Annotated in this window: 50 protein-coding genes and 1 pseudogene (2 of these 51 cut by a window edge); 23 read left to right on the top strand and 28 right to left on the bottom strand. The window is 72.6% G+C overall.

All coding sequences use genetic code 11. From position 1 onward, the window contains the following. On the top strand, positions 1 to 473 hold the 3' portion of the coding sequence (locus ABD198_RS08035) for an ABC transporter permease (RefSeq protein ID WP_343998886.1). It extends 337 nt beyond the left edge of the window; 473 of the gene's 810 nt are visible here — the last part of the coding sequence; the start codon falls outside the window, past its left edge; its stop codon occupies positions 471 to 473. 54 nt (positions 474 to 527) lie between these two features. Here ABD198_RS08035 and ABD198_RS08030 read toward each other — a convergent pair whose 3' ends face one another. Beyond that, positions 528 to 1,142, bottom strand: a complete 615-nt coding sequence (locus ABD198_RS08030) for a DUF998 domain-containing protein (RefSeq protein WP_343998883.1) — start codon at positions 1,140 to 1,142, stop codon at positions 528 to 530. A 142-nt stretch (positions 1,143 to 1,284) separates the two neighbouring features. Here ABD198_RS08030 and ABD198_RS08025 point away from each other — a divergent pair, with 142 nt between their 5' ends. From ABD198_RS08025 to ABD198_RS07985, 8 genes are all read left to right on the top strand, one after another. Further along, positions 1,285 to 2,037, top strand: coding sequence for an IclR family transcriptional regulator (locus ABD198_RS08025; RefSeq protein ID WP_343998881.1), 753 nt, complete (start codon positions 1,285 to 1,287; stop codon positions 2,035 to 2,037). Between the two features lie 117 nt (positions 2,038 to 2,154). Then, entirely contained in the window at positions 2,155 to 3,432 is a 1,278-nt protein-coding gene (locus ABD198_RS08020; protein ID WP_343998879.1) for a PP2C family protein-serine/threonine phosphatase, read from the top strand. 743 nt (positions 3,433 to 4,175) lie between these two features. Further along, complete coding sequence (locus tag ABD198_RS08010; RefSeq protein ID WP_343998909.1) at positions 4,176 to 4,634, top strand: RrF2 family transcriptional regulator; 459 nt, start codon at positions 4,176 to 4,178, stop codon at positions 4,632 to 4,634. 421 nt (positions 4,635 to 5,055) lie between these two features. Next, complete coding sequence (locus tag ABD198_RS08005) at positions 5,056 to 6,165, top strand: aliphatic sulfonate ABC transporter substrate-binding protein (protein WP_343998877.1); 1,110 nt, start codon at positions 5,056 to 5,058, stop codon at positions 6,163 to 6,165. 301 nt (positions 6,166 to 6,466) lie between these two features. Beyond that, entirely contained in the window at positions 6,467 to 7,945 is a 1,479-nt protein-coding gene (locus ABD198_RS08000) for a glutamate-cysteine ligase family protein (protein WP_343998874.1), read from the top strand. 16 nt (positions 7,946 to 7,961) lie between these two features. Beyond that, the gene (locus tag ABD198_RS07995; protein WP_343998872.1) at positions 7,962 to 8,369 is read left to right on the top strand and encodes a nuclear transport factor 2 family protein; all 408 of its coding nucleotides are present in this window, start codon (positions 7,962 to 7,964) and stop codon (positions 8,367 to 8,369) included. 138 nt (positions 8,370 to 8,507) lie between these two features. Continuing rightward, on the top strand, positions 8,508 to 9,635 hold the full coding sequence (locus ABD198_RS07990) for an amidinotransferase (RefSeq protein ID WP_343998906.1): 1,128 nt from the start codon (positions 8,508 to 8,510) through the stop codon (positions 9,633 to 9,635). Between the two features lie 154 nt (positions 9,636 to 9,789). Further along, a complete protein-coding gene (locus tag ABD198_RS07985; protein WP_343998870.1) occupies positions 9,790 to 11,910 on the top strand; it encodes a SpoIIE family protein phosphatase in 2,121 nt (706 codons plus the stop codon). Between the two features lie 27 nt (positions 11,911 to 11,937). Here ABD198_RS07985 and ABD198_RS07980 read toward each other — a convergent pair whose 3' ends face one another. Continuing rightward, a complete protein-coding gene (locus ABD198_RS07980; RefSeq protein ID WP_343998868.1) occupies positions 11,938 to 12,669 on the bottom strand; it encodes an FAD binding domain-containing protein in 732 nt (243 codons plus the stop codon). A 243-nt stretch (positions 12,670 to 12,912) separates the two neighbouring features. Here ABD198_RS07980 and ABD198_RS07975 point away from each other — a divergent pair, with 243 nt between their 5' ends. Then, complete coding sequence (locus ABD198_RS07975; RefSeq protein ID WP_343998866.1) at positions 12,913 to 13,650, top strand: D-Ala-D-Ala carboxypeptidase family metallohydrolase; 738 nt, start codon at positions 12,913 to 12,915, stop codon at positions 13,648 to 13,650. A gap of 135 nt (positions 13,651 to 13,785) precedes the next feature. On the opposite strand, the gene ABD198_RS07970 is transcribed toward ABD198_RS07975, so the two are convergent. Further along, the gene (locus ABD198_RS07970) at positions 13,786 to 14,376 is read right to left on the bottom strand and encodes a hypothetical protein (protein WP_343998864.1); all 591 of its coding nucleotides are present in this window, start codon (positions 14,374 to 14,376) and stop codon (positions 13,786 to 13,788) included. A gap of 195 nt (positions 14,377 to 14,571) precedes the next feature. On the opposite strand from ABD198_RS07970, the gene ABD198_RS07965 reads away from it, so the two are divergent. Beyond that, positions 14,572 to 15,048: a hypothetical protein gene (locus tag ABD198_RS07965; protein ID WP_343998862.1), complete on the top strand. Its 477-nt coding sequence runs from the start codon at positions 14,572 to 14,574 to the stop codon at positions 15,046 to 15,048. Positions 15,049 to 15,129: 81 nt separating this feature from the next. On the opposite strand, the gene katG is transcribed toward ABD198_RS07965, so the two are convergent. The 5 genes from katG to ABD198_RS07940 form a co-directional block, all read right to left on the bottom strand. After that, on the bottom strand, positions 15,130 to 17,361 hold the full coding sequence (gene katG, locus ABD198_RS07960) for a catalase/peroxidase HPI (RefSeq protein ID WP_343998860.1): 2,232 nt from the start codon (positions 17,359 to 17,361) through the stop codon (positions 15,130 to 15,132). Between the two features lie 35 nt (positions 17,362 to 17,396). Continuing rightward, the gene (locus ABD198_RS07955; RefSeq protein ID WP_343998858.1) at positions 17,397 to 17,831 is read right to left on the bottom strand and encodes a Fur family transcriptional regulator; all 435 of its coding nucleotides are present in this window, start codon (positions 17,829 to 17,831) and stop codon (positions 17,397 to 17,399) included. Positions 17,832 to 17,992: 161 nt separating this feature from the next. Beyond that, on the bottom strand, positions 17,993 to 18,298 hold the full coding sequence (locus ABD198_RS07950) for a hypothetical protein (protein WP_343998857.1): 306 nt from the start codon (positions 18,296 to 18,298) through the stop codon (positions 17,993 to 17,995). 253 nt (positions 18,299 to 18,551) lie between these two features. Beyond that, on the bottom strand, positions 18,552 to 20,393 hold the full coding sequence (locus tag ABD198_RS07945) for a glycoside hydrolase family 15 protein (RefSeq protein ID WP_343998904.1): 1,842 nt from the start codon (positions 20,391 to 20,393) through the stop codon (positions 18,552 to 18,554). A 143-nt stretch (positions 20,394 to 20,536) separates the two neighbouring features. Next, the gene (locus ABD198_RS07940) at positions 20,537 to 21,250 is read right to left on the bottom strand and encodes a helix-turn-helix transcriptional regulator (RefSeq protein WP_343998855.1); all 714 of its coding nucleotides are present in this window, start codon (positions 21,248 to 21,250) and stop codon (positions 20,537 to 20,539) included. Positions 21,251 to 21,357: 107 nt separating this feature from the next. Here ABD198_RS07940 and ABD198_RS07935 point away from each other — a divergent pair, with 107 nt between their 5' ends. Continuing rightward, positions 21,358 to 21,795, top strand: coding sequence for a hypothetical protein (locus ABD198_RS07935; protein WP_343998852.1), 438 nt, complete (start codon positions 21,358 to 21,360; stop codon positions 21,793 to 21,795). Positions 21,796 to 21,852: 57 nt separating this feature from the next. Here ABD198_RS07935 and ABD198_RS07930 read toward each other — a convergent pair whose 3' ends face one another. Next, complete coding sequence (locus tag ABD198_RS07930) at positions 21,853 to 22,734, bottom strand: YegS/Rv2252/BmrU family lipid kinase (RefSeq protein ID WP_343998850.1); 882 nt, start codon at positions 22,732 to 22,734, stop codon at positions 21,853 to 21,855. 63 nt (positions 22,735 to 22,797) lie between these two features. Then, positions 22,798 to 24,390, bottom strand: a complete 1,593-nt coding sequence (locus tag ABD198_RS07925) for an FAD-binding oxidoreductase (RefSeq protein WP_343998848.1) — start codon at positions 24,388 to 24,390, stop codon at positions 22,798 to 22,800. 72 nt (positions 24,391 to 24,462) lie between these two features. Here ABD198_RS07925 and ABD198_RS07920 point away from each other — a divergent pair, with 72 nt between their 5' ends. Continuing rightward, positions 24,463 to 25,062: a TetR/AcrR family transcriptional regulator gene (locus tag ABD198_RS07920; protein WP_343998847.1), complete on the top strand. Its 600-nt coding sequence runs from the start codon at positions 24,463 to 24,465 to the stop codon at positions 25,060 to 25,062. Beyond that, entirely contained in the window at positions 25,059 to 26,633 is a 1,575-nt protein-coding gene (locus tag ABD198_RS07915; protein ID WP_343998845.1) for a glycerol-3-phosphate dehydrogenase/oxidase, read from the top strand. The genes ABD198_RS07920 and ABD198_RS07915 overlap by 4 nt, the downstream gene beginning before the upstream one ends. Before the next feature lie 56 nt (positions 26,634 to 26,689). Here the strand turns inward: ABD198_RS07915 and ABD198_RS07910 are convergent, their stop codons facing one another. Beyond that, positions 26,690 to 28,705, bottom strand: coding sequence for a discoidin domain-containing protein (locus ABD198_RS07910; protein ID WP_343998843.1), 2,016 nt, complete (start codon positions 28,703 to 28,705; stop codon positions 26,690 to 26,692). Between the two features lie 261 nt (positions 28,706 to 28,966). Beyond that, positions 28,967 to 29,317: a hypothetical protein gene (locus ABD198_RS07905; protein WP_343998841.1), complete on the bottom strand. Its 351-nt coding sequence runs from the start codon at positions 29,315 to 29,317 to the stop codon at positions 28,967 to 28,969. Between the two features lie 299 nt (positions 29,318 to 29,616). Here ABD198_RS07905 and ABD198_RS07900 point away from each other — a divergent pair, with 299 nt between their 5' ends. Then, a complete protein-coding gene (locus ABD198_RS07900) occupies positions 29,617 to 30,579 on the top strand; it encodes an MASE1 domain-containing protein (protein WP_343998840.1) in 963 nt (320 codons plus the stop codon). Positions 30,580 to 30,625: 46 nt separating this feature from the next. Here the strand turns inward: ABD198_RS07900 and ABD198_RS07895 are convergent, their stop codons facing one another. After that, entirely contained in the window at positions 30,626 to 31,537 is a 912-nt protein-coding gene (locus ABD198_RS07895; RefSeq protein WP_343998839.1) for a L,D-transpeptidase family protein, read from the bottom strand. A gap of 327 nt (positions 31,538 to 31,864) precedes the next feature. Here ABD198_RS07895 and ABD198_RS07890 point away from each other — a divergent pair, with 327 nt between their 5' ends. Further along, positions 31,865 to 32,605, top strand: a complete 741-nt coding sequence (locus tag ABD198_RS07890) for a hypothetical protein (RefSeq protein WP_343998838.1) — start codon at positions 31,865 to 31,867, stop codon at positions 32,603 to 32,605. Between the two features lie 6 nt (positions 32,606 to 32,611). Here ABD198_RS07890 and ABD198_RS07885 read toward each other — a convergent pair whose 3' ends face one another. From ABD198_RS07885 to ABD198_RS07875, 3 genes are all read right to left on the bottom strand, one after another. Then, the gene (locus ABD198_RS07885) at positions 32,612 to 33,100 is read right to left on the bottom strand and encodes a cupin domain-containing protein (protein ID WP_343998837.1); all 489 of its coding nucleotides are present in this window, start codon (positions 33,098 to 33,100) and stop codon (positions 32,612 to 32,614) included. Between the two features lie 153 nt (positions 33,101 to 33,253). Next, positions 33,254 to 33,757: a MarR family winged helix-turn-helix transcriptional regulator gene (locus ABD198_RS07880; RefSeq protein ID WP_343998835.1), complete on the bottom strand. Its 504-nt coding sequence runs from the start codon at positions 33,755 to 33,757 to the stop codon at positions 33,254 to 33,256. Positions 33,758 to 33,843: 86 nt separating this feature from the next. After that, the gene (locus tag ABD198_RS07875) at positions 33,844 to 34,944 is read right to left on the bottom strand and encodes a PP2C family protein-serine/threonine phosphatase (protein ID WP_343998833.1); all 1,101 of its coding nucleotides are present in this window, start codon (positions 34,942 to 34,944) and stop codon (positions 33,844 to 33,846) included. Between the two features lie 473 nt (positions 34,945 to 35,417). Between ABD198_RS07875 and ABD198_RS07870 the strand changes: the two genes are divergently transcribed. Beyond that, positions 35,418 to 35,933, top strand: a complete 516-nt coding sequence (locus ABD198_RS07870) for a hypothetical protein (protein WP_343998830.1) — start codon at positions 35,418 to 35,420, stop codon at positions 35,931 to 35,933. A gap of 43 nt (positions 35,934 to 35,976) precedes the next feature. Here the strand turns inward: ABD198_RS07870 and pgm are convergent, their stop codons facing one another. Together pgm and ABD198_RS07860 are read right to left on the bottom strand one after the other, a co-directional pair. Then, positions 35,977 to 37,617 carry a phosphoglucomutase (alpha-D-glucose-1,6-bisphosphate-dependent) gene (gene pgm, locus ABD198_RS07865; RefSeq protein WP_343998828.1) on the bottom strand — a complete coding sequence of 547 codons (1,641 nt, stop codon included), beginning with the start codon at positions 37,615 to 37,617 and terminating at the stop codon, positions 35,977 to 35,979. A gap of 135 nt (positions 37,618 to 37,752) precedes the next feature. Next, entirely contained in the window at positions 37,753 to 38,178 is a 426-nt protein-coding gene (locus ABD198_RS07860; RefSeq protein ID WP_343998827.1) for a hypothetical protein, read from the bottom strand. 257 nt (positions 38,179 to 38,435) lie between these two features. Here ABD198_RS07860 and ABD198_RS07855 point away from each other — a divergent pair, with 257 nt between their 5' ends. Continuing rightward, entirely contained in the window at positions 38,436 to 38,585 is a 150-nt protein-coding gene (locus ABD198_RS07855; RefSeq protein WP_343998825.1) for a hypothetical protein, read from the top strand. 309 nt (positions 38,586 to 38,894) lie between these two features. Here ABD198_RS07855 and ABD198_RS07850 read toward each other — a convergent pair whose 3' ends face one another. The 6 genes from ABD198_RS07850 to ABD198_RS07825 form a co-directional block, all read right to left on the bottom strand. Further along, entirely contained in the window at positions 38,895 to 39,791 is an 897-nt protein-coding gene (locus tag ABD198_RS07850) for an SDR family oxidoreductase (RefSeq protein ID WP_343998823.1), read from the bottom strand. 4 nt (positions 39,792 to 39,795) lie between these two features. Then, positions 39,796 to 40,275 carry a hypothetical protein gene (locus tag ABD198_RS07845; protein ID WP_343998821.1) on the bottom strand — a complete coding sequence of 160 codons (480 nt, stop codon included), beginning with the start codon at positions 40,273 to 40,275 and terminating at the stop codon, positions 39,796 to 39,798. An 81-nt stretch (positions 40,276 to 40,356) separates the two neighbouring features. Then, positions 40,357 to 41,970, bottom strand: a complete 1,614-nt coding sequence (locus ABD198_RS07840) for a phytoene desaturase family protein (protein WP_343998819.1) — start codon at positions 41,968 to 41,970, stop codon at positions 40,357 to 40,359. Beyond that, the gene (locus tag ABD198_RS07835; RefSeq protein ID WP_343998817.1) at positions 41,963 to 42,466 is read right to left on the bottom strand and encodes an SRPBCC family protein; all 504 of its coding nucleotides are present in this window, start codon (positions 42,464 to 42,466) and stop codon (positions 41,963 to 41,965) included. Before ABD198_RS07835 ends, ABD198_RS07840 begins: the two co-directional genes overlap by 8 nt. Positions 42,467 to 42,566: 100 nt before the next feature. Beyond that, a complete protein-coding gene (locus ABD198_RS07830) occupies positions 42,567 to 43,436 on the bottom strand; it encodes an oxygenase MpaB family protein (RefSeq protein WP_343998815.1) in 870 nt (289 codons plus the stop codon). A 222-nt stretch (positions 43,437 to 43,658) separates the two neighbouring features. After that, positions 43,659 to 43,925, bottom strand: a complete 267-nt coding sequence (locus ABD198_RS07825) for a hypothetical protein (protein ID WP_343998813.1) — start codon at positions 43,923 to 43,925, stop codon at positions 43,659 to 43,661. A gap of 344 nt (positions 43,926 to 44,269) precedes the next feature. On the opposite strand from ABD198_RS07825, the gene ABD198_RS07820 reads away from it, so the two are divergent. Next, entirely contained in the window at positions 44,270 to 44,962 is a 693-nt protein-coding gene (locus ABD198_RS07820; RefSeq protein ID WP_343998811.1) for a GAF and ANTAR domain-containing protein, read from the top strand. An 84-nt stretch (positions 44,963 to 45,046) separates the two neighbouring features. Here ABD198_RS07820 and ABD198_RS07815 read toward each other — a convergent pair whose 3' ends face one another. After that, entirely contained in the window at positions 45,047 to 45,625 is a 579-nt protein-coding gene (locus ABD198_RS07815; RefSeq protein ID WP_343998809.1) for an AMIN-like domain-containing (lipo)protein, read from the bottom strand. A 172-nt stretch (positions 45,626 to 45,797) separates the two neighbouring features. Here ABD198_RS07815 and ABD198_RS07810 point away from each other — a divergent pair, with 172 nt between their 5' ends. After that, positions 45,798 to 48,377: a SpoIIE family protein phosphatase gene (locus ABD198_RS07810; RefSeq protein WP_343998807.1), complete on the top strand. Its 2,580-nt coding sequence runs from the start codon at positions 45,798 to 45,800 to the stop codon at positions 48,375 to 48,377. Positions 48,378 to 48,499: 122 nt separating this feature from the next. Beyond that, positions 48,500 to 50,770, top strand: a complete 2,271-nt coding sequence (locus ABD198_RS07805) for an MMPL family transporter (RefSeq protein ID WP_343998805.1) — start codon at positions 48,500 to 48,502, stop codon at positions 50,768 to 50,770. 99 nt (positions 50,771 to 50,869) lie between these two features. Here the strand turns inward: ABD198_RS07805 and ABD198_RS07800 are convergent, their stop codons facing one another. Both ABD198_RS07800 and ABD198_RS07795 read right to left on the bottom strand, forming a co-directional pair. Beyond that, positions 50,870 to 52,762 carry a DUF1996 domain-containing protein gene (locus tag ABD198_RS07800; RefSeq protein WP_343998903.1) on the bottom strand — a complete coding sequence of 631 codons (1,893 nt, stop codon included), beginning with the start codon at positions 52,760 to 52,762 and terminating at the stop codon, positions 50,870 to 50,872. 220 nt (positions 52,763 to 52,982) lie between these two features. After that, positions 52,983 to 53,615 (bottom strand): GNAT family N-acetyltransferase, encoded by a 633-nt coding sequence (locus tag ABD198_RS07795; RefSeq protein ID WP_343998803.1) that lies wholly within the window; start codon positions 53,613 to 53,615, stop codon positions 52,983 to 52,985. Positions 53,616 to 53,714: 99 nt separating this feature from the next. Between ABD198_RS07795 and ABD198_RS07790 the strand changes: the two genes are divergently transcribed. Then, a complete protein-coding gene (locus ABD198_RS07790; RefSeq protein WP_343998802.1) occupies positions 53,715 to 54,764 on the top strand; it encodes a YihY/virulence factor BrkB family protein in 1,050 nt (349 codons plus the stop codon). Positions 54,765 to 54,823: 59 nt separating this feature from the next. Here the strand turns inward: ABD198_RS07790 and ABD198_RS07785 are convergent, their stop codons facing one another. Further along, positions 54,824 to 55,276, bottom strand: coding sequence for a flavodoxin family protein (locus tag ABD198_RS07785; RefSeq protein WP_343998800.1), 453 nt, complete (start codon positions 55,274 to 55,276; stop codon positions 54,824 to 54,826). Between the two features lie 110 nt (positions 55,277 to 55,386). Here ABD198_RS07785 and ABD198_RS07780 point away from each other — a divergent pair. Continuing rightward, a pseudogene (locus tag ABD198_RS07780) lies at positions 55,387 to 56,030 on the top strand (class I SAM-dependent methyltransferase); its annotated part runs 22 nt beyond the window's last position; the annotation flags it as partial.

Here is a 56,030-nt window from a genome sequence, read left to right as displayed (position 1 = left end):
TCGCCCGGTCGGCGCCGCTGATCGGGCGGATCACCGCGGACCTCACCAAGCATGTGTGGGCGATGCTGCTGATGATCGGCATCGGGACGCTGATGGGGTTCCGGATCACCGGCGGGCTCGGCGGGTTCCTGCTGGGCGCGCTGCTGCTGGTGGTGTTCGCGGCGGCGGTCTCCTGGACGGCGGTGCTGATCGGGATGCTCGCCGGGGACCCGGAGAAGGTGCAGGCGTTCTCGTTCACCGTGATCTTCCCGATCACATTCGCCAGCAGTGCCTTCGTGGTCGTCGACACCATGCCGGGCTGGCTCCAGGCCTGGAGCGACGTCAATCCGGTGACGCATCTGTCCGACGCCTATCGCGGGCTGCTGGTCGGCGGGCCGGTGGCGGAGCCGGTGATGTGGTCGCTGGTGTGGGCCGTGGGCATCGCGGCGGTGTTCGCCCCGCTGGCGATGCGGGCGTACCGGGCGAAGGTCTGAGCCCGCGCCCGTCACACCCGGGACCGTCGCACCGGGGTCGTCACACCGGGACCGTCACACCCGGGACCGTGACCCCACCGGGCTGCGCAGCCGCTGGTGGCGCAGGCAGGAGATGACCACCAGCAACGGGCAGACGGACTGGAGGAACGTCACGAAGCGCTCCGCGACACCGAGGGCGCCGTGCCGCTGCAGCTCGAACAGGAACCACAGCGCGCCCACGCCCATCACCGCGGTCGCCGCCAGGCACGGGCCGCGGCGCAGCGCCCACGCCGCGGTGCCGTTCGGGTCGTAGGCCAGGACCGGCCACACGGCGAGCAGGACGAATCCGACGGCCGCGAGCGAACCGTGCTGCAAGGAGCCTCCGCTGCTCGGCGCCGGGAACAGCGCCACCACCACGGCGGCCGCGCCACCGCCGCCCAGGGTCAGCCGCCCGGGGAGCGCGGCCGGCCTCAGCCCCCAGGCGGTGGCCATGTGGCACAGCCCGAGGACGACCAGGGCGCCGGTCATCACCCAGGCTCCAGGGGCGCCGTCGGCGGCCAGCACGCTGATGGTCTTGGTGGCGGGGTCGTAGTTGCTGCCCGCCATCAGGCCCGCGACCACCCAGCCGGCGGTCAGCACCACGGGCGCCAGTCCCGACGACAGCAGGGCCCACCACGACACATGTCGCATCAATTCACCGTAGATCATCCGAAATCGCCCGTCCCGGTGCACACGCAGAGGGTGCGAGCGACCGCCGGTGAGCCGGTATCCGGGAGGTGGCGGAGCGCGGCCCCGCATTGCTCCGGACGGCGTACGGGGGCAGGCTTGACCCATGAGCGGCGGTCCCACGCTGATCACCTCCGTGCAGCGCGCCTTCCGGTTGCTGGAGGCGGCGGCAGGGCACGAGAACGGCGCGCCGGCCAAGCAGCTGGCGCGGGAGGCGGGGCTGCCCCTGGCCACGGCGTACCACCTGCTGCGGACGATGGTCCACGACGGCTATCTGCGGAAGCTGGACGACGGCGGGTTCGTCCTCGGCGACCAGTTCCTCACGCTGCACGAGGGCGGCCGCACGCAGGCGCTGATCACCCGGGTCCGCCCGGCGCTCGCGGCCCTGCGGGACGAGCTGGCCACCGCCGCGTATCTCACCTTCTACGAGGACGGCGAGATCCGGATCGCCGAGATCGTCGACGGTCCGCGCGCACCCCGGGTGGATCTGTGGGTGGGGTTCGAGGACGCCGGGCACGCCACCGCCCTCGGCAAGTCCGTGCTGCGCGAGCTGGACGACGCCTCCCGCCGGGACTACCTCTCCCGGCACCGCCTGGAGGACCTCACCCCCCGGACGATCACCAGCGAGCGGGAGCTGCTGCGCCATCTCGACGCCGAGCCCCAGGAACCCGCGGTCATGGACATGGAGGAGTACGCGCTCGGCACCCTGTGCGTCGCGGTGCCCGTGTACGGCGGCGACCGGCTGGGCGCGATCGGCGTCTCCATGCGCGCGGAGCGGCTGCCCCGGCTGGACGAGGTCCGCCGGCTGCTGATCCCCACGGCGGGCCGGATCACCCGCAATCTGTCTCTCACTATCTGAAAACAGCACCCTTGTGAGATAGAAGATGTCCGGGTTTGCTTGAATATAAGAGGACATCGACCAACCAGATCTACAGACAGCGCATGCCGCGCTGCCGGTGAGGACTGCAGACGCCACATGAGGCACGCCCGACAGCATGGTGACGACGACCATCTGCCGAAGCTACGCAGCGGGAAGAGGAGCAGGACAACGGATCACGAGTCGTCGCCCCGGGCGCGCACTCTGGCCCACTGGGCCGGCACCACGCCCGCGCTGCCTCTCCTGATCGTCTGCGTCATCGTCCTCGTCGACATCCTCGGGGGCAGAGGCCTGATCTGGCTGCCCCTCCTTGCCACCGGACCCGCCCTGGCGGCCGCCACCAGCGGTTGGCGCCAGGTGATGGGGGTCGGTCTGCTCGCCACGGTCGCCGGTGCGACGACCGGCATCCGCGGCGGGGTGCCCGGCCGGGAGCTGACCGTCATCCTGGCCGCGCTGGCCACCGTCACGTTGGCCAGCGCCCTGGCCAGTGCCCTGCGCGGGCGGCGGGAGCGGGTGCTCGCCGCCGTCCGGTCCGTCGCCGAGACCGCGCAGCACGCGCTGCTCGCCCCCGTGCCCGGCAAGGTGGGCCCGTTCCAGGTGGCCGTCCGCTACAGCGCCGCCGCGGCGGAGGCCCGCATCGGCGGCGACCTCTACGCGCTGATCCCGACCCCGCACGGCGTGCGGATGATCGTCGGGGATGTGCGCGGCAAGGGACTGCCCGCGGTGGGGACGGCCGCGCTGGTGCTCGGTGTCTTCCGCGAGGCGGCGCACGACGAACCCGACCTGCTCGACGTCGTCGGGCGGATCGAACGCAGCCTGGCCCGGAACCTCGGGCCCGACGACTTCGTCACCGCCGTGGTCGCCGGGTACCCGGGCGGCGGGCACCTGGAGGTGGTCAACTGCGGCCACGCTCCCCCGCTGCTGGTCCGCGACCGCGAGGTGACCGCGGTGGTGCCCACCCGGCCGACGCCGCCGCTGGGACTGCGCGCCCTGTCGGGAGAGGCGCCCTCCCTGCACACGCTGCCCTTCGACGACGGGGACCAGCTGCTGCTGTACACCGACGGGGTCACCGAAGCCCGGGACGCCGACCGGGAGTTCTATCCGCTCGCACAGGGCCTGGCCCGGAACGTGGGCGACGAGCCGGACCGCACCGTCGCCGCCCTGCACCAGGAGCTGCTGGACCATGTGGGCGGCCGGCTGCACGACGACGCGGCGCTGCTGCTGCTCCGCAAGCCGGCCCCGGCGGCGCAGGCCGCGGGCGCGGCACAGGCCGACGCGCCGCCGACGGACGGCCAGGGCGCTAGCGCTAGCCCCGGTCTCACTCGGGAAGTCGACGCGTTCGGTGAGGGTTTCGGCAGCACGGACACCGCGGCCTGAGCGTAACGTTCACGCCGGGCCGCTCGGCTTCGCGCCGGACCGCTCGGCCGAGCATGGACACACGGCCACGAAGGCGCCGGACACGTAACGCGACGAGCTCGGGCACGCCGGGCAGGTAACACGACGAACCCCGGCTTCCGCAGCGGCGGAAGCCGGGGTTCGTCGCCCTCGGAGCGCTGGGCAGGCCTTGCACCTGCATCTCCCCGCGGGAAGCGAGGCGTCTTTCCTTGGACCACCAACGCGCGGCCCCCTCAAGGCTGTTGCTCCCGTGGGGCCGAGATCGACTCTAGCGTGATCGGCGCCCCCGCGCGAATCGGCGCCGTCGCACACCGGGCATATCGCCCGATCAGCCCTCCAGTCGGACTACGTCTCCCTACTTTTCCTATCGATTTACTAGGGAAGCGTTCCCGGCCGACACCGCTGCGCACGATGAGGACCGGCCGACTTCAGAGGAGACCACCTCCATGGGCATACCCCCTGGGCCCACCGTCGCCCTGCCGGACATGGACCGGGCCGGGCCGAACCGGGAGCACTGGCTGCGGGTGGCCCGTGAGACGGCGGACGATCTGGCCACGGACGCCGCCGCCCGGGAACAGGCGGGCAAGGTACGACGCCGCCCACTACACGCCCGCCGCGGTCTGACGGCCACCCCCACGCCGGCCCGGGGTCCGAGGGTCCCCCGGGCCGGCGGTCCGGCAGGCAGGCCCCGGCGGACGGCCGCCGGGGCCTGCGATAATGCCCGTATGCGGATCTCAGCCAGAGCGGACTACGCGGTACGTGCCGCACTGGAACTCGCCGCGTCCAAGGAGGACGTGCCCCTGAAGACCGAGGCGATCGCCGAGGCCCAGGAGATCCCGCACAAGTTCCTCGAAGGCATCCTCAACGACATGCGCCGCGGCGGTCTCGTCCTCAGCCAGCGCGGCGGCAACGGCGGGTACCGGCTGGCCCGGCCCGCCGAGTCGATCAGCATCGCCGACGTCATCCGCGTGGTGGACGGACCACTGGTCTCGGTGCGCGGAGTGCGCCCGCCCGACCTGTCGTACACCGGACCCGCCCAGTCGCTGCTTCCCCTGTGGATCGCCCTCCGGTGCAATGTGCGGGAGATCCTCGAGGGTGTGTCGCTGGCGGACGTCGCCTCCGGGGCGCTGCCCTCCGAGGTCTCGGCGCTCGCGGACACTCCCGGCGCCTGGATCAATCCCTGAACAGGTAAGTCCACCATGCGGACAGCCTCTTGGGGCGGGCCCTCGCTTCTGCCACTATCCCTACCAGCCAGGTAGGAGAACTAGGGATCCCGGGGAGGCGGAGCCGTTGAGCATGCACGGGCATCAGGCGCCGGCTCTGCCCCTGCTGACGTCGCGACGCCACATCGACTACGGCCGCACGTCGACCGCGCTGTGTCGCCTCTTCTGAGAGCACACGCGTCTTCTGAGAGCACAGGCGCCTCCTGAGCGCACAGGCGCCTTCTGAGAGCACACGCGTCTGCTGAACGCACACGCGCCTTCCGAGCGCACACCCGGCCGGCTCGACCGAGAGCACGCCCGGCCGACTCGTGCGTCAACACCGCCGAGTCCGCGCACCCGCGCCCGTTTCACCCCTGTACGACCTTCCTGAGAGGACACCCTCGTGTCTGCCGCAAGACCCCGCACCTTCCTTCGTGCCCTCGCCGTGACCGCGGCGCTCCCCCTTCTGCTGACCGCCTGCGGCTACGGCTCCGAGTCCACGGACGACGGCGGCAAGGCGGACGTCGCGGCCAATGCCGAGAAGCTCTCCGCCGAGGAGGTGAAGATCGGCTACTTCCCCAACCTCACCCACGGCACCGCGCTGGTGGGCGTGCAGGAGGGTCTGTTCCAGAAGGAGCTGGGCGGCACCCGGATCAAGGCGTCGACCTTCAACGCCGGCCCCTCGGAGATCGAGGCGCTGAACGCCGGGTCCATCGACATCGGCTGGATCGGCCCCTCCCCCTCGATCAACGGCTACACCAAGTCCCAGGGCAAGAACCTGCGCATCATCGGCGGTTCCGCCTCCGGCGGGGTGAAGCTGGTGGTCAACCCGGACAGGATCAAGTCCGAGGACGACCTCAAGGGCAAGAAGATCGCCACCCCGCAGCTGGGCAACACCCAGGACGTCGCCTTCCTCAACTGGATCGCTGAGAAGGGCTGGAAGGTCGACCCGCAGAGCGGCAAGGGCGACGTCTCCGTGGTCCGCTCGGACAACAAGGTGACGCCGGACGCCTACAAGGCGGGCTCCATCGACGGTGCCTGGGTGCCGGAGCCGACCGCGTCCAAGCTGGTCGCCGACGGGGCGAAGGTGCTGATCGACGAGGCCGGCCTGTGGCCGGACAAGAAGTTCGTGATCACGAACATCATCGTGTCGCAGAAGTTCCTCAAGGAGCACCCGGACGTCGTCGAGGCCGTGCTGCGGGCGTCGGTGAAGACCAATGAGTGGATCGCGGCCAACCCGGACAAGGCGAAGGCGTCCGCGAACAAGGCGCTGGAGAAGCTGAGCGGCAAGGCGCTGCCGGCCGAGGTCCTCGACCCGGCGTGGAAGTCCATCACCTTCCTCGACGACCCGCTGGCCGCCACGCTGGAGACCGAGGCGTCCTTCGCCGTGAAGGCCGGGCTGCTCGACAAGCCGGACCTGAAGGGCATCTACGACCTGACCCTGCTCAACAAGGTCCTCAAGGCGGAGGGCAAGCCCGAGGTCGACGACGCGGGCCTGGGCGTGGCCCGCTAGCCGTACGCACCGCGAGCGGCACACGCCTGCAATACCCGACCGCGAGCGGCACACGCCTGCAGTACCCGACCGCGAGCGGCACACGCCTGCAGTACCCGATCGCCAGCGGCACACGCCTGCAGTACCCGATCGCCAGCGGCACACGCCGCCCCTGAAGGCCCCCGGCCGGTGCTCCCCCACCGGCCGGGGGCCTTCGCGCGCATCTTCAGACGCGGGGCTTCCGTCTGGTGGTCGGAGCCGGTCGGTGGTGCAACGCTTGGGGTGACAGATGTCCGCAGGACGAGGGCCGGGAGGCTGACCCATGGGACGGGATGTCCCGGCGCTGGTGTTCACGCGCGAGGACCGCCGCCGGTACCGGATCAAGATGCAGGAGTGTCTCGACGCGTTCGCCCAGATGCTGCGCGATGCGCGGTTCGAGGCCGAGCGGCCCCAGGTGGGGCTGGAGATCGAGCTGAACCTGGTCGACGACCGGGCGGAGCCGGCGATGCGCAACAGCGATGTGCTGGAGGCGATCGCCGACCCGGCCTGGGACACCGAGCTGGGCCGGTTCAACCTGGAGATCAACATCGCGCCCCGCAGGCTCACCGCGGGCGGCCCCGACGACTGGGAGAAGGAGATCCGCGCCGCGCTGAACCATGCCGAGGAGCGTGCCCGGACGATCGGCGCGCACCTGATCATGTCCGGCATCCTGCCCACGCTGCGGCAGGAGGACGCCGGCGAGGCGGCGCTGTCGGAGAATCCGCGCTACCGGCTGCTCAACGACCAGATCTTCGCCGCGCGCGGCGAGGATCTGCACATCGAGATCGACGGCCCCGACCGGCTGCGGACCTACGCGGACACCATCACCCCGGAGGCCGCCTGCACCAGCACGCAGTTCCACCTCCAGGTGCCTCCCGTGCAGTTCGCGGACTACTGGAACGCGGCCCAGGCGATCGCCGGGATCCAGGTGGCCCTGGCGGCCAACTCGCCGTTCCTGTTCGGCAAGGAGCTGTGGCACGAGACGCGCATCCCGCTGTTCGAGCAGGCCACCGACACCCGGCCGCAGGAGATCAAGGTGCAGGGGGTGCGGCCCCGGGTCTGGTTCGGGGAGCACTGGATCAACAGCGTCTTCGATCTCTTCGAGGAGAATCTGCGCTACTTCCCGGCCCTGCTGCCGCTGTGCGAGGACGAGGACCCGATGGAGACGCTCGACCGGGGCGACATCCCGGAGCTGGGCGAGCTGACCCTGCACAACGGCACCATCTACCGCTGGAACCGTCCGGTGTACGCGATCGCCAACGACAAGCCGCATGTCCGGGTGGAGAACCGGGTGCTGCCCGCGGGGCCGACGGTGGCCGACACGCTCGCCAACGGCGCGTTCTACTACGGGCTGACCCGGGCGCTGGTCGAGGAGGAGCGGCCGGTGTGGTCGCGGATGTCCTTCTCGGCGGCCGAGGACAACATGCACACGGCGGCCCGGCAGGGCATCGAGGCGCTGCTGTACTGGCCGGGCGTGGGCAAGGTGCCGGTGACCGAGCTGGTGCTGCGGCGGCTGCTGCCGCTGGCCCACCTGGGTCTGGAACGCTCGGGCATGGACGCGGCCTGGCGGGAGCCGCTGCTCGGCATCATCGAGCAGCGCTGTGTCACCGGGCGCAACGGCGCGGTGTGGCAGAAGGAGATGTTCCATCACATCGACGAGACGGAGCACTGCGGCCGGCACGAGGCACTGCGCCGGATGACCCGGCAGTACATCGACTACATGCATCTCAACGCCCCGGTGCACACCTGGCCGGTCGACTGAGCGGCCGACGGAGACGATGGCGGAGCCGGAACAGGACGCCGAGGAGGACCGGCTGGTCGCCCAGGAGCGGGACTGGGCGGCGGCCATCGTCGCAAACGACCCGGACCGCATCGCGCGCTTCATGGCCGACGAGTGGGTGATCGTCTCGGAGTCGGGGGTCACCTCGAAGGAGCGCTTCCTGTCCCTGGTGGAGTCCGGGGACCTCACCCACTCGGCGATGGACGCGGTGAGCCGTCCGCGGGTCCGGGTGTACGGCGACACGGCGGTCGTCACGGCGCGGGTGACGAACACGGCCCATTACCGGGGCGTCCGCCATGACGCCGACGAATGGACGACGGACGTGTTCGTCAAACGGGACGGACGCTGGCAGTGCGTGCTGACCCACATCACCTCGGTGGCCCCGGACGCACCGGACGCGCAGTGACCCCGGCCGGCGCCGGGGTCGGCATCGATGGATGCCGGCTGACTCCGCCCGCCGTGGGTACCCAGACAAGGGCGTTCACCATGAGTAATACTTTCGCTATATTGAGTGACCGACGACTGTGTCGAAAGTGGTTTCAGCATGTCGGTGGTGGAGAGATCCGAGATTTCCGCTGAGGCAGCGGAACCCGTCGTGTCGCCGGTCTGGTCCCACAACGAGTGGGATCCGCTGGAGGAAATCATCGTCGGCCGTCTGGACGGTGCGACGATCCCCTCGAATCATCCGGTGGTGAGGTGCAACATTCCTCCGTGGGCGGCGCGGCTGCAGGGCCTCGCCGCCGGTTTCACTTATCCCCGGAAGCTGGTCGAGCGGGCGCAGGTGGAGCTCGATCAGTTCGTGTCCCTGCTGGAAGGGCTGGGTGTCACGGTCCGGCGCCCGGATCCGGTGGATCACCGCAGGCGTTTCGCCACCCCGGACTGGTCGTCGCGGGGTTTCTGCAACAGCTGCCCGCGCGACAGCATGCTGGTGATCGGTGACGAGATCATCGAGACCCCGATGGCATGGCCGTGCCGGTATTTCGAGACGCATTCCTACCGGCCGATCCTGAAGGACTACTTCCGGCGCGGTGCGCGCTGGACGTCCGCTCCCAAGCCGCAGCTCACCGATGAACTCTTCGACCCCGATTTCCGCGTTCCGAAACCGGGTGAGCCGATGCGGTACATCCTCACCGAGTTCGAGCCGGTCTTCGACGCCGCGGATTTCGTGCGCGCCGGACGGGATCTCTTCGTCACCCGGAGCAATGTCACCAATCGCATGGGGATCGAGTGGCTGCGCCGGCATCTCGGGCCGCAGTACCGGATCCACGAGATCGAGAGCCGCTGCCGCACCCCCATGCACATCGACACCACGTTCGTGCTGCTGGCGCCGGGCAAGGTGCTGGTCAATCCGGATTACATCGACGTCGACCGGCTGCCCGACGTGCTGCGCTCCTGGGACGTGCTGGTCGCACCGGAGCCGGAGCCGGTCTCCGATCCGCTGCTGAGGGTCACCTCGATGTGCGGCAAGTGGCTCAGCATGAACGTGCTGATGGTCGACGAGAAGCGGGTGATCGCCGAACGGCATCACACGGGCATGCTGCGCGCCCTGGAGAAGTGGGGCTTCGAGCCGATCCCCTGCGACCTGCTGCATTACGCGCCGTTCGGCGGCTCGTTCCACTGCGCCACGCTCGATGTGCGGCGCCGCGGCACCCTCGAGTCGTACTGCGACTGAACGCCCCACCGAGGTCGTGAACCCGCATCCGGCGAGGGCGCCGGGACGAGGTGTCCGGACGGGGTGCTCGCCGGGGCGCTGAGGCGTAGCGTCCTGCGTAGGAGTGAGGTCCCGCATGGCCGTCTGTGACGGCGGGGCCGGCGGGAGGTGCCGCATGGCGAGCGCGGGTGAACCGGTCCCGGGTGTCGGCGCGCTCGACGCCGTGTTCGCGGAGACGGTGCGCCGGACGGGCGCGTCCCTCGGCGCGCTCTACCTGCTCACGCCGGACGGGCGGATGCTGCGGCTCGAGGTGCTGGCCGGGGTGCCGGCCGAGTTCGCCACGCCGTGGACCACGGTCTCGCTGGCCGCTCCGGCGCCGGTCGCGGAGGCGGTCCGCGCGGAGCACCTGGTGTGGGTCGGCAGCAAGGGGGAGCTGGCGCAGCGCTATCCGCGCACCGCGGCGGCGCTGCCCTACCCGCTGGCGCTGGCGGCCGCGCCGGTGACGGGCACCCGGACCTGGGGCTCGCTGCTGCTCATGTGGCCCGCCTCCCGGCCGTCCCTCATGGGCGAACGGGAATGCCACCACATCCTGTCCAGCTGCCGTCGTCTGGCCCGCGTCCTGGAGGAGGAGACCGCCGGACAAGCACGGGCACCCACCTCCCCCGGGCGGCCGCGCGTCCTGCCGTACGCGGCGGGGCCGACGGTGCCGGCGAGTGCCGCAGCCGACTTCGCCGAACGCCTGCCGGGCGGCAGCTGCGCGCTGGACCTGGAGGGCCGGTTCACCTTCGTCAGTTCGGCTGCCGGGCGGCTGCTGGGCCGCGACGCGGGGCAGCTGCTGGGCACGCAGCCGTGGCTGACCCTGCCCTGGCTGGACGATCCGCGGTACGAGGACCGCTACCGGGCCGCGGTGATCACCCGGCAGCCGGTGTCGTTCACGGCGTGCCGCCCGCCGGACCGGTGGCTGGACTTCTTCCTCTACCCGGACGCCGGCGGGATCAGTGTCCGCATCGTCCCCAGCGACTCCTACGCCTCCAGCGCGCCTCCGCTGCGGGCCCCGCCCGCCGACCCCCATGCCCGGGTGGGCCAGCTGTACCAGCTCACCCACATGGCGGCGGCGCTGACCGAGGTGGTCGGCGTCCAGGACGTGGTGGATCTGGTCGCCGACCAGGTGATGCCCGCTTTCGGCGCCCAGGGGCTGGTGCTGTCGATGGCCGAGGCGGGCCGGCTCGACATCAGCGGGCATCGCGGTTACCCCCGGCATGTCGTCGAGCGTCTGGACGGCCTGCCCGTGGACACCGACGTCACCCCGGCGGGCCGGGCCCTGACCACCGGTGTCCCCGCGTTCTTCACCCACCCGGAGGAGATGCGGCGCATCTACCCCAAGGCGCCGCTGATCAGCGGCAAGCAGGCCTGGGCGTTTCTGCCGCTGATCATCTCGGGCCGCCCCGTCGGCTGCTGCGTCCTGTCCTACGACCAACCGCGCGAGTTCCCGGCCGAGGAGCGTGCGGTGATGACGTCGCTGGCCGGTCTGATCGCCCAGGCGCTGGACCGGGCCCGGCTGTACGACACCAAGCACGCCCTGGCGCACGGGCTGCAGCAGGCGCTGCTCCCCCGGGCGCTGCCCGCGGTGGACGGGTTGCGGGTGGCCGCCCGCTATCTGCCCGCCACCCGGGGCATGGACATCGGCGGCGACTTCTACGATCTGCTGCGGCTCAGTGACAAGACCGCGGCCGCCGTCATCGGTGACGTCCAGGGGCACAACGCCGCCGCGGCCGCGCTGATGGGCCAGGTGCGCACCGGTGTGCACGCCCACGCCACCCACGGCGAGGCACCGGACCAGGTGCTGGCCGCCACCAACCGGCTGCTGACCGACCTGGAGCCGGACCTGTTCACCAGTTGTCTGTGCGCCGGGCTCGACTTCGCCGAGGGCCGGCTGCTGATGGCCAGCGCCGGTCACCCGCCGCCCGTGCTGCGCCTGCCGGACGGCACCACCCGCGTCGCGGATGTGCGGCCCGGTCCGCTGCTGGGCATCGACCCGGACGCCGAGTTCCCCGTCACCAGCGTGCCGCTCACCGAGGGCCTGACGGTCGTCCTCTACACCGACGGCCTGATCGAGACGCCGGGCGAGGACCTGGAGGACTCCATGGCGGCGCTCGCCAGCCGTCTCGGGCAGGCCGACGCATCGGACCTGGACCGGCTCGCCGACGAGCTGCTCGGCGTGTTCGCCAGGGACGGCATGCGCCTGGACGACGTCGCGCTGCTGGCGCTGCGATGCGGCCGCGCTCCGGCGGGCTGACGCGGGTACGTACGGGGTGGCGCGGCGTCAGCGGCCGTCCAGCCGCCGCAGCAGGCCGGTCACCTCCCGGCGCACGATGTCGCGGGCGGCCGGCGGGAGCGAGCCGAGGCCGGTGGCCGCCAGGGCGTCGAGCACCTCGTCGGTGCCGTCCGCGCCGGTCCGGCACTCGGCGCTCCCGCTCATCACCTCGTAGCCGTCGCGGACGGCCGTCCGCAGGCGGTGCCGCCCGTCGGGCTCGGCGGACAGGGCGGTGGCGACGACCAGCGGCGGCGGGCCGCCGGCTTCCGCAGGGGCCTTGTAGTAGCCGCTGATCACGGGGGTGCGCCAGCTCAGGTTCAGCAGCAGGTGCCGCTTGGCCACCACCTCGGCGAGGTCGGTCTCGTACGTGCCGTCGCGGTCGAGCACGGTGGCCCGTGCGTCGAGGACGAGCGCGGCGGGCAGCAGGCAGCGCAGGGTGCTGCCCACGATGTTGCCCCCGACCGTGGCCGCGCGGCGCACGGCTCCGGTGCCTATGGTGCCGGCCGCCCGGCGCAGCACCTCGGGGACGCGGTCGTCGATCCGGTGCAGCAGCACGGCCGCGCCCAGCGCCTCGGGCTCGAGCACATTGGCCTCGGGCAGATGGCGCAGGGACATGGCCAGTTCGGGGAAACCGTCGCGCTGCCACTGGGCCCAGACGAGGGTGGCGCCGCCGACGGGCACCGCCTGCCCGGCCAGGTGCTCGCGTGCTTCGGACAGAGAGGTGGGGAGACGCAACAGCACGACGGTCGACCTGCTTTCCTCAACTCGGGCGACTGAGAACGGGACCCCGCTGCGTGATCAAGGACACTGCATTCTCCGCGGCCCTCCGGGGGCGCGTACAGGGCACACACCTGCGCCATGTGCGCCCTTTCGGGTCACCGGCGACCGCGGCCTTGCGCCGGACGGGGTGAGTGCTCCATGGTTGACGCGCGTCACATGACTCGCCGTCCCACCGAAACTCACTCTCCCCACAACGGAGTTCGCATGTTCAGACGTGCCGCACGACTACTCGTCTCGCTTGTCATGCTCCTGGCAGCCGCATTCGCGGGGACCGTGGCCACCGCGGGCACCGCGCACGCGGACGGCTGCTACACCTGGACGCGCACCCTCTCCCAGGGGGCGTCCGGTGCCGACGTCACCCAGCTGCAGATCCGGCTCTCCGGCTACCCCGGCTACGGCGCCGTGCTCGCCGTGGACGGCAGCTTCGGACCGGCCACCGCCGCCGCGCTCAAACGCTTCCAGTCGGCGTACGGCCTCACCGCCGACGGCATCGCCGGCCCCGCCACCTACAGCAAGCTGTACGCCCTCCAGGACGACGACTGCACGCCGATCCATTTCTCCTACAGCGAGCTGAACCGCTGCAACTCCACCTGGTCGGGCGGAGCGGTCAGCGCCGCCACCGCCAAGGCCAACGCGCTGCGCACCATGTGGAAGCTGGAGGCGCTGCGGCACGCCCTGGGCGACAAGCCGATCACCGTCACCAGCGGCTTCCGCTCGCACGCCTGCAACGACGCGGTGGGCGGCGCCAGCGGCAGCCGGCATCTCTACGGCGACGCGGCCGACCTGGGCGCCGGGCCGCACTCCCTGTGCACCCTCGCCAAGCAGGCCCGCTACCACGGCTTCCGCGGCATACTCGGCCCCGGCTACCCGGGCCACAACGACCACACCCATGTCGACCACCGCAGCAGCCAGTTCTGGTCGGCCTCCAGCTGCGGCATCTGATCCACCAACGGCACGACGAGGGCTCCCGGCGGCGCATGCGGCCGGGAGCCCGGTGATGCGTGCGGCCGGGAGCCCGGCGGTGCATGACCCCGGATGCCGTGGATCCGACTGCGGGCGGCGGCAGCCGTGAGGGGGTCAGCGGGACACGATCTGCAGGAGGACCGTGCCGTTCCGGCCCGTGGCCGCCTGGATGACGACGGCGTCGGGCTGGGCGGCGGGCGGTTCCGAATCGCCCAGCCGGCCGCAGGAGTTGCCGGAGCCGTGGGAGCGCAGGACCGTGATGCAGCCCTGGCCGGGGCCGCCGGCGCCGGCCTCGGACCGGCTGCCGCCCGACTTCACGCTGTACTGGATCTCGTCCGGGCCGACCCCGGTCACGGTCAGGGTCGCCCGCCCGCCACCCGGGGCCGGGAAGCGGATCGTCACCGGTTCCGACACGGTGATCTCGCAGTCGCCGTCCGAGCAGGCCCCCGTGTCGTCCCCGTCGGCCGCCGTCACCGCAGGTCCGGCGGCGGTGCCGTCCCGGCCGCCGGACGGCGAGGCCGAGGCGGCCGGGGTGGATGCTCCGCGGGCGTCGGAGGGCTCGGCGTTCTTCTCGTCCGGGCCGCCGCAACCGGCCACGGCCAGGGTCAGGGCGGCCAGTACCGCGAGGGCCGCGCCGGGGACGGGGCGCCGATGCGTACCCGTCTTCCACGTCCTGTCCCTCGTCGCTGTCGCGTTCGTGGCCACTGTCTCCCCCGATCCCGCACGCCGGCGGCCGATGGTGGTGGGTGTTTCGGTGTTTCGTGTTTCGGCCGCGAGTCTTCCCCTGGGCCGTACGGGTACAACCATCGAGCCGCGCGAAGGGTCATTCTGAGTGAAAATGGAGCAACACGACCTTCAGCAGCAAAGCGATCATTTCGACTCGTCCGACGGGGGACCCTCATGAGCTCGACCCGTTCGCGCACTCGCCGTGGCGCCGCCGCGGCACTCACCCTCTGTCTGGCCGCGGGGCTCGGTGCCGCCGGTGCCGGTGCCGCCGGTGCCGACAGTGCCGCACCGCAGTCGCAGAAGTCCGCGCAGAAGACGGAGCGGCAGCAGATCGCCCGGTCCGTGCTGGGCGACGGCTACAAGATCACCCTCACCGCGCTCCGGTCCGCCGAGGACCCGTACGCCGCCTCCGTGCGGCTGCAGGTCTTCCAGAAGTCCGACGGCTCCTGGGAGGAGTCGGACCGGGTGACCGTGGGCGAGGTGGACGGCTGGTTCTGGTATCCGCTCACCGGCAAGGGAGCCGTCTGCCGGTTCTCGACGGCGAGCACCGAGCCCGCGCCGCTGACGGTGAGCCTGCTGATCACGCCGTCCATCGGCTGCTCCGACCCGGTGCACTACCTGGTCAAGGACGGCCGCGTGTACGCCCGTTGACCGGCCGGAAGGGCCGGTGACGCGCGAAGCGTCCGGGACGGCTCCCGTGAGCCGTCCCGGACGCTTCCGGTGGAGCGGGGATCAGGCGCGGCGGTCGGCCAGGTCGAACCGGTCGAGGTTCATCACCTTGTCCCACGCCTTGACGAAGTCCGTCACGAACTTCTCCTTGGCGTCGTCGCAGGCGTAGACCTCGGCGAGCGCCCGCAGCTCGGAGTTCGAGCCGAAGACGAGGTCGGCGCGGCTGCCCGCCCACTTGACCTCGCCGGTGGCCGCGTCACGGCCCTCGAAGGTGGTCTGGTCCTCGGAGGTCGCCTTCCACGTCGTGCCCAGGTCGAGCAGGTTGACGAAGAAGTCGTTGGTCAGCGCGCCCGGGGTCTTGGTGAAGACGCCCAGCTGCGACTGCTGGTGGTTGGCGCCCAGCACCCGCAGGCCGCCGACCAGGACCGTCATCTCGGGGGCGCTCAGGGTGAGCAGGTTGGCCCGGTCGAGCAGCAGGTACTCGGCGGTCAGCCGGTTGCCCTTGCCCAGGTAGTTGCGGAAGCCGTCGGCGCGCGGCTCCAGAGCGGCGAAGGACTCCGCGTCGGTGTGCTCCTCGGTGGCGTCGACCCGGCCCGGGGTGAACGGCACCTGGATGTCGAACCCGGCGTCCTTGGCGGCCCGCTCGATCGCGGCGCAGCCACCGAGGACGATCAGGTCGGCGAGGGACACCTTCCGCGCCGCCCCGGCGTTCCAGTCCTGCTGGACGTTCTCCAGGGTGCGCAGCACGACCGCGAGCTGGTCGGGGTCGTTGACCTCCCAGTTGCGCTGCGGCTCCAGGCGGATGCGGGCACCGTTGGCGCCGCCCCGCTTGTCGCTGCCGCGGAAGGTGGAGGCCGACGCCCAGGCGGTGGTGACCAGCTGGGAGATGGTCAGACCCGAGTCGAGCAGCTTGCTCTTGAGGGCCGCGATGTCATCGGAGTTGATGACCTCGCCCTCCCACTCCGGCAGCGGGTCCTGCCACAGCAGGGTCTCCTCGGGCACCTCCGGGCCGAGGTAGCGCACCTTCGGGCCCATGTCGCGGTGGGTCAGCTTGTACCAGGCGCGGGCGAAGGCGTCCGCGAACTCGTCCGGGTTCTCGTAGAAGCGGCGCGAGATCGGCTCGTAGATCGGGTCGAAGCGCAGCGACAGGTCCGTGGTGAGCATCGTCGGCAGGTGCTTCTTGGACGGGTCGTGCGCATCCGGGACGATCGGCTCGGCGTTCTTGGCGACCCACTGCTTGGCGCCGGCCGGGGACTCCGTGAGCTCGTACTCGTACTCGAAGAGGTTCTTGAAGAACGAGTTGTCCCACTTGGTGGGCGTCTCCGTCCAGGTCACCTCCAGGCCGGAGGTGATGGCGTCCTTGCCCTTGCCGGTGCCGTAGGTGCTCTTCCAGCCCAGGCCCTGCTCCTCCATCGGCGCGGCCTCGGGGTCGGGGCCGACGTGGTCGGCGGGGCCGGCACCGTGGGTCTTGCCGAAGGTGTGGCCGCCGGCGATGAGGGCGACGGTCTCCTCGTCGTTCATCGCCATCCGGCGGAAGGTCTCACGGATGTCGCGGGCCGCGGCGATCGGGTCCGGGTTGCCGTTCGGGCCCTCCGGGTTGACGTAGATCAGACCCATCTGGACGGCGCCGAGCGGGTCCTCCAGCTCGCGGTCGCCGGTGTAGCGCTTGTCGTCGAGCCAGGAGGTCTCGGGACCCCAGTACACGTCCTCCTCGGGCTCCCAGACGTCCTCGCGTCCGCCCGCGAAGCCGAAGGTCTTGAAGCCCATCATCTCGAGGGCGACGTTGCCGGAGAGGATCATCAGGTCGGCCCACGACAGGTTGCGGCCGTACTTCTTCTTCACCGGCCACAGCAGGCGGCGGGCCTTGTCGAGGTTGGCGTTGTCCGGCCAGCTGTTGAGCGGGGCGAACCGCTGCTGGCCGGAACCTGCGCCGCCGCGGCCGTCGTGGATCCGGTACGTACCGGCGCTGTGCCAGGCCATACGGATGATCAGCGGGCCGTAGTGGCCGAAGTCGGCGGGCCACCAGTCCTGGGAGGTGGTCAGCACCTCGGCGATGTCACGCTTGACCGCCGGCAGGTCCAGGGACTGGAACGCGGCGGCGTAGTCGAAGTCCTCGCCCATCGGGTTCGCGGCGGGCGGGTTCTTGGCCAGGATCTTCAGGTTGAGCCGGTCCGGCCACCACTGGCGGTTCCCGCCGCCCTGCGTGGGGTGGGGGGCGCGCCCGTGCGCGACCGGGCAGCCACCTGTCTCCTCCGCCTTCGCGTCGGTGACGATCGCGTCATGGTTCTCGGTCATCAGGATTCCTTCCGGGCGAAAACGATTCGCGCAGTTCAGCTCATGCGGGAAGTGCTGCAGCCGGGGCACAGGCCCCAGAAGACGACCTCAGCCTCGTCGATGGAGAAGCCGTGGTCCTGGGAGACGGTCAGACACGGCGCGCTGCCGACGGCGCAGTCGACGTCGGCGACACGGCCGCAGGACCGGCACACGAGGTGGTGATGGTTGTCCCCGACGCGGCCCTCGTACCGCGCGGGGCTGCCGGCCGGCTCGATCCGGCGTATCAGACCGGCATCGGTGAGCGCGTTCAGCCCCTCGTACACCGCCTGCAGGGACACATGTCCTATGCGTCCGCGCACCTGGGTGGCGATGGCCTCGACTCCGAGGTGGTCGCCCTCGCGGACGGCGTCGAGCAGCGCGACACGGGCGGCCGTCGCACGCAGACCCGCGCCGCGCAACTCCTCGGCGGTGGTGAGCCGGGATGCGGTCATGAGGCAGAACCTATCGCCCTAGACCCGATTAATTCCAGAGTACGAACCGTTCCAGATATGGTCTCGTTCTTTGGGCGACCCACCATCAGAATAGGGACACTACACCCATATACGTCTGAAACCTTCGCCGTGGCGTCGGGCGGAGGCGGTGGGTGCGCGGCTCAGGCGGCCGTCCGGGACGACCGGGGCGCCCGGGGTGAGCGGGGGCGGACGGTGCGTGCGGAGGCGGCGGGCTTCCGGACGGGGCGGACGCGGTAGGTGGTCCGCGCCGGGTCGACGACCGGCTCGCCGAGCGTGATCCGGCCGGCGGCGAGCAGCGCCTCGCACTCGGCGGTCGGCAGGGCGACGTAGCAACTGCCGCGGCCGGTACGGGGATCGAAGGACTGCCAGTAGCGGTACCGGCGGCGCCCGTCCGCGTGCACGGTGAGGAACACCGGCGCACCGGTGTCGTGGAGGATGCGCAGCACGTCCGCGGCCGCTGCAGTCAGAGGGCCGGCCGGTCCTCTGCGGGAGCCGGCGGGGCCAGGGGTGGGGCCCGGGAGTGACTGCATCGCGGTGGCCTTTCTCTGCGGCTCTCTGCGGCGGGTACCAGGACCGTCTACCCGGCGCAGCCGGTGTCGATCTTGTCTGCCGCGCATTGTGCCGGAGGGCACTGACACCGCCGGTGACGCCGTGTGCGCGCTCGGCGGCTCCCGTGCCGCCGTCTCGGGGACCGAGGCGTCAGGACGCCCGGTCGAGGATCGCATTAAGGGTGATGGCCGCGTCGATCAGGGCGAGGTGGGTGAACGCCTGGGGGAAGTTGCCCAGTTGGCGTCCCGTGGGCGCGATCTCCTCCGAGTACAGGCCCAGGTGGTTGGCGTAGCCCATCATCTTCTCGAACACCAGGCGCGCCTTGTCGGTCCGTCCCGCCCGTGCCAGGGCGTCGACGTACATGAACGTGCACAGCGAGAAGGTCCCCTCCGAGCCGCGCAGTCCGTCGGGCGACGCCTCGGGGTTGTAGCGGTAGACCAGGCTGTCGCTGACCAGCTCCTCCTCCATCGCGTTCAGGGTCGACGACCACCAGGGGTCGTCGGGGGTGAGGAACCCGACCGTCGCCATGCGCAGCAGCGAGGCGTCCAGTACGTCACTGGCGTAGTGCTGCACGAAGGCGCGGCGCCCCTCGTGCCAGCCCCGGGACATGACCTGCTCGTAGCAGGCGTCGCGTGCCCTGCGCCACCGCTCGGCCTCGGCCGGGCGGCCGTTGGACTCGGCGAGGCGCAGGGCGCGGTCGAAGGCCACCCAGGACATCACCCGGCCGTAGGTGAAGTCCTTGCGGCCGCCGCGGGTCTCCCACAGGCCCTCCTCGGCCTGGTCCCAGTGGCCGGCCAGCCAGTCGAGGTTGGTCCGCAGCGCGCCCCATCCGCGGTGGTCCACCCGGAGCCCGTGCCGGTGGGCGAAGTGGATGGAGTCCAGCGCCTCGCCGTAGATGTCCAGCTGGAGCTGGGTGGCGGCGCCGTTGCCGATGCGGACCGGGGCGGAGCCCGCATACCCCTCCAGGTGCGGCAGCACCACCTCGTCCAGCTCGGAGGAGCCGTCCACCGCGTACATGACGTTCAGCGGGCCGGTGTCGCCGTGCTTCCCGGCGCGTTCGGCCACCCGGTCGGCGAGCCAGCGGATGAACGCCCTCGCCTCGTCGGTGAAGCCCAGTCCGAGCAGGGCGTACACGGAGAAGGAGGCGTCCCGGATCCAGGTGAACCGGTAGTCCCAGTTGCGCTCGCCGCCGAGCTGTTCGGGAAGCGAGGCGGTGGGGGCGGCCACCACGGCACCGGTCGGGGCGAAGGTCATCAGCTTCAGGGTGATCGCGGAGCGCTCCACGGCCTCCCGCCAGCGCCCGGTGTACGTGGAGTGCCGCAGCCAGGAACGCCAGTAGGCGACCGTGTCGTCGAACAGCTGCCGGTACTCCGCCAGCCGCAGCTCCCTCGGCGGGCCCTCGGCGCCCCACTCCAGGACCGCGCCGCGTTCCTGGCCCGCCTCCAGGGTCAGGGTGAAGTGCAGGGCGTCCTGCCGGTCGGCCACCGCGTCCAGCAGCCGTACGTCGTCGGGTTCACGGATCGGGTGCACCGTGAGGCTCGCACCGTCCTCGCAGGCGAAGACGACCCCGTGCTCGCTGAGATTGATCGCGTGCCGCTTGCGGCCGTAGTCGAAGCCCGGCTGCACCACCACCTCGAAGATCATCCGGCCGCGCACACAGCGCACCATGCGCACCAGCCGGTGGCGTTCGGTCACGGAGGTGCCGGTGACCGCCATGAAGTCGATCACTTCCCCGGCTCCGGCCTGGGTCATGAACCGGGTGATCAGGACGGCGGTGTCGGGCAGGTACAGCTGCTTGGTCGCGTAGGTCTGGTGCAGCGGCCGGACGGTGCAGTGCCCGCCCCTGTCCTTGTCGAGGAGGGAGCCGAACACGCTGGGCGAGTCGAACCTCGGGGCGCAGAACCAGTCGATGCTGCCGCCGGTGGTCACCAGCGCCGCCGTCTGGAGATCGCCGATCAGGCCGTGGTTCTCGATCAGCGGGTAGTCGTCCATCGGGCGCCGCCCTTCCGGTGCGTGATCCACCGCGAGCCCCCTGGCAACAGACTAAGCAGGGGGAACGGGATCGGCGCGGGAGCCGGAAAGGGTGGTGCCATGGGCGCCACCGGTCGCGGCTCGCCCCGAGAGACGAACGGCGTTCAGGCGGCGGGGTCCAGGCGGACGCAGCACCGGCCGGGTTCGGGCGCCAGGCGCGCCCGGTAGCCGGTGGCGCCGATGCCGTCGAGGACGCCGCGCAGCAGGTGCAGGTTCATGCCGCAGACCGTCTCGGTGTGGGTGCGGGCCAGCGCGTGGAAGGGACAGTTGCCGAGGACCACGGCCTCGCCCTCGCGCCGGGGTTCGAAGCCGTACCGGTCGAGCAGCGGCACGACCTCCTGCTCTGCGCTCTCCCGCGCCAGCCGCTGCCCGCACTCCTCCGCCCTGCGGTGCAGGACGTCGCGGACCGGTTCGCCGGTGGCGGCGGACTCCTCCACGGCCTGGGCGAGCAGGCGTCCGGCGAGTTCGTAGCGGCGGTCGGGGAGGCTGACCGTGAACTGCCGGGCGGAGCGCCGGTAGAGCTTCGCCGGCCGGCCGGCGCCGGGCCCGGTGCGCCCGCTGCGGCGCTGGTAGACGACGTCGAGCAGCGACTCGTCGGCCAGCCGGTCCAGATGGAAGGCGGCGGTCTGCCGGGCCAGGCCGAGTGCGGCGGCGGCCTCGTCGCGGCCCACGGGGCGGGGGCTGCGGACCACGTAGTCGTACAGCCTGCGGCGGGTGGGCTCGTCCAGGGCGGCGATGGCGGAGACCTCCGCCTCGCGCGCCGCCTGGGTGCCGTCCGCCGCGGCTTCCGCGTCGTTCCGTGCCGTCTGGTCGTCCACACAGCCAAGTGTAAAACCCATCGCCATTGACTAAAGAACGTGGGAGGGTTTCTATTGTCAATGAGAGCTGTCTATAGAAGACCGCAATGCGGCAGAAGGAGTCGATCATGGCTTCCACGACCAGCAGCACCCCGGCCGCGGCCCGGCGGGCCTCCCTCGCCGACCCCGGCTATCAGGCATTCGTGATCCTGCGCACCGGCTTCACGGTGGCGCCGATCCTGTTCGGGCTCGACAAGTTCGCCAATCTGCTCACGGACTGGCCGGGCTATCTGGCGCCGTGGCTCGACGACGTCGTGCCGGGCAGCGCCCAGGCCGCCATGTACGCGGTGGGTGTGATCGAGATCGTCGCCGGAGTCGTCGTGGGGCTCGCGCCGCGCTTCGGCGGCTGGCTGGTGGCCGGATGGCTGGCGGGCATCATCGTCAACCTGCTGACCTACTCCGGCTACTACGACGTGGCGCTGCGGGACTTCGGCCTGCTCCTCGGCGCGGTCGCGCTGGCCCGGCTGGCTCAGCGCTACCACGGTTCCAGCGCCCAGGACGCGTAAGGCACCCGGGGAGCGCGCGTACGGTGCGGACACCGCCCCGAGCCCAGGTCAGTGGTGTCAGCACAGCACCCGCAGCGCCCCCGGCAGGACCCGGGCCGTGACCGGGAGGACGGCATCGACCTCGCCGTCGGCGCCGTAGGGGACGTCGCGGTCGGCGGCGATGCGTATCTCGCGGCCGCGCAGGATCCGCACCTGCGGCCGGTGGACGTGGGCGCCGGTCTTCAGCTCGTTCATCAGGGTGAAGAAGAGCCGCCTCGGGGCGTCCTCGATCATCACGACGTCGAGGAGGCCGTCGTCGACCCGGGCGTCGGGGGCGATGACGCGGCCGGAGCCGTAGTAGCCGGAGTTGGCGGCGACCACGGTGTAGCCGGTGAAGCGGTGCTCCTCGCCGTCGACGGTGACGGTGTAGCGGGCGGCCCGCCAGGTGGTGACGGCGCGCAGGCCGCCCGCGTAGTAGGAGGCGGAGCCCTTCAGGACGGTCGAGCGGTTGGCGTGGCGGTTGGCGAGCGCGTCCACGCCGGCGTAGACGCTGCCGAGCACGGCGGTGCGGTCGTGGACGGCGGAGCTGACCTCGATGGTGTCCACGAGCCGCGGCTCACTCTCCAGCAGGATGCGGGCGAGCGGCTCGGGGTCGTGCGGCAGCCCCAGGGCGCGGGCGAAGTCGTTGCCGCGGCCCGCCGGGACGAGCCCGAGGACGGCGCCGGTTCCGCTGAGGGCGCCGCCGATGCCGCCGGCCATGCCGTCGCCGCCCACGGCGAGGACGACATCGCCCCGCTGCCCCGCCTCGCGGGCCAGTTCCCGGGCGTGGTCGAGGCTGCGGCTGTACTCGGTCCGCAGCCCGGCTCCGGCCTCCCGCAGCAGCCGGGCGACGGCGAGCAGCGCGGCCGCTGAGCCGGCTCCGCCCGCGGTGGGATTGACGACGGCGGTGAACTGTCGCATCTGGGCGCCTCCGGGCGGCCGACGAGGTGGGGTGACGGGGCTGGCGGTGGATCGGTCGGTGGTTCAGTCGGCGGGCAGCAGCACGCCGGGGTTGAGCAGTCCGGCCGGGTCGAGGCGCTTCTTCACGGCGCGCAGGGCGCCGATGCCGAGGGGGCCGGCCTCGCGGACGTACCAGTCGCGGTGGTCGGTGCCGACCCCGTGGTGGTGGCTGATGGTGCCGCCGGCGGCGAGGATCGCCTCGCTGGCGGCATGCTTGGCCCGGGTCCAGTGGGCCACCGGGTCCTCGCCCTGGGCGGAGACGACGGTGAAGTAGAGCGAGGCGCCGTTCTCGTAGACGTGGGAGATGTGGCACATCACCAGCGGCGGGGTGCCGGCCTCGGTGAGCGTGCCGGTGAGCGCGTCGCGGACGGCGGTGTACAGCTCGGGGATGCGGGACCAGAAGGTGGCCGTCTCCAGCGTCTCGGCGAACGCCCCGGCGTCGAGCAGCGAGTCGCGCAGATACGGGGCCGAGTAGCGGCCGTGCGCCCAGCGCTCGCCCGGCTCCTCGCCGAGCGGGGTGCCGCCGCACTCGCGCAGCACGGCCGCGGCGCGTTCCCTGCGGTGGGCGGTGTCCTCGGCGGTGCCCTCGTAGCCGGCGACGGCCGTGCATCCGGCGGACTGCAGGCCGCCGGAGCCGATCGCGTCGGGCTGGGCGAGGCCGACCAGGGTCTCGGTCTCGTCGGACAGGCGCAGCACGGTGGGGCGGGGTCCGTCCTGGGCGAGCCGACGTAGTGCGGTGGCGCCCTGGTCGAAGGAGGCGAAGCGCCAGCCCTCGTAGACGCGGGTCTCGGGGACGGGCCGGATGCGCACCGTCACCGAGGTGATGATGCCGAAGGCTCCCTCCGAGCCGAGGATCAGCTGGCGCAGGTCGGGGCCGGCGGCGGAGCGCGGGGCGCGGCCGGTGTCCAGGGTGCCCTCAGGGGTGGCGAGGGTGAGGGAGAGGACCATCTCGTCGAAGCGGCCGTACCCGGCGGAGGCCTGTCCGCTGGAGCGGGTGGCGGCGAAGCCGCCGATGGTGGCCCACTCGAAGGACTGGGGGAAGTGGCCGAGGGTGAAGCCGTGCTCGGCGAGCAGCGCCTCGGCCCGCGGGGCGCGCAGTCCTGGCTGCAGGGTGGCGGTGCGGGAGACCGGGTCGAGGTCGAGCAGCGCGTCCATCCGCCTGAGGTCCAGGGCGACGAAGGGGCCGTGCCGCTCGGGGGCGAGGCCGCCGACCACGGAAGTGCCGCCGCCGAACGGGACCAGCGGCAGGCGGTGTTCGGCGCAGGCCCGCAGGACGGCGACGACCTCGTCGTGCGAGGCGGGCAGCAGCACGGCCGCCGGGATGTCGTCGAGTTCGCCGGCGCGGATGCGCAGCAGGTCGGGGGTGGACTTGCCGCGGGTGTGCCGGACGCGCGTCTCCGGGTCGGTGCGCACGTGCTGCTCGCCGCCCAGGGCGCCGGCGAGGGCGCGGTGTGCGGCCGGGGGGAGGTCGGAGTCGGGGACGGTCAGCTCCTCGAGGGCGAGCGGTGCGGCCTCGCGGGGCTTGACGCCGAGCAGGTCGTGCAGCAGCCCGGTCACCGTGCCGGGCAGCGGCGTGGCCTTGGCCGGGTCGCCCCAGCCGCTCCACAGCATGTCCATGACTGTCGTCCTCACCGTCGAAATGAGCGATGCCGTCGCCCGACGGCCTCACGTGGCGTTACACTGTGACACATGACGCCTATTCGTCACAACGGCTCGGACAACGACGCGGTGCTGGACGCGGTGCGCGACGCCGTCCTGGCCGTCGGAGTACGCCGCACCACGCTCACCGACGTGGCCCGCCGCGCCGGGGTCTCCCGGATGACGCTGTACCGGAGATGGCCCGATGTGCGGTCGCTGGTCGGGGACCTGATGACCCGGGAGTGGATCGCGGTGGCCACCGGCGCCATGCCGGAGCGCCGGCCGGGGGTGACCACCCGCGCGCTGATCGTGGACGGGCTGGTGGCGGGGGTGCGCGCGTTCCGCGAGCACCCGCTCTTCCGCAAGATCGTCGACGTGGACCCCGAGCTGCTGCTGCCCTACGTCCTTGACCGGCGCGGAGCGAGCCAGGAGGCCCTGCTGGAGCTGCTGGCCGGTGTGCTGCGCGAGGGGCACGACGACGGTTCGGTGCGTGCCGTCCCGGCCGAGCGGCAGGCCCGGTCGGTGCTGCTGATCGTCCAGTCCTACGCCCTGTCCCTGCGGACCATGACCGACGAGGACGACCCCGAGCTCGGCGAAGAGGCCTTCCTCGCGGAGCTGCGCCACATCCTGGAGAGGACCCTCACCCCATGACGCCCGCCAGTGGCCCGCCCGCCGCCTCCTCCCTGTCCGCCGCACGGCGCGCCCGTGAACTGACCGCTACGGTGGGCGGTCCCGCCATGGACGTCCTGGTCGTCGGCCTGGGCGCCACCGGTGCCGGGGTCGCCCTGGACGCCGCGGCGCGCGGTCTGAGCGTGGCCGCGATCGACGCGCACGATCTGGCCTTCGGCACCTCCCGGTTCAGCAGCAAGCTGATCCACGGCGGGCTGCGCTATCTCGCCTCCGCACAGCTCGACGTCGCCCACGAGAGCGCGGTGGAGCGCGGGGTGCTGATGGAGCGCACCGCACCCCATCTGGTGGGCGCTCAGCCGTTCGTGCTGCCGCTCACCCCCCTGGTCTCGCGCGCGCAGGCGGCGCTGGCGCGGGCCGGTTTCCACGCCGGTGACACGCTGCGCCTGGCGGCCCGCACCGCGCGGGCGACGCTGCCGCCGCCGCGCCGGCTGTCCGCGGTCGAGACCCGGCACCTGGCCCCGGCCGTGCGCGGGGACGGGCTGCGCGGGGGCCTGCTGTCCTGGGACGGCCGGCTCACCGACGACGCCCGCCTGGTGACCGCCGTCGCCCGCACCGCCGCCGCGCGCGGGGCGCGCATCCTGACCCGGGTGCGGGCACTCGCCCTGACCGGCTCCGGGGCCCGGGTCCGTGACGAACTCACCGGCGAGGAGGGCGAGATCCGCGCCCGTGCGGTGATCAACGCCACCGGTGTGTGGGCGGGCGGCCTCGTCGACGGCATCCGGATCCGCCCGTCCCGCGGCACCCATCTGGTGGTGCGTCCCGAGTGCCTCGGCCCGCTGCCCGCCGGGCTGCACATCCCGATCCCCGGCGAGAGCAACCGCTTCGTGCTGGTGCTGCCGCAGGACGACGGCCGGGTCTATGTCGGGCTGACCGACGAGCCGGTGGACGGCGGCATCCCCGATGTGCCCGAGGTCCCCGAGTCCGACCTCGGCTTCCTGCTCGACGTGCTGGGCTCGGTGCTGGACACGCCGGTCCGCCGGGACGACGTGGTGGGCGCGTTCGCGGGGCTGCGCCCGCTGCTGGACACCGGCGGCGGCACGGGCCCGTCGCCGCGCACCGCCGACATCTCCCGGCGGCACGCCGTGCTCACCTCCCCCGACGGGGTGGTCACCGTAGTGGGCGGCAAGCTCACCACCTACCGGCGGATGGCCCAGGACGCCGTGGACACCGCGGTGCGCGAACGGCGGCTGCCCGCCGGACGGTCCGTCACCGCCTCGCTGCCGCTGGTGGGCGCGGCGCCGCCGCGGACCCTCGCCGCGCTGCCCGCGCCGCGCCGCCTGGTGCGCCGCTACGGCACGGAGGCACCGGCGGTGCACGCCCTCGGCCTGCGCGACGAACGGCTCCGCGAGCCGGTGCTGCCCTCGTACCCGGTCACCGGCGCCGAGCTGCTGTGGGCGCTGCGCCACGAGGGCGCGCTCGACGCCGCGGACCTGCTGGACCGCCGCACCCGGATCGGCCTGGTGCCGGCCGACCGGGCGCGGGCCCTGGAGACGGTGCGCGAACTCCTCGCGGAGGTCACGGAGTCGGCGTGAGCCGGTCCGCGGGAGGTCGGCGCTGTCATCCGGCGTGGACGCCGGCCGCGGCATCGTCATCCGGCGTGGACGCCGGCCTCCCGCAGCGAGTAGCCCCACTGGGTGCCTCGTTCCAGGAGCTGGATGCGCAGATGGCGGGCCTGTGACGGGGTGAACCGCGCGGTGTCCAGGCCGCCGTCGCCGGAGGTGGTGGACCAGACGGTCCGCCAGTCGGTGCCGTCGGCGGACAGCTGGATGCGGTACGCCTTGCCGTAGGCGCGCTCCCAGTCGAGGGTGACCCTGCCGACCTGGCGGGTGGCGCCGAGGTCGATCCGCAGCCACTGCCCGTCGCTCCAGTCGCTGGCCCAGCGGGTGCCCCGGTCGCCGTCCACGGCACGGCCGGGCGCATAGCTGGTGAACAGGCTCCACTCGGTGGAACTCGCCGTCGCCGCCGCTCCCTTGGCGAGGTTGGCGCCGGTGGCGTGCCGCTCGGTGGCACCCCAGGTGTCCAGGTAGGACTCGGCACCCCGGAACAGGTCGTCGACCACGTGCTGCCCGCCGACCCGGCGGATGTCCTCGATCCAGTCGGGCACCAGGCCGTAGTGGGCGGCGCCGTCGGTGTTGAGGTCCCAGGTGCGCTCGCCGGTGGTCTGCCGGTCGAGGACCGAGCCGCCGTCGACGCTGCGGAAGGGGTAGGTGACGGGGTTCGGCGCGTCCTCGCCGCGCGGGGCCGGCCAGCCGCCGACGCCGTTCATGTCGGTGCCGAAGCCGTAGCCCACCTGGTACTTGTCGCGCAGTGCCTCGGTGCGGTCGGCCTCGTCGATGAAGTGCTCGGAGCCGTTCATGTACTGGGTGATGAAACCGCCCAGGCCGTAGACCCGCTCGGTCCAGTTCTGGTCCATCCAGCTGTGCGAGGAGATCACGCCGGGGTACGACTCGGCCTCGAAGATGTCCAGCACCCGGCCGACGGCCTTGACGCTCATATGGTCGATCTCGAGCATCATGTGACGTTTCATCATGCCGCGCACCGCGTACTCGCCGAGGCCGGTGAGCCCGCGCACATTGCACTGCGCGTCGGCGGAGTAGCCGGGCACCTCCACCCCGGCGGGCAGCTTCTTCTCGGCGTTCGGGGCGGAGGCCAGGCCGATGGGGTTGTCGTGCTGCGGGCCGGTGCACTTCTCGGTGCGCCAGAACGTGCCGGTGGACAGGAACTGCCCGACGTTGATGGCCGTGCCGAGGGTCCCGGAGTCGAAGCGGACGCCGCACAGCGCGTTGTCGAACTTGTGGCACAGGAACATGCTGCGCACGCCGAGGTCGTACAGCTCGTCCAGGCCGCGGTCGATGTCCTCCTTGCTGCACTGCGGGATGTCGAGGATCTGCTTGCAGCCGAACGGTTCGGACGTCTCGACACCGAGGACGACGGCGAGCTTGCCCTGCTCGACGACCTCGCGGGCCTGGGCGCTGTCGGTGACGATCCGGAACCAGCCCTTTCCGGGGCCGCCGTACATGCGGTCGATGTAGGCCTGCATGTCGTACGTCAGCTTCGCCTGGAGGCGGATCGAGGTCATCTCGTCACAGCTGCGGTCCTTGAAGAAGTACATCGAGCAGATCACGCCGTTGGTGACCAGGTCGTTGACCAGCACGCGCTGGCCGCCGCGCCAGGCGCGCTCGATCCAGGCGTAGTAGTTCTGCTGGTGCGTCAGGGAGTCGTGCGCCGGCCAGTCCTTGAAGGTGGGCCAGCCGACCGGATCGTGCCGGCCGTCACCGCCGTTGGTGATGAGGTCGAAGACGGCGAGCGAGCCGTCGGGGTAGTGCTCGGGGCAGTCCTTGAGCGCCTCGGCGATGCCCAGCTCGGAGAACGCCTTGCCGCAGATCAGGCGCCCGCCGAAGGCCTCGTTGGACATGATGTGGTTGTGCGCGTCGACGAATCCGCGCACCTCGCCGCGGGCGTCGGTGCCCTTGAACGGCTCGCCGCTGACCCCGGTCCGCGAGTCGGGGGCGGGACGCGCGACCGGCTCCCACCAGTCGCCGTCCGCCGCGGAAGCGGGGGTCGGGGCGAGGGCCGCGGCCAGCACGAGAAGGAGCAGCGTCACGACGGCGACGGGCCGCCGTCCGCGATACGGGAGCCGAGCGATCCTCACTACCCACGTCCCTCCGTCGGCGGGGGCGCCACCACGGTCTTGTCATGACCGGCGCAAATTACTCGCCGAGGATCGCTACCGGTGCGTAAGGAGTCAAGAGACGGGAACGGCCGGATCACGCCGGCGCCGCGGAATCCGTCCGCGGGTGCGCGGACGGGGACCGCGGATTGTCCGCCCGGTGACAAACTCAGGGGCTGCTGCGCCGGACGGGGGTCACCGCCCGCCGTCGGACTCGTAGTGCAGCGCGATGGACCGCAGGACGTCGGCGGAGGACATGTCGGTGCGGCCCGCGTCATGGACCTCGGCGAGCTGCACGAAGGCGAAGGTGAGGGCGGAGGCGATCTGGACGATGGCGGGCCCCAGCTCCGCGGTGATGATCTCCGCCACCTCGCGGGCGCTCGCGTCCCCGGGCAGCTGGATGCGCGGCAGCATCTCCTCCAGCAGCTGGGCGACTGCCCTGTTGCTGGTGACGTCGGCCTCCGGGTCCTCCCTCAGACGCCGCCGCATGTCGAGCGCCTCGGTCAGGATGCCGACGGCATGCTGCATGATCTGATGCTGCTCCATGCGGACAGACTGCCGCATGGGCGGCCGACTCCAGCAGGGTTCGCGTCAACCGGTCGCCCGGACGGGCGTGGGCTCCGGCTCGACTCCACTCCGCGACAGGACCCCTCCGCCCCTCCGCCTCTCCGCGCCCCCCAGCTCCGCAGCCGGCCCCTCCACGGCTCCGCGGCCGGCCCCTCTGCGGCTGCGCGACCGACTCCTTCACCGCTCCGCGACCGGCCGCACTCCGATGCGCGGCCGGCCCGGCGCCGCTGCCGGCTTGTGCGGTGGCTAGAGAGGCTCTGCGAGGACCCGGCGTCTTCGTGCTCCAGACCCTGGGGGTCGCCGCCTGCTACTACGTGGCCGGGCGGCTGGGGCTGCTGCGCGGCCTGGTCGTCGAGGGCTCCGTGGTCAGCCCGATCTGGCCGCCCACCGGGGTGGCGCTGGCCGCCCTGCTGACCTTCGGCCTGCGCTGCTCCCCCGGCATCGCGCTCGGCGCGCTGTTCGCCGTGATGTCGATCGCCACCCCGCAGCCGCAGTCGGTGATCGTGATCGCGGGCCAGACCGCGGCCCCCGTGTGCGGGTACCTGCTCCTGCGCAGACAGCGCTTCAATCCCGATCTGGCCCGTCTGCGGGACGGTCTGGCGCTGGTGTTCCTCGGGGCCTTCGCCGCCATGCTGATCAGCTCCACCACCGGCGCGGTGCTGCTGCTGGCGGACCGCAGCCTCTCCCCGGACAGCTTCTGGTCGGTGTGGCTGGCCTGGTGGGCCGGCGACGCCATGGGCGTCCTGATCGTCACTCCCCTGCTGCTCCTGCTCCGGCGCGTGCACTGGCTGGCGCACCTCTCGCGCTGGAAGGAGGCCCTGCTCCTGGCGGCCGTCACCGCCGCTCTGGTGCCGGTGGCCACCCACGCCCGCTCGAGCATGCTGTTCGCCATCTATCCGCTGCTCGTCTGGTCGGCGCTGCGCTTCCAGCTGGCCGGCAGCATGCTGTGCGCGCTGTACGCCTCGGTGATGGCGACCATCGCGGCGACGGACCACACCGGTCCGTTCGCGGTCCTGGACCAGATGGACGTGATGATCAACCTGCTGGTCTTCAACGGAGCGGCGGCCCTGACCGCGCTGCTGCTGTCCTCGATGATCAGTGAGCAGCAGCATCTCCGGCGTTCCGTGGAGCTTGCCTGCCAGGAGCTGGTGGAGGTGCTGGAGCATCTGACGGCCGGCGAGACCGCCTCCAACCGGGCCCCGCCGGAGGAGGACGGCCGGCGGCGCGGCGAGGAGCTGTGAACGGCGGGGCCGTCCGCCTCCGGGCCGCGGTACGGCACGGTGCTGCTCACTTCTGCAGCGACTGGGCGTCACCCATCACGATCACCGGGTTGCGGGCCGGGTCCAGCGCGCGCAGGAGCTCCTTCATGTGCTTCTCGGAGAGGCTCACGCACCCCTGGGTGGGCCCCTCGTGGTCGACGTGCAGCCAGATGCCGCCGCCCTTGTCCTCGCCGAGCGGCCGCGTCAGATCGAGCGGGGAGGTACCGGGCACCCGGTTGTAGTCGATGGCGATGACGTAGTCGAAGGCCCCTTCCAGGGACTCGCCCGCCAGCCCCGGACCGCTGATGCGGAACCCCTCGTCCTGGTAGTACGGCAGCCGGGTGCCGGGGTCGGGCAGCAGTCCGCCGGCGTCGGTGAGGGTGAAGACGCCGATGGGCGAGCGCAGGTCGCCGAGGGAGTGGTCCTCGGTCCAGCCCTTCTGCGCGTTGCGGGCCGGCCAGGGCGTGCCCGCCCGCCATCCGGCCGGTGTGCGCGAGTACAGCACGACCTCGGAGCGGTTGGCGTCCCGGGCCCGGCCGGTGACCACCACGACCTGGCGGCTGCTGCCGGGGATCTGGGCCCGGGTGCGCGGGCCGAGACCGGGCAGCTGCGCGGGTGCTCCGGCGGGGGTCTCCGCCCTGCCCTGGGTGGTGCTCGCCGTGCCGGGGGCGCCCTGCGGAGACAGCAGGCTCTGCGCAAAGGGGGCGCTGCGGGTGGCGGGGCCGCCGCCGTGGGCCGGGGCGGCGCCCGCAGGTGAGGCGGGCGGGCGGCCGTCCCGTGCGGGGTTCTCGGCGAGCGCCGCGCAGCCGGTGAGCGCCACGGTCATCAGCAGTGCCACGGCCGGCCGCGGCAGGCGGGGGGTGCGCCGGGGGGAGGCGGGCCACGGGTCACGCCGGGAGGAGCGGCTCTCCCGGTGCGGGTGGTCGGTCGATGAAGCCATGCGCTCAGCCTGGCTTCGGTGACGGCGAAACCCGCTCGCTCGGCGCGCGAGTCCGGGCAAGGTCCCCCATCTGCGCGCCCGTCGCCCCGGCCCGGCCCCCTCCGGCGGCGCGTCGCCTCGGCCGTTCGTGCCACGGCTCGTCCCCCGGGTGGAGCAGGCGGCCGTCGCGTGCCGGGTTCCGGGCCCGGGCCTGGTGCGACGCGTCCGTGAACTCCCTTGCGTGCGCGCGTTCGCGGGCCCCGCGTTCCGGCGGCGGGCGGGGAACGCGTAGGTGGCACGGCCGTACGATGACTGGCCACCAGGCAACCTACGAGAAGGGGCACCGTCATGTCCGACAACGCGGCCTCCGTCACGGACCTCACCTCGCAGTACACCGCACAGGTGGCCAGTGACCTGGAGCGCAACGTCAAGGAGCAGGAGCGCGTCTCGGCGGAGATCGCCGCGCTGCAGGAGCAGTTGGCCATGCTGCGGCGCGACCACGCCGTCCTGGTGAACATGCGTCAGGCGCTGGAGTCGGCGGCGCAGCGGGCGGAGACCGACGGGGGCGGCGAGAGCGGCGAGACGTCCGAGGAGCCCGCCGGCTCCGGGCAGACCGCCGGGCAGGACCCGCAGTCGCGGGGCGCGAAGGTTCCCGCTCCCCGCAGGAAGAGCGGCGCCAAGGCGGGCGCCGGCAAGCAGAAGCGTGCGAAGAGGGCGTCCTCGGCCGCGCCGGCCGCCGCGAGGAAGCCCGCGCGCAAGTCCCGTACGTCCAAGGCGGAAGCGAAGGCCAAGACGGAAGCGGCTTCCAGGACGGAGTCGGCGGCCAAGGCCGGGGGTCCCCGGCTGGTGGACCTCGTCCGGCAGCATCTGGCGGAGCAGCAGGAGCCGCGTTCGGCGGCGGAGATCGCCACCGCCCTCGGCCAGGCGCACCCCGGCCGTTCGGTGAAGACGACGGTGGTGCGCAACACCCTTGAGGCCCTCGTCGCCCGGAACCAGGCCCAGCGCAGCAAGCAGGGCACGTCGGTCTTCTACACCGCGCCCGGCACCGGGTCCGTTCCGGCGCGTGAAGAGGCCTCCGCGGCCTCCTGACGACAGTCACGGGCGGCCCGGCTCGCCGGAGTCCGGCCTGCGGATCTGCATGCCGGGGCGGCGGCGGTGGACGGTGAGATACGTCAGCCCCTCGGGTCCCGCGGTGAGGCTGCGGGTGGAGCCGTGCGGGAGCCAGGTGAGGGTGCCCCGCTGCAGGGTGCGGGTGCCGTCGGGGGCGGTGAGTGTGCCGCTGCCGGCGAGGACGAGGTGCAGCACGTCGAGGTCGGGCTCGCGGTGGGCGCCGACCTGCTGTCCGGGCGGCAGATGGACGACGTTGGCGTCGAGCTGACGGCCGGACTCGGCGAGCCGCCAGAGCGCACCGGCGGGGGCGTCGTCGAGGGACGCCAGGGCGGCGGTGTCGCACAGGATCTTCGGAAGCGGCTCGTCCTCCGGGGGCGGGCCAAAGGTCCCGCCGTCCGGCCCGGAAGGCGGACGAGGGTTCCTGTCATCTGCCCCGGAGGGCGGACCGGGGGTGTCGTCGCCTGCTGCCGTCATCCGGTGTCACCGTCCTCCATGCCAGAACACGCCGGTCGCGGGCCGGGCGCCGGTGGTCCGGGCCGGCCGCGGCCCGCACGGGAAGTTAGCACGGCGCCGGGGCCGGACCGTCCGTGGGCGCCGTCCCGTGAGAGTGGCCTGCTCGAACAGGTGCTACGGCGTCAGGGGCCAGCCCAGTGGGTGCACCTGGGAGACGGGCGGTTCGCCGCCGGCCTCGTTGAAGGCGGTGAGGGCCTCGATCAGGGCGGCGCGCTGGCCGGGCTCCAGGCGCGCCACGATCGCGGCGATCTCCGCCCGGCGCCGCGCGGTGACGTGCTCGACGATGCGGCGGCCCTCCTCGGTGAGGCTCAGCAGGGTCTCGCGGCGGTTGGCGGGGTTGGTCTGCCGGTCGGCGAGTCCGGCGGCGATCAGCCGGTCGACCATGCGCATCGCGGTGGACGGGGCGACCTGGAGCTGTTCGGCGAGCGCCACGAGCTTGGTGTCGCCGCGGGTGTGGAGCACCATCAGCATGCGGAACTGCGGCAGCGTCACCCGTTCCTCGACGGCCGCGAGCGACCGCGCCGACACCGCGACCAGCAGCCGCGAGGCGGTGAGGAACGCCCGCGTCACCGCTTCGGCGTCATCCATGCCCCCGGCGGGGCTCTCGCGCGGCTCCATTCCTTCTTTGTACCGCTCCGCTGCGCCCCGGCCCCGCTCGGGTCGCCTGCCGGTTCGCCGGGCGGGTCCTCAGGTCGCCGGTCCGGTCAGCGGGCGGGGCCGGTGTCCTGGCCCGTGTCGCCGGTGCCGTGGGCGTGGTAGCGCAGCAGGAGCATCGCGGCGTCGTCGCCGGGCGGGCCGCCCGCGTGCTGGACGAGGTCCTCGCGCAGCGCCTCCAGGGCGCGGTGCACGTCGGGATCCTTGAGCAACCGGGTGCGCTCGGCCAGCGGATAGAACCGGCCGTCCTGGTCGCGGGCCTCGGTGACACCGTCGGTGTACAGCAGCAGCTGCTCGCCCGGTGTGAAGGTGACCCGGTAGGGGCGGGGGCCGTCGGCACCGTGCGCGGACAGGCCGAGCGGCAGCGCGTACGCGGGCGGTTCGGGGAACTCCGCGCTGCCGTCCCGCCGTACCAGCAGGGGGGCGGGGTGGCCGTAGTTGAGGAGGACGACCTCCTGGTCGCCCCGGATCTCGGCGAGGATCGCGGTGACGAACCGCTCTCCCTGCAGTTCGCGGGCGACGCTGCGTTCCACCCGCTCGCCGAGGCCGACGAGATCGGGCTCGTCGTAGGCGGCCTCCCGGAAGGCGCCGAGGACCACGGCGGCGGTCTCCACTGCGGCCAGGCCCTTGCCCTGCACATCGCCGACGATGACCCGCACACCGTGCGGAGAGGCGACCACCTCGTACAGGTCGCCGCCGATACGGGCCTCGGCGACGGCCGAGGTGTAGGACACCGCCAGCTGGAGCGGGCCGGCGGTCAGCGGCACCGGGCGCAGCAGCACCCGCTGAGCGACCTCCGCGATGGACCGCACACTGGCCAGCTCCGCCTCCCGGCGGGAGCGCATCACCGCCGCGGCGATGCCGACTCCGGTGACACCGGCGACCGAGGCCATGGCGGTATAGCCGCGCCGTTCGGCGAACAGCCCGTTGTACAGGCCCAGTGCGACGCACAGCAGCAGGGCCAGCACGCCGATCAGGGCGGTGCGGCGCCAGCCGCCGACGAGTCCGGCGAAGGCGGGTCCGAGCGAGACCAGCGGCAGCAGCCCGACGCCGGGACCGGCCGACACGTCCATGACCGCGATCACCGCCATCACCGCGAGCGGCATCCAGGACAGGGCCTTCTGGCTCCGTGACGGATTCTTGTCGGTCATTGCTGCTCCAGCGGTGTCCGGGCGCTCGAGAGCCGTCCCTTTCCTCCGCAGACACCCCTCCCATCTTGAGACTATGCAAAGATCCCGCTCCCCCGACCGGAAGCGCGGGGCACCTTTATGGAATCGAGGCCGGTGTCCGGTGGTGTCGTCCGGTGGTGTCCCCGGGCCGCCGCAGCACGACGCCCCGGACAGTGGTCTGTCCGGGGCGCCCGTCCGCGGCAGCCGCTTCTTCGTGTGCCGCGGTGCCTGTGACGTGACCACAGTGGCACGCGGGACCCGTGGTGCGAAGCGAAGCCGGGTGCGACGTCAGCCACTCGTAAGGGACGGACGTCCGCCACTCGTAAGGGACAGGCGTCCGCCACTCGTAAGGGACACCGGCCGCACAGGAGGACGGGGGCGGGCGCTGTGGTCCGGCATCTCGGCACTGTGCCATGATCCTGACGAACACCGGCACGAGAGGGGAAGGAACGGACGTGACCGCGCAGCGGCCGGAGGAGGGCGGCACGCCTGAACTGCCAGGCGGCGGCCCCTTGCTGCCGGAGGACGTCTGGCAGCGGTTCCTCGACGACGACGAACGCGCCATCCGGGCCTCGGCGCCCAGGGAACCCTCCGCGCGTCAGCGGGCGGAGGGACAGCGCACCCGGCCCCCGCGTGCCGGCGGCTCCGGCCGGACAGCCGGGGATGCCGTCGGTGAGATGTGGCGTCCCGACGACCCGTGGGACGCTCCGGCCTGGCGGCATCTGGACGGCCGTGCCCGGCTGCGCCGCATCGGCCGGTTCGCCGGTACGGCCGCCGCGATCGCGCTGGTGCTGATGGCCTGGTCGCGGCTGGCCACCACGGCGGACGGCACGCCGCAGGGCCCCGGCGACACGGTGCTGCAGCAGTCGGAGGAGATGCCCGCGGAACTGCCGGCGGCCACCTCCCGGCCGAAGGACTCCCTCGCCCCGTCGCCGTCCGCGCCCACCACGTCCGCGGTGCAGGCCGGTTGACGCCGTCCGCCCGACGGCGCCGGCCGGCCTGCCCGGTGGTGGCTCAGCCGCCCAGCGCGGCGAGGACCACGGACTTGGCCTCCTCCTGCACCTGGCGCAGGTGGTCGGCGCCGCGGAACGACTCGGCGTAGATCTTGTAGACGTCCTCGGTGCCCGAGGGGCGGGCCGCGAACCAGGCGCTGCCGGTGGTGACCTTGATGCCGCCGATGGACGCGCCGTTGCCGGGGGCCTCGGTGAGCACCGAGGTGACCGGGTCGCCGGCGAGGGTGCCGGCGGTGACCTGGGCGGGCGACAGCTTGGCGAGCCTGGCCTTCTCCTCCCGGGTGGCGGGGGCGTCGATGCGCTCGTAGGCGGGAGAGCCGAAGCGGGCGGTGAGGGCGGCGTAGTGCTCCGAGGGGGTCTTGCCGGTGACGGCGGTGATCTCGGAGGCGAGCAGGGCGAGGATGATGCCGTCCTTGTCGGTGGTCCACACCGAGCCGTCGCGGCGCAGGAAGGACGCGCCGGCGGACTCCTCGCCGCCGAAGCCGAGGGAGCCGTCCATCAGTCCGTCCACGAACCACTTGAACCCGACGGGCACCTCGACGAGCCGGCGTCCCAGGTCGGCGGCGACCCGGTCGATCATCGCGGAGGAGACCAGGGTCTTGCCGATGCCGGCCGCATCCGGCCACTGCTCGCGGTGGGCGTAGAGGTAGTTGATGGCCGTGGCGAGGTAGTGGTTGGGGTTCATCAGGCCGGCGTCCGGGGTGACGATGCCGTGCCGGTCGGCGTCGGCGTCGTTGCCGGTGGCGATCTGGAAGCGGTCGCGCTGCCCGATGAGCGAGGCCATGGCGTGCGGGGAGGAGCAGTCCATGCGGATCTTGCCGTCCCAGTCCAGCGTCATGAACCGCCAGGTGGGGTCGGTGAGCGGGTTGACCACGGTGAGGTCGATGCGGTGCTGCTCGGCGATCCGGCCCCAGTAGGCGACGGACGCGCCGCCCAGCGGGTCGGCGCCGATGCGCACGCCGGCCGCGCGGATCGCGTCCAGGTCGAGCACGCTCGGCAGATCGTCGACGTAGCGGCCGAGGAAGTCGTAGCGGCCGGTGGTCCCGGCGGTGAGCGCGCGGGCGTAGGGGATGCGGCGGACGTCCTTCAGGCCGCCGCGGATGATGTCGTTGGCGCGGTCCTGGATCCAGGAGGTGGCGTCCGAGCCCGCGGGTCCGCCGCTCGGCGGGTTGTACTTGAACCCTCCGTCCGCGGGCGGGTTGTGGGACGGGGTGACGACCACGCCGTCCGCGAGGCCCGAGGTGCGGCCGCGGTTGTGGGTGAGGATCGCGTGCGAGACCGCCGGGGTGGGCGTGTAGCCGTCGGCCTCGTCGATGAGCACCGTGACGCCGTTGGCGGCGAACACCTCCAGCGCGGTCACCCTGGCGGGCTCGGACAGCGCGTGGGTGTCGGCGCCGAGGAACAGCGGGCCGTCGATGCCCTGCTCGGCGCGGTACTCACAGATGGCCTGGCTGGTCGCCGCGATGTGGTCCTCGTTGAACGCGGCCGCCAGGGACGAGCCACGGTGTCCCGACGTCCCGAAGGTGACGCGCTGGCCGGCGTCCTCCGGGTCGGGGTGCAAGGCGTAGTACGCCGTGACCAGCCGAGCGACGTCGACGAGATCCTCGGGGCCGGCCGGGCCGCCCGCTCGCTCGTGCTGCATGTGCCCACTCCTCCGCATGGGTCGGTACTTCTCCTGCGGAGACATCTTTCCTTGTCAGGGACGTTTCGCGCGAGCGGGCCCCTGGCGCCGTGCCGGCGGGGTGCCGCCGGTGCCGTCGGCGGTCGTGGCCGTCGGTCAGATGCGTCCGCCGGTCCACCTGGTGAGAGGACCGTGCGCATGGCGTTCCGCGCGGCGGCCGACCGCGTACGAGGCGGCGCTCAGCGCGGTGAGTCCGGCACCGACGCCGGCGGCGACGAGCTTGCGATTGGCGATCACGGTCCAGGCGGTCTTGGCACCGGCGGCGACCTGGCCGGAGGTGGCGACGACCACGCGGCGGCCCGCCTCGGCCCCCTTCACCGCGCTCTGCGCGGCGCCCTCGGCGGCCTGGGCGGCGCGCCGGGTGCCGGTCACTGCCGCTGACGCGGTGTCAGTGGCCTTGGCGCCGGTGTCCTTCGCCGCCTGCCCGGCCGGGGCGGTCGCCTTGTCGGTGGCCCTGCGGGCCTTGGCGGCCGTGCGCTCCTTGGGGTTCTTCGCTTGCGAGTTCTTGTCCGGTTCACTCATGCACACCGACTTGCCTGCGATTCCCGGTGCAAACCCGCCGGGCGCAGCGGAGGTGGCGGGGCGGGTGTGGGCACGGTCACCCAATCACGCCCTGAGCAGGCGGAGTTGACGGCATGTGGAGGGTGAGCGATCGCCCCGGATCCGGCCGGAGGCCCGGTGTGAGGTCTCGGGCGCGCCGGGAGGGGTAGGGGGCCCTGTGCGAGGACACTGGACGACACAGGGCACGGTCACCGGCCGTGCGAGGAGAGGAGCCCCCTATGGCGAGCATGATGGACCGGATCAAGCAGTTCGCGCAGAGCCCCCAGGGCCGGCGCGCGGCCGAGCAGGTGCGTCGCGCGGCGGCCGACCCGAAGCGCCGTGATCAGGCGCAGAAGCTGCTGGACAAGCTCCGCGGCAAGCGCCACTGACACCGGCCGGGCGGACGGCCCGGCACAGTGGTGAAGGGCCGCGGGCCCCTGCATGTGGGGAACGGCCGCCGGCCGGGCACGGTGGTGGACGGCCGCCGGCCGGGCACGGTGGTGGACGGCCGCCGGTCCCGGCACGTGGGGCAACGGCCGCCGGCCCCAGGAGGGTGGTGGACGGCCGCGGGGTCCGGCACGTGGGGAACGGCCATCGGCCCGGAAGGGCGGTGAACGGCCGCCAGCCCCGGCACGGTGGTGGACGGCCGCCGGCCGGACCGCCCGCACTCCGGGGCCCAATAGGAAATGCGAGAGCCGTCATCCGCTCCGGCCGGCGGCGGCCCGGTCGGCCTGCCCGCCGGCGCCCAGGGCGCCGGTGGGGCGCAGCGGCTCCTCCGGCTCCAGGCGGGCCAGCGCGCGGCGGGACACCCGCAGCACCAGCGGCGGCAGGGCCGCACGGGTCGCCTGCACCAGGCGCAGCCAGCGGGGGATGTAGACGGCGGTGCTGCGGCGCTCGACCGCCGACGCCAGCCGTGCGGCGACCAGTTCGGCCGGGTGGACGCGGCGGGCCGGGGGCGGCATGTGGCCGCGCAGCTCGCGGAGCACCGGGTAGCGGTCGCCGTCGCGGATCATCCCGGTGTCGGTCCAGTTGAGGTAGCCGATGCCCACGGCGACGCCCCGGTGGGCCACTTCGGCGCGCAGGCTGTGTGCGAAGGCCTCCACGCCGGACTTGGAGGCGCAGTAGGCGCTCATCATGGGCGCGGCGCCGAAGGAGGCTAGCGAGGCGACCTGGAGGTAGTAGCCGCGGGTGTCGAACAGGTCGGGCAGGAAGGTGCGGGCGGTCACCGCGCTGCCGTTGAGGTTGACGTCGATGATGCGGCGCCATGCGGCGAGGTCGGAGTCGGCGAAGGGTGCGCCCTCGGCGACGCCCGCGTTGGCCACCACGGCGGAGGGCGCGCCGAGCCGCTCCCGTACCAGGGCGGCGGCCCGCTCCATCGCGGCCTGGTCGGTGACGTCCACCTCGTGGGCGAGTGCCGGGGTGGGCAGTCCGGCCGCGAGGGCCCGCAGTTCGTCCGGTTCGTGGCCGAGCAGGGCGAGCCGGGCGCCGCGTCCGGCCAGGTCCCGGGCCACGGCGGCCCCGATGCCCCGGGCTGCGCCGGTCACCACCACGGTGCGGTCCAGCAGCGGGTTCGGGCCCGCCAGCGGTGCCTTCATGGTCCTACCGTTCCTGGGTGCCGGTGCGGTCGGCGGGAGTGGTGGCCGGCCGGGCGGTGTGGTCGGGGTGGCCGGCGGTGCGGCGGGCCTCCTTCATCTCGGCCTCGTAGAGATGGTCGCGGCCCTCGGCCAGTTCCTCGACGGCGGCTCGTTCCAGCTCGCGGAAAGGCTGGTAGTAGGTGCTGTCGTAGGCCTCGACGATCTGGAACGTCCAGTGCCCGGGGATCACGTTGCGGCCCAGCACCTGGGTGCGCACCGTCTCCGCCCACTCGGGGTGGCCGGCCTTGCGCAGCAGCTCGACGGTGCGGTCGAGTTCGAGGTCGGCGGTGCCGGTGAGCTGGTGGAAGCTGTAGAGGTGCCCGCGGGCGCGCTCGACGGTCTCCAGCGCCTTGGACAGGGATCCGAGGGCCTCCACCGTCTCGTCGCTGACCCCCTCGGGACGCTGATGGGCGCGGTCGGGGCCGTCGCCGTCGTGACCGGTCATCGTCTCGCCTCCGTCTGTCGCATGCGGTCGTCCGTCCCCTCGTGTTCGGTGGTCGTCAGTCGCGTGTGCGTTCGGTCGTCGTCAGTCGCGCTCGCCGGACCGCCGGGTCAGCAGGCGCTGCGCCTGCGGCAGTCCCGGTGCGAGGCGGCGGCGCAGCGCGGCGCGTGCGGCGTTGGCGCCGGCGGCGCCGTGCACGCCGCCGCCCGGGTGGGCTCCGGCGGAGGCCAGGTACAGGCCCTTCACCGGGGTCTCGGGGCGGCCGGTGCCGGGGACCGGGCGGAAGAGGAGCTGCTGGTGCATGGCGGTGGTGCCGCCGTTGAGGGCACCGCCGTGCAGATTGCGGTCGAGGGCCTGCAGATCCGGCGGCGAGAGGATGCGGCGGGCCCGGATCCGGGAGCGGAAGCCGGGTGCGAACCGCTCGACCTGGCGCTCGACGCGGTCGGCCATGGTCTCCCGCTCCTCGGCGTCCCAGGTTCCGGTGAGTCCCTCGTCGCCGGCGTCGCCGGTGATGTCGTGGGGCACATGGGTGTAGGCCCACGCCGACTCGGTGCCCTCGGGTGAGCGGGACGGGTCGGCGGTGGTCATCTGGCCGAACAGGCAGAAGGGGCGGTCGGGCACCTGCCGCATGGCGATCTGGGCGGAGAAGCGGGTGAGTTCGTCGATGCCGTCGGCGAGGTGGACGGTGCCGGCGCCCGCGGCCTGCTCGGCCTTCCAGGGCACCGGCCCGTCGAGCGCCCAGTCCACCTTGAAGGTGGCGAAGTCCCACTGGAAGCGCCGCAGGTCGTCGAGGAGCCGGCCCGGCAGGTGCTCGGGCGCGACGAGCTGCCCGTACAGGGCGGGCACGGAGACGTCGGCCAGGACGGCCCGCCGGGCGGTGACGGTGTCGCCGGAGGCGCTGCGTACCCCGCGGGCCCGTCCGTCGCGCACCAGGACGCGGGTGACGCGCTGCCCGCAGCGCAGTTCGCCGCCGCGGGAGCGCAGCCGGCGGACCAGGGCCTCGGTGAGGGCGCCGGAGCCGCCGGCCGGCACGGGGAAGCCGAAGGTCTGCCCGAGCATGGCCATCAGCCAGCCGAAGCCGCCGCTGCCCGCCGCCTCGGGGGCGAGGTCGGCGTGGAGGGCGTTGCCGGCCAGCAGCAGTCCGCCGCCCTCGCCGCGGAACTCCTCCTCCCCCATCCGGCGGACCGGCAGCACCAGGGTGCGCGCCACCCGCAGCCCGCCGGCGGCGCGCAGCCGGAGGGCCAGCCGGGCGGCGGGGCGCACGGGCGGGAACGGGGTGAACAGCGCGTCGATCACATAGGGCCGCAGGTGCTGCCACATCCGGTACAGCTCGCGCCAGGCGGCCCCGTCGCCCGGTGCGAAGGCCTCCAGGGACGCGGCGGTGACGTCGATGCGGCGGTCGAGCACCACGCAGCGGCCGTCGGTCAGCGGGTGGGCGAGGACGTGCGGGGCGTGGCTCCAGCGCAGGCCGTGGTCCTCGAGGCGCATCGCGGTGAGGACCGGGGAGGCCGCGGCGAGCGGGTAGAAGGAGCTGCACAGATCGCTGACGAAGTCGGGGTCGACGCCCCGGTCGTGGCGTACCGCTCCGCCGGGCTCGGGCTGCTCCTCCAGCACGAGCACGCTCCAGCCGGCGTCGGCGAGGAGGTTCGCCGCCACCAGCCCGTTGGGGCCTGCCCCGATCACCACGGCGTCAGGCACGGGCGGCTCCCTCTCCCGGGTCCGGCACCACCTGTCCGAGCGGACGGCGGCGTTCCTCCTCGGCGGCCACCTCCTCGCACAGCTCGGCGAGCCGGGCCAGCATGGCCCGGTGGCGCAGCTGGATGAAGGCGTCCACGGCCACGTTGTGCAGGGTGCCGCCGACGCCGTGCAGCGGGTGCTCGTCCACGATGACGAGGCAGTGGTGGCCCCAGGGGCGCAGCTCGATCGCGATGCGCGCGGTGCCGAGCGCCCCCGCCTGGGCCTCGAGTTCCAGCTGCTCGCCGTGGACGCAGCGCCGTACGACGGTGGTGTTGGACAGCTGCACCGGGCCCAGGCGCACCGTGTAGCGGATCGCCGATCCGAGGTCGGGCCAGTGGCCGTGCCCGGGTTCCGTGGACTCGGTGCCCACCACCCACTGGGCGTAGCGGCTGCCGTCCGCGAGGACGGACCAGACGATCTGCGGGCTCGTTCTGATCAGCCGATGTCGGACCGCCACGACGACCTCCCAATGTCCTTCAAGGGGCTCCGGTCAGCACTGAGTGCCCCGTGTGGCGGAGGTCAACCGGAGGCGGCCCGGCGAACCGCTCGCTCGCCCGCTACGCGGCGTCGCGCGGCGGCAGGACCCAGCGGATGCCCGCGGTGACGGCGGTGCCCAGCGGTCGTACGCACACGTCCTCGGCCGGGGGCAGGCGCGGCACCCACAGGGCGCGGGTGGCCCAGGCGGGCAGCAGCGACACGGCGTTGGCGGCCAGGACGCCGTAGGGCAGCCGGGCGATCAGCGGCACGGGCGGGTGGAGCAGCAGGAAGCGTGCCGTGCTGCGGGCCTCCGGGGTGGCGCGCAGCTCACCGCGGTAGGCGGCCAGCCGTTCCTCGAGTCCGGCGCGGTCGGCCGGCGGGTCGACGACGCCGAGTGCGGCGCCGACCCGCGCCATGTCGGCGACGTAGGCGTCGCAGCCGGCGTCGTCCAGGGGGCGTGCGCCGTACCGCTGGTGGGCGCGGAGGAAGCAGTCGACCTCGGCGATGTGCACCCAGCACAGCAGCCGGGGGTCGTCCGCCCGGTACTCCTGGCCGTCGGAGGTGATGCCGCGGACCGTGCGGTGCACGGCGCGGACCCGTTCGACGGCCTGCTGGGCGGCGTCGGCGGTGCCGTAGGTGGTCACGGCGAGGAAGGTGCTGGTCCGCTGCAGCCGTCCCCAGGGGTCGCCGCGGAAGCCGGAGTGGCCGGCGACGGCGGCCATGGCCAGCGGGTGGAGCGACTGCAGCAGCAGGGCGGCCAGACCGCCGATGAACATGGAGGCGTCGCCGTGCACCCGCCTCACGGGCCGGTCCGCTCCGAACCAGCGCGGGCCTGGTGTGCCGTGGATCCGCTCGCGGTTGAGCCGGCCGTCCGGTCCGGCGACGCGGGTGAGGATCGCGCCGCCGATGCGGTCGCGCAGCACCGAGCCCCCGTCCGAGAGGAGTCCCATGGCTCCCTCCGCTTCCCGCGTCCCGGCGTGCGCGACGCTTCCCGCGTTCCGGCATGCGTGGCACTTCCCACTTCCTGGCGTGCGCGACGCTGCGTGCGTCCGGCGTGCGTGACGCTCCTTCCGTCCCCGGCGTGCGTGATGCCCCGGGCGTACGGCTGTCCCACCTGGTGCCTCTACGCGTACACCTGCCCCACCCCTGTCACCGCTACGCGGCCTGGGGGCTCAAGGGATGTCGCCGCGCCACTCGAACACCCGGTCGCCGGTGCCGCGCGGTGCGTAGACGGCGCGGCCGCCCGCTCCGTAGCGGCCTATCTCGGTGCGCAGGCGGACGCCCTCCTCGCGTTCCGCCCGCGTCAGATCGGTGACGTCCAGCAGCAGGCCGTCCAGCGGACCGCCCACCAGCTCGACGTACGCGCGCCCCTCGCGCGGGCCGGGATCGTCGTGATCCGCCCCGTAGACCCGGCCCCGCATGAACTCCAGTTCGTCCATACCGGCAGGGTGGCATCCGGCACTGACATTTGGCTCTGGAGTTGGCCCTTCGGGATCTTCGGGGGCTGCGTAGGGTGCGTCGGGTCCGGTTCTTCCGGCACGGCTGGATCACTGACCGAAGCGTCTGCTTGCGGGCGACTTCTCAACGTTGATCGACGGCCGGTTGAACCTCCCGACGCACGTGCGTCCCTGTTGGGAACTCGTGGCCGCGGCGAGCGCGGACCGCTGCTACCGAATGTCCGGGCCGAGGCGCAGCTCAAACCTCACGCGGGGGCGGGTGAGCGATCTCCGGGCGTGCCACCATGGGACGGGGAGACGGACCGGATCGGCCGGGGAGGCGGACCGTGGACTGGCGGGGTTTCGCACAGCAGATGGCATCCCTGGCGCGTGACCTGCTGGCCGAGCACACCCTCGACGACACGCTGAAGCAGATCACCGGCTCGGCGGTGGACCTGGTGGACGGCTGCGACGCCGCCGGCATCCTGGTGCTCCAGGGCCGCCGGGTGCGGTCGCTGGCGCCGACGGACGAGATGGTCGCCGAGAGCGACCGCCTCCAGGAACGGCTGCGGGAGGGGCCCTGCTTCGACGTGGCCCGGCCGGAGATCGGTGAGCAGGTGTTCCGCATCGTCGACTTCACGACGGGCGACGACCGGTGGCCGGTTTTCGTGCCGCAGGGCAGGGAGCTGGGCGTGGGCAGCATGATGGGGTTCCTGCTGTACACGCGGGAGGAGGAGCTGGGCGCGCTCAACATGTACTCCCGCAAGCCCGGCATGTTCACCGGGGACAGCGAGACCGCGGGCTGGCTGCTGGCCTCGCACGCGGCGGTCGCCTTCGCCACCGCCCGGTCCGACGCGCAGTTGCAGGAGGCCATCGCCACCCGGCATCTGATCGGCGAGGCGATGGGCATCCTCATGGGCCGCCATCACATCAGCGAGGACCGGGCCTTCGAGATCCTGCGCGTCCACTCGCAGCGCACCAACACCAAGCTCCGCGAGGTGGCCCGCCAGATCTGCGAGACCGGAGCACCACCCGGCTGAGCGCACCGGCACCGAACGCTCCCGGACGCGCCGACGGGCGCCCGCCCCGGAGGGCCGGGCGCCCGTGCGGCACCGGGGGCCGGCTCAGCGGGCGCCGGTCCAGTTGTGGGCCACGTCGATCACGACGCGGTCGGTCAGCTGCAGCACCCGGAAGGGCAGGCGGGCCCGGACACCGAGGCCGATCTGGGTGTCGCCCTCGAAGCTGCCGGCGAACCGGGCGTCCCGGAAGGTGCGGTACCCGGCGAGGTCGACGCCCGGCAGCGGACGTCCGGCGCGTGCGGGATAGGTGGCAGCGCCCGTCTCGGGGTCGTAGGCGGGTGCGGCCACGCGCACCTCGAGGACGGCGCCGCCGGCGACCGGGATGTGCCGGCCGGAACCGTCCTGGTGGAGACGGTCGACGTAGCGGACGGAGTACCCGACGTCGCGGCCCGCGCCGGGCAGGTCGACGACCATCCGGTCGTAGCAGGAGTGCCGCCCGGTCCTGACGTCCCGCACCGGTGTGGTGGTGGGGGTGGTGTCGGTCTTGGGGAGGCTGCCCCAGCCGGTGGGGCAGGCCGTCGCGCTCATGGGTGCGGACTGGGTGGCGACGGCCGGGACCGCCGCGGTCCCCAGCGTGGCGCCGACGAGCACAAGAGTCGCGCAGATCGTTCTGGTTCGTAGCATTTTCGACCCCCGGGCTGGCATCTGCCTGATATCAGGTGAGACGTCCCACTGGGGGCGAAGGTTGCGCTTGTTACCGGCCTTGTCGCCGCATCCGCCGCGCCTTCGCGTCACTCATGGCACATCCTGGTGAAGAGCGAACGAATCCTGTGCGTCCGCACCGGGAGGACGCGAAATGGAAGAGGAAGCCGCGGTACCGGATGAAGCGCGGCGGACAGGCAGGGGCGGACGGAGCGCGGAGCGGATCCGGACCGGAGGGCCGGCCCGGATCGAGGACGCGCTCGCGGAACCGGTCCTGGCCGCCGTCCGGGCGCTGAACGGGTACGGCGGCCTGGTCTACCTGCGCTCGCCCGACCGCCGTTCCCTGGTGCTCTGTGTGGTGACCGGTGTCCCGCGCTCGCTGCTGCGGTCCTGGTGGCGGGTCCCGGTGGGCGGCGCGCTGCCCATGGCCGAGTCCTACCGGAACCGGGAGAGCCTCTGGCTGCCGGACGAGCGGGCGACGATGCTGCGCTTCCCCCAGTTCACCGCCGCGCTGCCGTACCCGTTCGCCTCCGCCCACCACCCGGTGACCATGGGCGGTGAGGCCGTGGGCGTGCTGGTGGTGCTGCGGTCGGCGTCCCTGGACCCGGTGGCCGCGGAGGAGGTCGACTTCGCGCTGCGGACCGCCGGGCGGACCATGGAGCGCAGGCTCACCGAGTACCTGGACGGCCTTCCGGCGCCCGCGCACCCCGGCATCCCGGTGCCGGAGATCGAGTACGACGGCCATCCCGTCAGTGTGCAGCTGCACGCCCCGCCGGCGCGGGCCGTGCGGATCGGCGGCCTCGAATGGGACCTGGACACCGACCGCTGGAACATGGACGAGGAGGCGCTGGAGCTGCTGGGGCTGGAGGCGTCCACGTTCGGCGGCACCTCGGCGGAGGTGGAGAGCCGGGTGTGCCCGGACGACCGGTACGAGCTGCGGGCGAGCCGGCGCGAGGCACTGACCACCGGCTTCGTGAGGGCCCGGCGTCTGCGGGTGGTGGACGAACCGGCCGAGGACGGGCAGACCCGCTACCGTCCGCTCGAGCTGTGGGGGCACGTCCTGCGCTCGCTGCCGTCCCGGCCGCTGTTCATCGGCGCGTTCGTCGACACATCCTGGTCGGCCACCGCGGCCGAGGCCGCCGAGCGGCTGCCCGACGGGCTGTTCTCGCTCGACCAGGACGGCCGGGTGACCTACGTCAACCAGCGCTGTCTGGAACTGCTGGGGTGCGAGCGCAAGCAGCTGATCGGCCACTATCCGTGGCATGTGATCACCTGGCTGCGCGACCCGGCCTACGAGGACCGCTACCGGGCGGCGATGCTGTCGCAGCAGCCCGTGTCGTATCTGGTGCACACCACGGACGGGCCCTGGCTGGGATTCGTGCTCTATCCGGGGGTGCGCGGCCTGACCGGCCGGGTCTTCACCACCGCGCCGCCCACCGCGGCGCGCACGGGAGGCCGGTCCACGGCGCCGGGCGACCTGGTGGTCCCGGCGGCCGCGGAGCAGGTCGCCCCGGCGCGTGCGGGCGCGCTGTACCACGTGGTGCAGATGGCCAGCGTGCTCACCGAGGCGGTGACCGTCCAGGATGTGTGCCGGGCCGTCTCGGAGCAGCTGCTGCCGGCGTTCGGCGCCCAGGAGCTGGCCCTCTACACGGTCAGCGACGGACGGATGTACCTGCTGTGGGAGTCGGGCTATCCGGAGGGCTTCCTCGAAGCCTTCGAGGGGGTGCCGCTCGACACCGAGCTGCCCGGCGTGCACGCCCTGACCACCCGGTTCCCGCTGTTCTTCGAGTCGCCCGAGGCGCTGAGCAGCGCCTATCCGGGGATCGCCCTGGACCGGATGAACTCGTGGTCGTTCCTGCCGCTGATCGCCTCCGGGCACGCGGTGGGCTCCTGCATCCTCGGCTGGGCGGACCGGCGCCGCTTCACCCCCGACGAACGGGCCGCGCTGACCGCGCTGAGCGGGCTGGCCGCGCAGGCGCTGGAGCGGGCCCGGCTCTACGACGACGAGTCGGCCGTGGCCCGCGGGCTGCAGGAGGGGCTGCTGCCGCACCGGCTGCCCGCCATCGAGGGCTTGCGCGCCACCGGCCGCTATCTGCCCGGCACCCGGGGCATGGCCATCGGCGGCGACTGGTACGACGTGATCCGGACCGGCCGCAAGGTGGCCCTGGTGATCGGGGACGTGGAGGGGCACAGTGTGAGCGCCGCGGCCGTCATGGGGCAGCTGCGCAGCGCGGTGAACGCCTTCGCCGCCAGCGGGCGCCAGCCGCAGGAGGTCATCACGCACACCAACCGGCTGCTGTCCGAGCTGGAGGCGGACGCGATCGCCACCTGCTGCTACATCGAGCTCGACCCGGCCACCGGCCGCGCCCTGGCGGTGCGGGCGGGTCATCCGCCGCCGCTGCTGCGCCATCCCGACGGCCGCACCGAGGTCCTCGATCTGGTCGGCGGGGTGATGCTGGGGGTACAGCCCGATGCGGTCTACCCGGTCACCGCGCTCAGCCTCGTGCCCGGCAGTGTGCTCGCGCTGTACACCGACGGGCTGGTGGAGATGCCGGGCAGCGACATCGAGACCGGCATCGACACGCTGCGCCGTTCTCTGGCCGCCGGCGCCCCCGACTCGGTCGAGGAGCTCGCCGACCAGCTCATCAAGTCGGCGCACCGCACCGAGGACCGGGTGGACGACGTGGCCCTGCTGCTCACCGCCTTCGGCCGCCCCCAGGAGGGGCCGGGCTGAGGCGCGGCTGAGCGACGCCGCCATCTCCTCGGTGATTTTTCCGAGATGCCGGGATTGTTCCTCCCGCTTGTAATGGACCCAGAGTCGGGAATCGCCCGGCCGGCCAGAGGAGAACTGGGCCCATGCCGTCCATGCGCAAGGGCGGGAGCAGGAGAAAGCCGAAGGCGGGGCTGTTGCGGCGGCTCGGCGAGTGGTGCGCGCACCACTTCGTGGTCGTCATCGTCGCCTGGCTGGCGGCGCTGCTGGCCCTTCAGCTGTCGAGCCGTTCGGTCGGGGCGGACTACTCCGACAACTTCACGCTGCCCGACGCGCAGTCGCAGCGGGGCATCGAGGTGCTGCAGCAGCACGATCCCCAGGCGGGCGGTTACAGCAGCCAGATCGTGCTGCACGACGCACAGCAGGAGCTGACCTCGTTCGGCTCGCAGATGTCCACGACCGTCTCCGACCTGCAGAAGCTGCCGCACGTGCTGTCGGCGCAGAACCCGCTGTCCGCGTCCGGCGCCGGCCAGGACGGCTCGCAGCCGAACGTCGGCCCGCTCTCCTCCGACCGGAAGACGGCCTACATCACCGTCCGCTTCGACGTGCAGCCCTCCACGCTGGGGGACGGCTACCTCCACGGGGTGGACGACGCGGTCCAGCCGCTGCGGCAGGCCGGGGTCGAGGTGGAGTACGGCGGTCCGCTCGGGGAGCTGGCCCGGCCCGCCCCCGACGACCGGGTGAGCGAGGCGATCGGCTTCGGGGTGGCCATCGTGGTGCTGCTGATCGGCTTCGGCAGTGTCATCGCGGCCGTGGTGCCGCTGCTGACCGCGCTGATCAGCGTCGTCGGCGGGCTCGCCATCCTGGGGCTGCTGGCGGCCGCGTTCACCTTCGCCACGGTGTCCCCGACGCTGGCCACGATGATCGGCCTGGGCGTCGGCATCGACTACGCGCTGTTCCTGATCACCCGGTACCGGCAGGACATCATGGACGGCCGGGACCCGGTGGAGGCGGCCGGGCACGCCACCTCCACCAGCGGGCGGGCCGTGCTGGTCTCCGGCTGCACGGTGATCATCGCGCTGGCGGGTCTGTTCACCTCCGGTGTCTCGTTCATCGGGCTGCTCGGGCTCGCCGCGGCCGTCACGGTCGTCTCGGCCGTGGCCGGCGCGCTCACCCTGGTACCGGCCCTGCTGGGTCTGATCGGCCGGCGCATCGACCGCTACCGGGTGCGCCGCCCGGTGGCCGAGACCGACGCCGAGCCGGGGACGGAGCCCCACGGCACCTGGCACCGGTACGCGCAGCGGGTGGAGCGCAGACCCTGGCAGTTCCTCGCGGCGGGCGTGGCCACCATCGCCGTCCTGGCGATCCCGGTGTTCTCGATCCAGCTCGGGCACATCGGCGACGGCGCGGACCCCACGTCGTTCACCGACCGGCGGGCCTACGACCTGATGACCGACGCGTTCGGGCCCGGCTCCAACGGCCCGCTCACCGTCGTCATCGACCAGTCGTCCGTGCCGCAGTCCGACCGCTCCGACCTGGCCTCGCAGGCCCAGAAGACCCTGGACGGCGTGCAGGGCGCGGCCGTCGTCACGCCGCTGACCGCCACCCAGGACGGGGACGTCCTGGTCGGCACGGTGTACTCCTCGGCGTCCCCGCAGAGCGCCACCACGACCGGCCTCACCAACCGCCTGGTGGACGACACCCTGCCGCAGGCCGTGCGGGGCACGGACGCCAAGACCTATGTCACGGGGACGACGGCGGCGCAGGTCGACTTCCGCGACATCGTCGCCGAGCGGCTGCCGCTGATCATCGCCGTGGTGGTCGCACTGGCGTTCCTCATCATCCTGGCCGTCTTCCGCGGGGTGCTTGTCGCGGTCAAGGCCGCCGTGCTGAACGTCCTGTCCATCACCGCCTCCTACGGCGTCGTGGTCGCCGTCTTCCAGTGGGGGTGGGGCGGTCCCGCGCTGGGCGTGAACGGCACGGTGCCGATCGAGAGCTATGTGCCGATGATGATGTTCGCGATCATCTTCGGCCTGAGCATGGACTACGAGATCTTCCTGCTCTCCCGCGTCCACGAGGCGTGGATGCGCACCGGCGACGCCAGGGCGGCGGTCGCCCATGCCCTGGAGATCACCGCGCGGGTCATCACCTGCGCCGCATTGATCATGGTGAGCGTGTTCGCGGCGTTCATCATCAGCGACAACGTCGTCGTGAAGATGCTCGGACTGGGTCTCGCGGTGAGCGTGCTCATCGACGCGACCGTGGTGCGGCTGCTGCTGGTCCCGGCCGTGATGACCCTGCTGGGCCGGCACGCCTGGTGGACACCGCGGTGGCTGGACCGGATCCTGCCGCACATCGACGCGGAGGGGGCGGGCACGGACGCCCCCCGGCCGGCTTCCGGGGCGCCTGAGTCCTGACGGCGGGTCCGGAAACTGAGTCCTGACGGCGGATCCGGAACGGCGAGGCGGCAGGCCCCCGGTGCGGGGACCGCCGCCGTGATGCCTGCCGTCAGGGGATCAGGCGTTGCGCCGCACGCTGCGCAGGACGAAGAAGCCGAGGATGACCAGCACTCCGCCGAGCGCGGCCGGCCACATCTGGGCGCCGGTCTCGGCCAGGCTGCCCGACTCGGCCTGTGCCTCGGTACGGTCCTCGAGCTCCGGCAGGCTGCCGGGCACCTGAGCGGCCTGGGCGGCCTGGCCCCCGTCGTCGCCCTTGCCGCCGTCGCCCTTGCCGTCGTCGCCCTTGCCGCCGTCGTCCTTGCCGGCGTCACCGGCGTCGTCCTTGGCCGGGGTGGAGGCCTTCACGCCGGGCTGCTCGGCGTTCTCGCCGCCCGAGGGCTCCTCGGCGGGCTGGGTCTCCCGCGGCGGCTCCGACGGGTTCTGCTGGTCGCCCTTGCCGTCGTCACCCGGCTTGTCACCGGCGTCGCCACCGTTGTCACCGCCGGCGTTGCCGCCGTCGCCGGCGCCGCACTCGCGGCCGCTGTTGATGCAGTCGACCATCTCGTTCATCAGGTCCTCGTCGAAGACGTTGATGAAGTCACCGTGGTCGGTAATCGGCTTGTGCAGCTGCTCGGGGAAGGAGTCCACCGCGAACAGCGGGGTGGTCTTCCCGCCGTCCTCCAGGCTCGGCGCGTCCACGTCGTAGACGATGCGCTGCACCAGCTGCGGGATCGCCTTGAAGCCGGACGGGCAGTTGCCGTTCTCGTCCGTGAACGCCATGTGCGTACGGTGGTTGGCGCTGTCGATGTTGCGGCCGTCCCAGCAGCTCTGGAACTTGAAGGTGCGCACCACGTCGCTGCCCTCGGGGCACAGCGGGTACTTGTCCTTCAGCTGCCGGTCCTCGAAGCCCGTGCAGCTCCAGGAGGCGTTGGCGTTGGCCGGGCCGTTGACGAAGGACTTGGCGTCACCGGTGATGATGCGCAGCAGGCGGGGCATGGCCACGACCTCGCTCTGCGGGTTGCCGACGAAGGTGAGGGTGACGTCCTTGGGCGTCACGATCTCGCCGACGTTGCCCTCGATGCCGCCGCCGGGCTGGTTGGCGTCCTGCTCCTGCTTGCCGTTCTGCAGGCGCAGCACGGGCCAGTAGTACGCGGACTTGTCGCGCTGGTCCTCGCAGCTGGTCTCGGCCGCGGCCAGGTCCTCGTCGCTGGAGAACGCGTTGGTGTCCTGGTTGCCGATGTAGTCGTGGAAGTGGTGGGCACCGTTGCTCACACCGGGCGCCGCGATCACGTTGTCCGAGTTGAACACGCCGTTGGCGTTGACACCGCACTCGCTGGAGAAGGTGCCGGTGGAGGCGTTGGCGCCCGGCTCGGGCTCGGCGACGTTCGGCTGGACGCTCTTGATGTCCACGTAGTCGCCGGGGACGGGACCGTTGCCGGCCTGGCCGCCGTTGCCGCCCTGCTGGCCCTGCTCGTCGCCCTGCTGCTGGTCCTGGCCGCCCTGCTGGTCCTGACCGTCCTGCTGGTCCTGGCCGGCCTGGTCCTGGCCGCCGTCGCCGGCCTGGTCGCCCTGCTGGTCCTGACCGTCCTGCGCGGCGGTGTTGTTGCCGGACTCGCGCACGGTGCAGGCGGCGAGCTTCTCCAGACCCTCGGGCCGGTCGCCCACGCGGTCGATGGCGGTCGCGATGCGCGAGAGGGTCGCGGAGCGCTTCTCCTCGAGCGGCTCGGCGATCGCGTTCTGGGCGAAGTCCGGGTCCTGCTGGAGCTCCTGGGTGGACTCCGCGATGCGCTTGTAGGCGTCGGCGATCTGCTGGTCCAGCGCGGCGAGTTCCTTGTCCACCTCCCCTCGGGCCTGCTCGGGCACCGCGGTCAGCTGGGTGGCCACGTCGGGGCAGTCGATGGTGGCGCCGTTGAGCACCTGAGCCTGGTTGTCCCCGTCCACGGTCGCGGAAGCGTAGACATTGGCCGCCATCAACCCCCCTCCGCCCAGCATCAGTGCGAACGCGGCGAGGGTCGCTCGCTGTTTCGGGCGTCTGCGTGTGTTGCGTGCCAAGGCAGTACTCCTACGCTTCAGTCGCGGGGGGTCAGCATGGAATTCCCACGCCCCATACGCAGGGCGGCCGCTCTGTGTTCAATCGCCTCACAAGTTCTTCGGAACATCTTCAGAACCGTCGCTCAGCGGTGACGGGGCGTCAGGGCCGGTCCGGGTCGGCCGTCGGGCGTCCGAGGCAGGTCACCGAGGCGTCCATGGGCACGTCGAGCACCTCGAAGCCCATCCGGTCGTAGAAGGTGCGGGCGGGCTTGTTCGCGTTGGCCATGACCAGATGGACGGCGGGCACTCCCCGGTCCCGCAGCGCGCGCAGGAAGGTGCGCATCAGCTCCCGGCCGAAGCCGCGGCCCTGCCACTCGGGCAGCAGGTCGATGTGCAGATGGGCGGGGTAGCCGGCCAGTTCGGGCAGGACCATGCGCTCGGGGTGGTGCAGCAGGCGGGCCATCACCTCGTCCGGGGTGCCCGGCTCCCCGGACGGCTCCGGGTACCGAGCGGCGACCAGCGGCAGCCAGGTGGTGCGGAACTCCTCGGCGAAGCGCGGAGTGTCCGCGGTGCCCAGGATGTAGCCGACCGCGCTGCCGGTGCCGTCGTCGAGCACGAAGGCGAGGTCCGGCTCCAGGTGGACGTAGGGTGCGGCGAAGGTGGCCGGGAGGATCGAGGGGTCGGCGTAGACCGGGCGGATGTCCAGGCCGTTGTGGGCGGTGCGGATGCAGATGTCGTCGAGGGCGTCCCGGTCCCCGGGGCGGTACGGGCGGATCGTCGGCGTGGAGATCATGTACGGAATGGTGCCCTCTTGGGAGCGCTCCCACAACCACTTTCGGGTGCGCTTCCGCTCGCGGGGTTGGCTCCGCCCGCTCCTGGTTACCCGGCGCTCATGAAGCTGCACTTGCCTGGCCGGAACGGCCAGAGGACGGACCAGACGACGGACGAGGCGCCGGCGGCCGGGGAACCGGGCCCGGACGCCGAGGTGGAGCGGGCGGCACCGGACACGCCCACCGGGCTGCCGAAGCAGTCGTGGGGTGCCGCGCTCAAGGGCAGTCTGCGGGAGTTCAAGGACGACCAGCTGACCGACCGGGCGGCGGCCCTCACCTACTACGGGGTGCTGTCGCTGTTCCCCGCGCTGCTGGTGCTGGTGTCGCTGCTGGGCATCGCCGGGAAGTCGGCGATCGACCGGGTGATGGAGCAGGTGCAGGACCTCGCGCCCGGCGCGGTGCGCGACATCCTCGCCCAGGCGGTCTCGCAGCTGCAGGGCGGGGCAGGTACCGGCTCGATCGTCGCGCTGGTCGGCCTGGTGCTGGCGGTGTGGTCGGCCTCGGGCTATGTGGCGGCGTTCATCCGCTCCGCCAACGCCGTCTACGACATCCCCGAGGGCCGTCCGGTGTGGAAGGTGCTGCCGGTGCGGGTCGGGCTGACGGTGGTGCTGATGGTGCTGGCGGTGATCAGCGCGCTGATCGTGGTGTTCACCGGTGACCTGGCCCGCCGTGCGGGCGATGTGCTCGGCCTGGGCGACACCGCCGTGACCGTGTGGTCGATCGCCAAGTGGCCGGTCCTGGTCCTGCTGGTGGTCCTGATGATCGCGCTGTTGTACTGGGCGGCACCCAACGCGAAGGTCAGGGGGTTCCGCTGGATCACCCCGGGCAGCTTCCTGGCCCTGCTGATCTGGCTGGTCGCCTCCGGGGGCTTCGCCGTGTACGTGGCCAACTTCGCCTCGTACAACAAGACCTACGGCACCATGGCCGGCGTCATCGTGTTCCTGGTGTGGCTGTGGATCAGCAATCTGGCGATCCTGCTGGGCCTGGAGTTCGACGCGGAGATCGCCCGCCAGCGCGCCATCGCCGGGGGCCATCCGCCCGAGGACGAGCCGTACACCCAGCCGCGCGACACACGGGCGTGGGACGAGCAGGACCGCCGGCGGATGGATTGACGCGCTTCCTCGCAGGCCCGCTGCTCACTCCATGAGCCCGTGCCTCGCAGGCCCGGTGCTCATTCCATGAGCCCGGCGGCGACGGTGGCGCCCAGCTCCCAGCAGCGCTCCAGCGCCTGCTTGTCGGGCGCTCCGGTGACGGTGACGGTGTCCGCGGCGCGGCGCCAGCCGAGGCCCGTGGTGACGGACTCGATGCCGCGCAGCGCCCCGGTGACGTCGCTGCCGCCGTGCACGAAGACGCCGAAGGGCCGGCCGCGGGTGGAGTCGAGGCAGGGGTAGTAGATCTGGTCGAAGAAGTGCTTCAGCGCCCCTGACATGTAGCCGAGGTTGGCGGGCGTGCCGAGGAGGTAGCCGTCGGCCTCCAGCACGTCGCTCGCGGTGGCGGCGAGCGCGGCCCGGCGCACGACCTCGACGTTCTCGATCTCGGGGGCGGTGGCGCCGTCGACGACGGCCTCGAACATCGCCTGGCAGTTGGGCGACGGCGTGTGATGGACGATCAGCAGTGTCGGCACACCCCGACCCTGCCGTGCGCTCCCGCCGCCGCGCAAGCCGCGCCCGCACCCGTACGGCCGGGCGGCGTTGTGGGGAGTGCACTGGGGTGGGACGATGCCCGCGCGTCGGAATGTCAGGACCGGGTACGACGGGGTGCGTAGTGGTCGATGAGGTGCGCAGGCCGCCCGCGGCGGTGGTGTTCGATGCGCTGGGCAGCCGGTACGAGAAGGCGTTCGCCTCCTCCGAGGCGCACCGCAGATCGCTGCGCTGGCTGACCGAACGGCTGCCGCCCGGCGCCCGGGTGCTGGACGTCGGCAGCGGTACGGGCCGGCCGACGGCCGCCACGCTCGCCAAGGAAGGTCACCGGGTGCTCGGGGTCGACGTGTCCCCGGTGATGGTGGAGACCGCCTCCCGTCAGGTGCCGGGGGCGGAGTTCGTGTGCGCGGACATCCACACGATGCCGCTGGAGGACGGCTCGTTCGACGCGGTCTGTGTCTACTTCTCGCTGCTGCAGATGTCGCGCGCCGAGCAGGCCGGGCTGGTGGAGCGGCTGGCGCGGGCGCTGCGGCCGGGCGGTCTGCTGGCGCTGGCCACCGTGCCGCTGGACGTGGAGGACTTCGACGGCGTCTTCATGGGGCAGCCGGTGCGGGTCACCAGCTTCGCCGCGCAGGACGTCGTCGCGGTGGTGCGGGCGGCGGGGCTGACGGTGGAGTCCCAGGAGAGCGTGATGTTCACGCCGGCCCATCCCGACGCCCGGCCCGAGCCGCACCTGTT

Source organism: Streptomyces thermocarboxydovorans, assembly GCF_039524635.1.
Lineage (GTDB): Bacteria > Actinomycetota > Actinomycetes > Streptomycetales > Streptomycetaceae > Streptomyces > Streptomyces thermocarboxydovorans.
Note: the sequence above shows the minus strand (reverse complement) of the source record. Positions and strands in the feature narration are given on the sequence as shown.

Excerpts from the sequence above, each read along its gene's own strand:
- ABD198_RS08030 (WP_343998883.1), bottom strand. The coding sequence starts at position 1,142 with ATGCGACATGTGTCGTGGTGGGCCCTGCTGTCGTCGGGACTGGCGCCC.
- ABD198_RS07930 (WP_343998850.1), bottom strand. The coding sequence starts at position 22,734 with ATGCGACAGTTCACCGCCGTCGTCAATCCCACCGCGGGCGGAGCCGGC.
- ABD198_RS07890 (WP_343998838.1), top strand. The coding sequence starts at position 31,865 with ATGTCCGACAACGCGGCCTCCGTCACGGACCTCACCTCGCAGTACACC.
- ABD198_RS07825 (WP_343998813.1), bottom strand. The coding sequence starts at position 43,925 with ATGGACGAACTGGAGTTCATGCGGGGCCGGGTCTACGGGGCGGATCAC.
- ABD198_RS07995 (WP_343998872.1), top strand. The coding sequence starts at position 7,962 with ATGGCGGAGCCGGAACAGGACGCCGAGGAGGACCGGCTGGTCGCCCAG.
- katG (WP_343998860.1), bottom strand. The coding sequence starts at position 17,361 with ATGACCGAGAACCATGACGCGATCGTCACCGACGCGAAGGCGGAGGAG.
- ABD198_RS07810 (WP_343998807.1), top strand. The coding sequence starts at position 45,798 with ATGGAAGAGGAAGCCGCGGTACCGGATGAAGCGCGGCGGACAGGCAGG.
- ABD198_RS07800 (WP_343998903.1), bottom strand. The coding sequence starts at position 52,762 with ATGGCGGCCAATGTCTACGCTTCCGCGACCGTGGACGGGGACAACCAG.
- ABD198_RS07920 (WP_343998847.1), top strand. The coding sequence starts at position 24,463 with ATGACGCCTATTCGTCACAACGGCTCGGACAACGACGCGGTGCTGGAC.
- ABD198_RS08025 (WP_343998881.1), top strand. The coding sequence starts at position 1,285 with ATGAGCGGCGGTCCCACGCTGATCACCTCCGTGCAGCGCGCCTTCCGG.
- pgm (WP_343998828.1), bottom strand. The coding sequence starts at position 37,617 with ATGCAGCACGAGCGAGCGGGCGGCCCGGCCGGCCCCGAGGATCTCGTC.
- ABD198_RS07795 (WP_343998803.1), bottom strand. The coding sequence starts at position 53,615 with ATGATCTCCACGCCGACGATCCGCCCGTACCGCCCCGGGGACCGGGAC.
- ABD198_RS07895 (WP_343998839.1), bottom strand. The coding sequence starts at position 31,537 with ATGGCTTCATCGACCGACCACCCGCACCGGGAGAGCCGCTCCTCCCGG.
- ABD198_RS07935 (WP_343998852.1), top strand. The coding sequence starts at position 21,358 with ATGGCTTCCACGACCAGCAGCACCCCGGCCGCGGCCCGGCGGGCCTCC.
- ABD198_RS07790 (WP_343998802.1), top strand. The coding sequence starts at position 53,715 with ATGAAGCTGCACTTGCCTGGCCGGAACGGCCAGAGGACGGACCAGACG.
- ABD198_RS08010 (WP_343998909.1), top strand. The coding sequence starts at position 4,176 with ATGCGGATCTCAGCCAGAGCGGACTACGCGGTACGTGCCGCACTGGAA.
- ABD198_RS07985 (WP_343998870.1), top strand. The coding sequence starts at position 9,790 with ATGGCGAGCGCGGGTGAACCGGTCCCGGGTGTCGGCGCGCTCGACGCC.
- ABD198_RS08000 (WP_343998874.1), top strand. The coding sequence starts at position 6,467 with ATGGGACGGGATGTCCCGGCGCTGGTGTTCACGCGCGAGGACCGCCGC.
- ABD198_RS07925 (WP_343998848.1), bottom strand. The coding sequence starts at position 24,390 with ATGGACATGCTGTGGAGCGGCTGGGGCGACCCGGCCAAGGCCACGCCG.
- ABD198_RS07855 (WP_343998825.1), top strand. The coding sequence starts at position 38,436 with ATGGCGAGCATGATGGACCGGATCAAGCAGTTCGCGCAGAGCCCCCAG.
- ABD198_RS07975 (WP_343998866.1), top strand. The coding sequence starts at position 12,913 with ATGTTCAGACGTGCCGCACGACTACTCGTCTCGCTTGTCATGCTCCTG.
- ABD198_RS07955 (WP_343998858.1), bottom strand. The coding sequence starts at position 17,831 with ATGACCGCATCCCGGCTCACCACCGCCGAGGAGTTGCGCGGCGCGGGT.
- ABD198_RS07965 (WP_343998862.1), top strand. The coding sequence starts at position 14,572 with ATGAGCTCGACCCGTTCGCGCACTCGCCGTGGCGCCGCCGCGGCACTC.
- ABD198_RS07990 (WP_343998906.1), top strand. The coding sequence starts at position 8,508 with ATGTCGGTGGTGGAGAGATCCGAGATTTCCGCTGAGGCAGCGGAACCC.
- ABD198_RS07945 (WP_343998904.1), bottom strand. The coding sequence starts at position 20,393 with ATGGACGACTACCCGCTGATCGAGAACCACGGCCTGATCGGCGATCTC.
- ABD198_RS07815 (WP_343998809.1), bottom strand. The coding sequence starts at position 45,625 with ATGCTACGAACCAGAACGATCTGCGCGACTCTTGTGCTCGTCGGCGCC.
- ABD198_RS07830 (WP_343998815.1), bottom strand. The coding sequence starts at position 43,436 with ATGGGACTCCTCTCGGACGGGGGCTCGGTGCTGCGCGACCGCATCGGC.
- ABD198_RS07915 (WP_343998845.1), top strand. The coding sequence starts at position 25,059 with ATGACGCCCGCCAGTGGCCCGCCCGCCGCCTCCTCCCTGTCCGCCGCA.
- ABD198_RS07850 (WP_343998823.1), bottom strand. The coding sequence starts at position 39,791 with ATGAAGGCACCGCTGGCGGGCCCGAACCCGCTGCTGGACCGCACCGTG.
- ABD198_RS08020 (WP_343998879.1), top strand. The coding sequence starts at position 2,155 with ATGAGGCACGCCCGACAGCATGGTGACGACGACCATCTGCCGAAGCTA.
- ABD198_RS07860 (WP_343998827.1), bottom strand. The coding sequence starts at position 38,178 with ATGAGTGAACCGGACAAGAACTCGCAAGCGAAGAACCCCAAGGAGCGC.
- ABD198_RS07880 (WP_343998835.1), bottom strand. The coding sequence starts at position 33,757 with ATGGAGCCGCGCGAGAGCCCCGCCGGGGGCATGGATGACGCCGAAGCG.
- ABD198_RS07885 (WP_343998837.1), bottom strand. The coding sequence starts at position 33,100 with ATGACGGCAGCAGGCGACGACACCCCCGGTCCGCCCTCCGGGGCAGAT.
- ABD198_RS07905 (WP_343998841.1), bottom strand. The coding sequence starts at position 29,317 with ATGGAGCAGCATCAGATCATGCAGCATGCCGTCGGCATCCTGACCGAG.
- ABD198_RS07805 (WP_343998805.1), top strand. The coding sequence starts at position 48,500 with ATGCCGTCCATGCGCAAGGGCGGGAGCAGGAGAAAGCCGAAGGCGGGG.
- ABD198_RS07845 (WP_343998821.1), bottom strand. The coding sequence starts at position 40,275 with ATGACCGGTCACGACGGCGACGGCCCCGACCGCGCCCATCAGCGTCCC.
- ABD198_RS07875 (WP_343998833.1), bottom strand. The coding sequence starts at position 34,944 with ATGACCGACAAGAATCCGTCACGGAGCCAGAAGGCCCTGTCCTGGATG.